The organism is Nakamurella flavida (genome assembly GCF_030811475.1).
GTDB classification, from domain to species: Bacteria; Actinomycetota; Actinomycetes; order Mycobacteriales; family Nakamurellaceae; genus Nakamurella; species Nakamurella flavida.
Genome location: NZ_JAUSQV010000001.1, coordinates 3,585,664 through 3,643,334, shown reverse-complemented (window position 1 = coordinate 3,643,334; position 57,671 = coordinate 3,585,664). Strand labels below are relative to the sequence as shown.

The 57,671-nt window shown below is 73.6% G+C and carries 47 protein-coding genes, 1 tRNA gene and 1 other RNA gene (1 of these 49 running past the window's edge); 34 read left to right on the top strand and 15 right to left on the bottom strand.

Annotated features, from left to right (window positions below; translation table 11 throughout):
- The first annotated feature begins 93 nt into the window (after positions 1–93).
- From J2S58_RS16140 to leuA, 5 genes are all read left to right on the top strand, one after another.
- Positions 94–1,038, top strand: a complete 945-nt coding sequence (locus J2S58_RS16140) for a sugar phosphate isomerase/epimerase family protein (RefSeq protein ID WP_205256374.1) — start codon at positions 94–96, stop codon at positions 1,036–1,038.
- Positions 1,038–2,249 (top strand): aromatic ring-hydroxylating oxygenase subunit alpha, encoded by a 1,212-nt coding sequence (locus tag J2S58_RS16135; RefSeq protein ID WP_205256375.1) that lies wholly within the window; start codon positions 1,038–1,040, stop codon positions 2,247–2,249. The genes J2S58_RS16140 and J2S58_RS16135 overlap by 1 nt, the downstream gene beginning before the upstream one ends.
- The gene (locus J2S58_RS16130; RefSeq protein WP_205256376.1) at positions 2,246–3,262 is read left to right on the top strand and encodes a PDR/VanB family oxidoreductase; all 1,017 of its coding nucleotides are present in this window, start codon (positions 2,246–2,248) and stop codon (positions 3,260–3,262) included. The genes J2S58_RS16135 and J2S58_RS16130 overlap by 4 nt, the downstream gene beginning before the upstream one ends.
- Positions 3,263–3,483: 221 nt before the next feature.
- Positions 3,484–3,648: a hypothetical protein gene (locus J2S58_RS16125; RefSeq protein ID WP_205256377.1), complete on the top strand. Its 165-nt coding sequence runs from the start codon at positions 3,484–3,486 to the stop codon at positions 3,646–3,648.
- 275 nt (positions 3,649–3,923) lie between these two features.
- Positions 3,924–5,735 carry a 2-isopropylmalate synthase gene (gene leuA / locus J2S58_RS16120; protein ID WP_205256378.1) on the top strand — a complete coding sequence of 604 codons (1,812 nt, stop codon included), beginning with the start codon at positions 3,924–3,926 and terminating at the stop codon, positions 5,733–5,735.
- A gap of 122 nt (positions 5,736–5,857) precedes the next feature.
- On the opposite strand, the gene J2S58_RS16115 is transcribed toward leuA, so the two are convergent.
- Positions 5,858–6,145 (bottom strand): hypothetical protein, encoded by a 288-nt coding sequence (locus J2S58_RS16115; protein ID WP_205256379.1) that lies wholly within the window; start codon positions 6,143–6,145, stop codon positions 5,858–5,860.
- A 104-nt stretch (positions 6,146–6,249) separates the two neighbouring features.
- On the opposite strand from J2S58_RS16115, the gene J2S58_RS16110 reads away from it, so the two are divergent.
- Positions 6,250–7,584 (top strand): aspartate aminotransferase family protein, encoded by a 1,335-nt coding sequence (locus J2S58_RS16110; protein ID WP_205256380.1) that lies wholly within the window; start codon positions 6,250–6,252, stop codon positions 7,582–7,584.
- A gap of 117 nt (positions 7,585–7,701) precedes the next feature.
- Positions 7,702–8,925: an MFS transporter gene (locus tag J2S58_RS16105; RefSeq protein ID WP_205256381.1), complete on the top strand. Its 1,224-nt coding sequence runs from the start codon at positions 7,702–7,704 to the stop codon at positions 8,923–8,925.
- Positions 8,926–8,971: 46 nt separating this feature from the next.
- On the opposite strand, the gene J2S58_RS16100 is transcribed toward J2S58_RS16105, so the two are convergent.
- From J2S58_RS16100 to J2S58_RS16080, 5 genes are all read right to left on the bottom strand, one after another.
- Positions 8,972–9,862: an oxygenase MpaB family protein gene (locus J2S58_RS16100; RefSeq protein ID WP_205256382.1), complete on the bottom strand. Its 891-nt coding sequence runs from the start codon at positions 9,860–9,862 to the stop codon at positions 8,972–8,974.
- Between the two features lie 139 nt (positions 9,863–10,001).
- Positions 10,002–11,255, bottom strand: a complete 1,254-nt coding sequence (locus J2S58_RS16095) for an MFS transporter (RefSeq protein WP_205256383.1) — start codon at positions 11,253–11,255, stop codon at positions 10,002–10,004.
- Between the two features lie 59 nt (positions 11,256–11,314).
- Entirely contained in the window at positions 11,315–11,941 is a 627-nt protein-coding gene (locus J2S58_RS16090; RefSeq protein WP_306828900.1) for a uridine kinase family protein, read from the bottom strand.
- Between the two features lie 73 nt (positions 11,942–12,014).
- Positions 12,015–12,617, bottom strand: coding sequence for a recombination mediator RecR (gene recR / locus J2S58_RS16085; protein ID WP_205256384.1), 603 nt, complete (start codon positions 12,615–12,617; stop codon positions 12,015–12,017).
- Positions 12,618–12,622: 5 nt separating this feature from the next.
- Positions 12,623–13,204: a YbaB/EbfC family nucleoid-associated protein gene (locus tag J2S58_RS16080; protein ID WP_240188688.1), complete on the bottom strand. Its 582-nt coding sequence runs from the start codon at positions 13,202–13,204 to the stop codon at positions 12,623–12,625.
- Between the two features lie 198 nt (positions 13,205–13,402).
- On the opposite strand from J2S58_RS16080, the gene J2S58_RS16075 reads away from it, so the two are divergent.
- From J2S58_RS16075 to J2S58_RS16000, 16 genes are all read left to right on the top strand, one after another.
- A complete protein-coding gene (locus J2S58_RS16075) occupies positions 13,403–14,470 on the top strand; it encodes an N-acetylmuramoyl-L-alanine amidase family protein (protein ID WP_205256386.1) in 1,068 nt (355 codons plus the stop codon).
- Positions 14,471–14,501: 31 nt separating this feature from the next.
- Entirely contained in the window at positions 14,502–16,937 is a 2,436-nt protein-coding gene (locus J2S58_RS16070; RefSeq protein ID WP_306828897.1) for a glycoside hydrolase family 31 protein, read from the top strand.
- 54 nt (positions 16,938–16,991) lie between these two features.
- Positions 16,992–18,167 (top strand): sensor histidine kinase, encoded by a 1,176-nt coding sequence (locus J2S58_RS16065; protein ID WP_205256387.1) that lies wholly within the window; start codon positions 16,992–16,994, stop codon positions 18,165–18,167.
- Between the two features lie 50 nt (positions 18,168–18,217).
- Entirely contained in the window at positions 18,218–18,892 is a 675-nt protein-coding gene (locus tag J2S58_RS16060) for a response regulator transcription factor (RefSeq protein ID WP_205256388.1), read from the top strand.
- 145 nt (positions 18,893–19,037) lie between these two features.
- A complete protein-coding gene (locus tag J2S58_RS16055) occupies positions 19,038–19,982 on the top strand; it encodes an ABC transporter ATP-binding protein (RefSeq protein WP_205256389.1) in 945 nt (314 codons plus the stop codon).
- Entirely contained in the window at positions 19,979–20,824 is an 846-nt protein-coding gene (locus J2S58_RS16050; protein WP_205256390.1) for an ABC transporter permease, read from the top strand. The genes J2S58_RS16055 and J2S58_RS16050 overlap by 4 nt, the downstream gene beginning before the upstream one ends.
- Positions 20,825–21,109: 285 nt before the next feature.
- Complete coding sequence (locus J2S58_RS16045; protein ID WP_205256391.1) at positions 21,110–21,313, top strand: hypothetical protein; 204 nt, start codon at positions 21,110–21,112, stop codon at positions 21,311–21,313.
- Positions 21,314–21,386: 73 nt separating this feature from the next.
- Positions 21,387–21,557 carry a hypothetical protein gene (locus tag J2S58_RS16040; RefSeq protein ID WP_205256392.1) on the top strand — a complete coding sequence of 57 codons (171 nt, stop codon included), beginning with the start codon at positions 21,387–21,389 and terminating at the stop codon, positions 21,555–21,557.
- A 73-nt stretch (positions 21,558–21,630) separates the two neighbouring features.
- Entirely contained in the window at positions 21,631–21,819 is a 189-nt protein-coding gene (locus J2S58_RS16035; protein ID WP_205256393.1) for a thiocillin family RiPP, read from the top strand.
- Positions 21,820–21,949: 130 nt separating this feature from the next.
- The gene (locus tag J2S58_RS16030; protein ID WP_205256394.1) at positions 21,950–23,257 is read left to right on the top strand and encodes a cytochrome P450; all 1,308 of its coding nucleotides are present in this window, start codon (positions 21,950–21,952) and stop codon (positions 23,255–23,257) included.
- 56 nt (positions 23,258–23,313) lie between these two features.
- Positions 23,314–25,500: an ATP-binding cassette domain-containing protein gene (locus J2S58_RS16025; RefSeq protein ID WP_205256395.1), complete on the top strand. Its 2,187-nt coding sequence runs from the start codon at positions 23,314–23,316 to the stop codon at positions 25,498–25,500.
- Positions 25,497–27,245 (top strand): ATP-binding cassette domain-containing protein, encoded by a 1,749-nt coding sequence (locus J2S58_RS16020; RefSeq protein WP_205256396.1) that lies wholly within the window; start codon positions 25,497–25,499, stop codon positions 27,243–27,245. Before J2S58_RS16025 ends, J2S58_RS16020 begins: the two co-directional genes overlap by 4 nt.
- Positions 27,246–27,367: 122 nt before the next feature.
- A complete protein-coding gene (locus J2S58_RS16015; RefSeq protein WP_205256397.1) occupies positions 27,368–29,701 on the top strand; it encodes a TOMM precursor leader peptide-binding protein in 2,334 nt (777 codons plus the stop codon).
- A gap of 70 nt (positions 29,702–29,771) precedes the next feature.
- Positions 29,772–31,391 carry a SagB/ThcOx family dehydrogenase gene (locus J2S58_RS16010; RefSeq protein ID WP_205256398.1) on the top strand — a complete coding sequence of 540 codons (1,620 nt, stop codon included), beginning with the start codon at positions 29,772–29,774 and terminating at the stop codon, positions 31,389–31,391.
- Positions 31,384–33,810 carry a hypothetical protein gene (locus tag J2S58_RS16005; protein ID WP_205256399.1) on the top strand — a complete coding sequence of 809 codons (2,427 nt, stop codon included), beginning with the start codon at positions 31,384–31,386 and terminating at the stop codon, positions 33,808–33,810. Before J2S58_RS16010 ends, J2S58_RS16005 begins: the two co-directional genes overlap by 8 nt.
- On the top strand, positions 33,803–34,732 hold the full coding sequence (locus J2S58_RS16000; RefSeq protein WP_205256400.1) for a thiopeptide-type bacteriocin biosynthesis protein: 930 nt from the start codon (positions 33,803–33,805) through the stop codon (positions 34,730–34,732). Before J2S58_RS16005 ends, J2S58_RS16000 begins: the two co-directional genes overlap by 8 nt.
- On the opposite strand, the gene J2S58_RS15995 is transcribed toward J2S58_RS16000, so the two are convergent.
- From J2S58_RS15995 to J2S58_RS15970, 6 genes are all read right to left on the bottom strand, one after another.
- Complete coding sequence (locus J2S58_RS15995) at positions 34,666–35,862, bottom strand: ABC transporter ATP-binding protein (RefSeq protein WP_205256401.1); 1,197 nt, start codon at positions 35,860–35,862, stop codon at positions 34,666–34,668. The genes J2S58_RS16000 and J2S58_RS15995 overlap by 67 nt on opposite strands.
- Entirely contained in the window at positions 35,859–36,932 is a 1,074-nt protein-coding gene (locus J2S58_RS15990) for an ABC transporter ATP-binding protein (protein WP_205256402.1), read from the bottom strand. The genes J2S58_RS15995 and J2S58_RS15990 overlap by 4 nt, the downstream gene beginning before the upstream one ends.
- A 5-nt stretch (positions 36,933–36,937) precedes the next feature.
- Complete coding sequence (locus J2S58_RS15985) at positions 36,938–37,870, bottom strand: ABC transporter permease (protein WP_205256403.1); 933 nt, start codon at positions 37,868–37,870, stop codon at positions 36,938–36,940.
- Positions 37,871–37,916: 46 nt separating this feature from the next.
- Complete coding sequence (locus J2S58_RS15980) at positions 37,917–38,927, bottom strand: ABC transporter permease (protein ID WP_205256404.1); 1,011 nt, start codon at positions 38,925–38,927, stop codon at positions 37,917–37,919.
- Between the two features lie 165 nt (positions 38,928–39,092).
- Positions 39,093–40,850, bottom strand: a complete 1,758-nt coding sequence (locus tag J2S58_RS15975; protein WP_306828887.1) for an ABC transporter substrate-binding protein — start codon at positions 40,848–40,850, stop codon at positions 39,093–39,095.
- 469 nt (positions 40,851–41,319) lie between these two features.
- Positions 41,320–41,814 (bottom strand): hypothetical protein, encoded by a 495-nt coding sequence (locus tag J2S58_RS15970; RefSeq protein WP_205256405.1) that lies wholly within the window; start codon positions 41,812–41,814, stop codon positions 41,320–41,322.
- Positions 41,815–42,223: 409 nt separating this feature from the next.
- Here J2S58_RS15970 and glyA point away from each other — a divergent pair, with 409 nt between their 5' ends.
- From glyA to J2S58_RS15955, 3 genes are all read left to right on the top strand, one after another.
- On the top strand, positions 42,224–43,621 hold the full coding sequence (glyA, locus tag J2S58_RS15965; RefSeq protein ID WP_205256406.1) for a serine hydroxymethyltransferase: 1,398 nt from the start codon (positions 42,224–42,226) through the stop codon (positions 43,619–43,621).
- A gap of 37 nt (positions 43,622–43,658) precedes the next feature.
- Positions 43,659–45,101, top strand: a complete 1,443-nt coding sequence (locus J2S58_RS15960; RefSeq protein WP_306828883.1) for an FAD-dependent oxidoreductase — start codon at positions 43,659–43,661, stop codon at positions 45,099–45,101.
- 231 nt (positions 45,102–45,332) lie between these two features.
- A complete protein-coding gene (locus J2S58_RS15955; protein ID WP_205256455.1) occupies positions 45,333–45,962 on the top strand; it encodes an MBL fold metallo-hydrolase in 630 nt (209 codons plus the stop codon).
- A 75-nt stretch (positions 45,963–46,037) separates the two neighbouring features.
- On the opposite strand, the gene J2S58_RS15950 is transcribed toward J2S58_RS15955, so the two are convergent.
- The 3 genes from J2S58_RS15950 to ffs form a co-directional block, all read right to left on the bottom strand.
- A complete protein-coding gene (locus J2S58_RS15950) occupies positions 46,038–46,799 on the bottom strand; it encodes an HpcH/HpaI aldolase family protein (protein WP_205256456.1) in 762 nt (253 codons plus the stop codon).
- Positions 46,800–46,831: 32 nt separating this feature from the next.
- Positions 46,832–49,246 carry a DNA polymerase III subunit gamma and tau gene (locus J2S58_RS15945; RefSeq protein WP_205256457.1) on the bottom strand — a complete coding sequence of 805 codons (2,415 nt, stop codon included), beginning with the start codon at positions 49,244–49,246 and terminating at the stop codon, positions 46,832–46,834.
- Between the two features lie 54 nt (positions 49,247–49,300).
- Positions 49,301–49,399, bottom strand: an RNA gene (gene ffs / locus J2S58_RS15940) — signal recognition particle sRNA small type.
- Between the two features lie 108 nt (positions 49,400–49,507).
- Between ffs and J2S58_RS15935 the strand changes: the two genes are divergently transcribed.
- The 8 genes from J2S58_RS15935 to atzF all read left to right on the top strand — a co-directional run.
- Positions 49,508–50,011: a DedA family protein gene (locus J2S58_RS15935; protein ID WP_370881839.1), complete on the top strand. Its 504-nt coding sequence runs from the start codon at positions 49,508–49,510 to the stop codon at positions 50,009–50,011.
- 81 nt (positions 50,012–50,092) lie between these two features.
- Positions 50,093–50,180: transfer RNA gene (locus J2S58_RS15930), tRNA-Ser, on the top strand.
- A gap of 183 nt (positions 50,181–50,363) precedes the next feature.
- Positions 50,364–50,897, top strand: coding sequence for a peptidase (locus J2S58_RS15925; RefSeq protein ID WP_205256459.1), 534 nt, complete (start codon positions 50,364–50,366; stop codon positions 50,895–50,897).
- Positions 50,898–51,197: 300 nt separating this feature from the next.
- Positions 51,198–52,736 (top strand): amino acid permease, encoded by a 1,539-nt coding sequence (locus J2S58_RS15920; protein ID WP_205256460.1) that lies wholly within the window; start codon positions 51,198–51,200, stop codon positions 52,734–52,736.
- Positions 52,737–52,787: 51 nt separating this feature from the next.
- Positions 52,788–53,519: a DUF1989 domain-containing protein gene (locus J2S58_RS15915; RefSeq protein WP_205256461.1), complete on the top strand. Its 732-nt coding sequence runs from the start codon at positions 52,788–52,790 to the stop codon at positions 53,517–53,519.
- A 50-nt stretch (positions 53,520–53,569) separates the two neighbouring features.
- A complete protein-coding gene (locus J2S58_RS15910) occupies positions 53,570–54,208 on the top strand; it encodes an urea amidolyase associated protein UAAP2 (RefSeq protein ID WP_370881876.1) in 639 nt (212 codons plus the stop codon).
- Complete coding sequence (locus J2S58_RS15905) at positions 54,205–56,229, top strand: 5-oxoprolinase/urea amidolyase family protein (RefSeq protein ID WP_205256463.1); 2,025 nt, start codon at positions 54,205–54,207, stop codon at positions 56,227–56,229. The genes J2S58_RS15910 and J2S58_RS15905 overlap by 4 nt, the downstream gene beginning before the upstream one ends.
- A 47-nt stretch (positions 56,230–56,276) precedes the next feature.
- A protein-coding gene (atzF, locus tag J2S58_RS15900) for an allophanate hydrolase (protein ID WP_240188799.1) crosses the window boundary here: on the top strand, positions 56,277–57,671 show its 5' portion. It continues 330 nt past the right edge of the window; 1,395 of the gene's 1,725 nt are visible here — the first part of the coding sequence; its start codon is at positions 56,277–56,279; its stop codon lies beyond the right edge, outside the window.

Below are 57,671 nucleotides of genomic sequence, written 5' to 3'. Positions count from 1 at the left end.
TCTCGCCATCGATTCCGCCGAACGGTGACCTAGTCTGTCACCAGATCAGCCGTTCCCCCGCCGCCGCGCCGCAATCCTGAAAGGTCTGGCTCCGTGCCGTCCGACGCCACCGCACCTGTCCTGCGCACCTACCAGTCGCTCTGGGCGATGGAGGGACTGCCGTACCGCAGCGACACCGGATGGAGCCTGGAGCAACGGGTCGAACTGATCGCCGCGGCCGGGTTCGACGGGCTGGCGGTCGATCTCGGGGCCAAGGAGGCGCCGACCGCCGCCGAGCTGGCTCCGCCGGCCGCCGCCGCGTCCCTGCGCACCGCCGTCTTCGCATTCGTCGACTCCGACCCCGCGCTGGACACCGCCCTGGAGTACGCCGCCTCCATCGGCGCCCCCGACATGGTGGTGTGCGGCCAGGTCTTCGATCCCGACCCGGTCCGACTGGCCGACGTCGTGCACGGCTGGCACACCCGGGCCGCGGCCGCCGGGGTGGACCTGCAGCTGGAGACCCACCGCAACACCATGACCAACGATCTGCGCGCCACCGTCCGACTGCTGGCCGAGCTCGATCCCACCGTCGACCTGGCCATCGACCTGTCCCACCACGTCTGCGGCTGCGAACTGCCCGACGAGCCCATCCCGGAGATCGAGGACCTCATCGCTGCTCTGCTGGCGCGCACAGGGTCCGTGCAGGGCCGGGTGGCCTCCCGGTGCCAGGTGCAGGTGCCGCTCGACTTCCCGGCCCACCAGCGGTGGGTGGAGCGGTTCCGCGGGTGGTGGCAGGACGGGTTCGCCGCAATCCTGCAGCGGCACGCCGACGGCAGCCGCCCCGCCACCGACGTGATGTTCTGCGCCGAGCTCGGCACCCGCCCGTACGCCATCGTCGGTGCCGACGGGCACGAGCTGTCCGACCGGTGGGCCGAGGCGCTCACCCTGCGCACCTGGGCCCAGGAGGCCTTCGCCGCAGCAGAATCGGCATCAGCAGCCACCACCACCGCGCCCGCCACACCGTCCACCGCCAGCACGTCCGAGCCGGAGACCACCTGATGAGCACCGACGTCGACGCCCCCACGACCGCCCGGCCCGGCACGGTCTCCGGATCCGGCAACGTGATCGTGTCCGGCCCGTTGGACGACCGGCCCAGCGGCCGGGCGATCCTGCCCGCCCGTTCGTACACCGGCCGCGCCGAGTTCGACCACGAGCAGCAGGCCATCTTCTCCAGCGGCTGGGTGTGGGCCGGGTTCACCCACTGGGTCGCCGCGCCCGGGGACGTGAAACCCCTGACCGTGGGCGGCAGACCGCTGCTCATGATGCGCGGTGACGACGAGGTCGTCCGGGTGTTCCACAACGCCTGCCGGCACCGCGGGATGGCCTTGACCGAGGAGCCGATCCAGGTCACCAAGCGCATCCAGTGCGCCTACCACTGCTGGTCGTACAACCTGGACGGCTCGCTGGCCGTCGCCCCGCACTACAAGCGGGAACGCCGCACCTCACCGGACACCGAGGTCAAGGACGCCCTGGGGCTGCTGCCGGTGGCCAGCGAGTCCTGGGCGGGCATGGTGTTCGTCAACCTGATGGGCGGCGATCTGGACGCGGTCGCTCCGCCGCTGGCCGATCTGCTCGCCCCCCTGCAGCAGCGGTGGGCGCACATCGACATGGACCGGCTGCACCTGACCCAGGAGCGTCCGTTCGACATCGACGCCAACTGGAAGCTGGTGGTGGAGAACTTCCTGGACTTCTACCACCTGCCGTTCATCCACCCGCAGGTCGGCAGTGTCGCGGCGTCGCTGGACGTCGACGACGTGGTGGTGGACAGCGAGATCCTCGGCGGCTGCTACCCGCGGGGGGCGGCGGGCAAGGCCGCCAAGACCGACCAGCCGCTGCCCTGGCTGGGCGACGTGCCCGCCGAGATGCTCGAGCGGCAGGACATCTTCTGCGTCTTCCCCAACGCCCTGCTGTTCCTGGAGGCGGACTGGTTCCAGGTGATCGGGTTCGAGCCGATCGCACCGGACCGTACCGTCGAGCACATGGCTGTCTTCGTCGATCGTGCCGCCGGGAACGAGGACTTCGCCCCGGCCCTCAAGCGGCTGTGCGAGGTCCTGTACGAGGTGAACGAGCAGGACCTGCCGATCCTGCACAAGCTGCAGGCCGGCCGGCACTCGCCGGGTTCTGACCGCACCAGCCTGGTGTCCTACTGGGACCAGATCACCGCCCACTTCCAGGCACTGGTGGCCCGCCGGGCCGGGTACAGCGGATGACGGCCGTCACCGGGACGGTCGGGACGGCCCGCACCGCGCCCACCACCTCCAGCCTGACCACCTCCCCGGTGACCACTGTGCGGGTCCGCCAGATCCGGTGGGAGGCCGAGGGAGTCGTCTCGATCACGCTGGGTCGGGACGACGCGTCCCCGCTGCCCGGCTGGGAGCCCGGCGAGCACCTCGACCTGCACCTGCGGGAGGGGCGCATCCGGCAGTACTCGCTCTGCGGGGACCCGCAGGACCGGACGACCTGGACCGTCGCGGTGCGCCTGGAGCCCGAGGGCAACGGCGGATCCCGCCACGTCCACGACGGGCTGCGGGTGGGTGAGCTGGTCGAGATCACCGGTCCTCGGCAACGTTTCGCCCTGCGGGACGCCCCGGGCTACCTCTTCGTGGCCGGCGGGATCGGTATCACCCCGCTGCTGCCGATGGTCGTGCGGGCAGCCCGGCTCGGCCTGCCGTGGCGGCTGCTGTACGCCGGCACCCGTCGCTCGACCCTGCCGTTCCTGGACGTGCTGGCCCGGTACGGCGACCAGGTCCAGGTCTTCGCGACCCGTGAGGGTGCGCCGCTGGACCTGGCCACCACCCTCCCGACCGCCCTGGCCGACCTGCCGGCGGGCTCCCCGGTCTACTGCTGCGGGCCGGACCGGATGCTGGACGCGGTCACGGGACTGGTGGGACCGGGATCGCTGGTCAGCGAACGCTTCCGACCCACCCTCATCGCCCCGCCGCCGGATGCGCTGGCCGGTGGGTTCGAGGTCGAGGTCGGTGCGGGTGGCCAGGTGCTGGTGGTCTCCCCCGACGACGCCATGATCGACGTGCTGCTCGACGCCGGGGTCGACATCGAGTACTCCTGCCGCGAGGGCATCTGCGGGACGTGCGAGACCGGCGTCCTGGCCGGGGTGCCGGACCACCGCGACAACGTGCTCACCGAGGCCGAACGGGCCGCCGGCACGCTCGTCTTCCCGTGCGTCTCGCGCTCGCTCACCGCGCGGCTCACCCTTGACCTCTGACCTGCGCCGATCCCCCGATGTCGGCCCTGTGGACGACTCGGGCCGGTGTCCGGGCTGCCCTCCCGTCCGCGTGACGGCCCCACCGGGTGGCCGGGAGGCAACCGGCGGTCCAGGAGGTGCACCACTGATCGCGGCCGCCATCACGGGCGAACGATCGGCGGCGCGGCTACCGTCGGCGCGGTGGGCAGGACGAGCCCGCCCACGTGACCCGAGGAGACGTCATGCCGGACCCGACCAGCGCAGTGGACCCCGAGCGTGACAGCACCGAGGTGATCGCCGACCGCGACCAGGACTTCCGGGACGCGCCGGAGCTGGGCACGGACGACGACGAGGGTGCCCGTCGACTCCCGACCCGCCGGGACGACACCGAGGACCTCGAGGACTGACCGACCGCCGACCCGGCCGGGGTGGGCCGGCCGCACCTCCCGGCCCATCCACCTCCCGACCCACGCACCCCTCGACCCACACCCCCTGGTGACCGGGTAGGGTCTGCCGCGTGGCGCGCACCCCGGCGTCCGACGGCCCGTTCGTGGCCGCCGGCCTGCTCCTTCCTCGCCGCGACGGAGTCTGATCGTCCGACTGGCTCCTCCGTCGCGGGAGTTCGTGCTGCCGGTCTCTTCCCTGCGGGCACCGGCCCGCGCACACCGTGAGGACTCCCCGCATGACCACCTCCCCCACCTCCCGCGTCCAGACCCCGGTCGGCGACATCCCCGCCGGGCAGGCGGACCACAACCGGCAGCGCGGATCGCAGATGCCGTTCGGCCGGTACACCCCGTTCACCCCCATCGACCTGCCCGACCGCACCTGGCCGGCGAAGACGATCACCCAGGCGCCGCTGTGGTGCGCGGTCGACCTGCGTGACGGCAACCAGGCGCTGATCGACCCGATGACCCCGGCGCGCAAGCGACGAATGTTCGACCTGCTGGTCGCCATGGGCTACAAGGAGATCGAGGTCGGCTTCCCGGCGGCCAGCCAGACCGACTTCGACTTCGTCCGCGAGATCATCGAGCAGGACGCGATCCCGGCCGACGTCCGGATCCAGGTGCTGACCCAGGCCCGACCCGAGCTCATCGCCCGCACCTTCGAGGCCGTGGAGGGTGCCCACTCGGCGATCGTCCACCTGTACAACTCCACCTCCACGCTGCAGCGGCGGGTCGTGTTCGGGCAGGACCGGGCCGGCATCGCCCGGATCGCCACCGACGGCGCCGAGGAGGTCGCCCGCTGGGCGGAGAAGTACCCGGACACCGACTGGCGCTTCGAGTACTCGCCGGAGTCCTACACCGGCACCGAGCTGGAGTACGCGGTCGACGTGGTCAACCAGGTGTCGGCCATCTGGCAGCCGACCCCCGAGCGGCCGATGATCGTCAACCTGCCGGCCACCGTCGAGATGGCCACGCCCAACGTGTACGCCGACTCCATCGAGTGGATGCACCGCAACCTGGAACGCCGCGACTCCATCGTGCTGTCGCTGCACCCGCACAACGACCGGGGCACCGCCGTCGCCGCCGCCGAGCTGGGCTATCTGGCCGGGGCCGACCGCATCGAGGGGTGCCTGTTCGGGAACGGCGAGCGCACCGGCAACGTGTGCCTGGTGACGTTGGGGCTCAACCTGTTCAGCCAGGGGGTCGATCCGCAGATCGACTTCTCCGACATCGACGAGATCCGCCGCACCGTCGAGTACTGCAACCAGCTGGCCGTCCCCGAGCGGCACCCCTACGGCGGCGACCTGGTCTACACCGCGTTCTCCGGCTCCCACCAGGACGCCATCAAGAAGGGGTTCGACCACCTGCAGCGGGATGCCGCCGCAGCCGGCGTGGCGGTCGACGACTTCACCTGGGCGGTGCCGTACCTGCCGATCGACCCGAAGGACGTCGGCCGTACCTACGAGGCGGTCATCCGGGTCAACTCGCAGTCCGGCAAGGGCGGCGTCGCCTACATCATGAAGACCGAGTACGGCCTGGATCTGCCGCGTCGGCTGCAGATCGAGTTCTCGCGCGTGGTCCAGGAGCACACCGACAGCGAGGGCGGCGAGGTCGCCCCCAAGGCGATGTGGTCGTTCTTCGCCGACGAGTACCTGCAGCGCACCGAGCCGCTGACGCTGATCCGGGCGCGCGTCGACAGCCCCGACGTGGCCGACACCCCCGGCACCCAGGACGACGGCAACCGCGACCAGGTCGCCGCACGGATCGTCAGCCGGGGTGAGGAACAGGTGATCCGGGGTTCGGGCAACGGCCCGCTCGCCGCATTCTGCGATGCCCTGGGCACCGCCGGGCACGACGTGCGGGTCCTGGACTACGTCGAGCACGCGCTGTCCGCCGGTGGTGATGCGCAGGCCGCGGCCTACGTGGAGTGCTCGCTGGACGGACGGGTGGTGTGGGGCGTGGGGATCGACCCCTCCATCACCAAGGCCTCGCTCAAGGCCGTGGTGTCGGCGATCAACCGTTCGGCGGCCACCGCACCCGCCCAGGACTGACCGCCCCGCCGTCTCGCGGCGCCCTGCGGGGGAGACCCATCGGGTCTCCCCCGCAGCGCCGTCCGTGGCGACGGAAGTGCTGTCCCTGACGCGGGCACGGCGTCGGTGGCGCCGGCACGGCACTATCCGGCCGACCCCGCCTCCCGGGCCTCCTGCTCGCGGGTGGCCATCCCGCCGTGCCCACCCTGTTCGGTCGGGCCCGGCTGCAGGTTGACCGCACCCTGGTCGTGCTGGGTCAGCCGTTCGTCCGCGGTATTGCCGTCGCCGTCCGGGACGATCGGCGGTTCGGTGGTGACCGGGTGGTCACCGTCGGCCGGGGCGTGGGCGGCACTGCGGGGGTCGTCACTGCGGGGGTCGTCACTGCGGGAGTCGTCACTGCGGGAGTCGTCACTGCGGGAGTCGCTGTCCATGGCCCCACTCTGCCTCCCCGGCCGCAGGGCGGTCCCGCCGAGCCCGCGGACGGCGTCGCCGCCCCGGCAGGAGCGGCGGCCCCACGACCCGGCACACTTCCCCCATGCCGCAGCCCACCCCGTCCCCGTCCGGCCCCGACCCGGGCTCCGCCGACTTCTGGGACCGGGCGGACCGGTACCTGGTCCGCTACGGGGCCGCCTTCGTCCCGCGCATCATCGCCCGGTCGGCGGGCAGCTACGTCTACGACGAGAACGACGCCGCGATCCTGGACTTCACCTCCGGGCAGATGAGCGCCATCCTCGGGCACGGCCACCCCGACGTGGTCGCGACGGTGACCGAGTCGGTCACGCACCTGGACCACCTGTTCTCCGGGATGCTCAGCCGGCCCGTGGTCGACCTGGCCACCGAACTGGCGGCGACCCTCCCGGAATCGCTGTCCCGCACCCTGTTGCTGACCACCGGCGCGGAGGCGAACGAGGCGGCCCTGCGGATGGCCAAGCTGGCCACCGGCCGGTACGAGATCGTCTCCTTCGACCGGTCGTGGCACGGGATGACGTCCGGCGCGGCCGCGGCGACCTACAGTGCCGGGCGGCGCGGCTACGGACCCGCCGTTCCGGGCAACCTGTCCCTGCCCACCCCCGATGCCTACCGCTCGCCCTTCCGGACACCGGACGGCACCCACGACTGGCGGACCGAACTCGACTGGGGGTTCGCCCGGATCGACGCCCAGTCCACCGGCAGCCTGGCCGCCTGCCTGGTCGAACCGATCCTGTCCTCCGGCGGCATCATCGAGCTGCCCGAGGGGTATCTGGCCGCACTGCAGGCGCACTGCGTCGCCCGCGGCATGCTGCTCATCCTCGACGAGGCCCAGACCGGTCTCGGGCGGACCGGCACCATGTACGCCTTCGAACGGGACGGGGTCGTGCCCGACCTGCTCACCCTGTCCAAGACACTCGGCGCGGGCCTGCCGGTCGCTGCGGTGCTGACCTCGCCGGAGATCGAGAGCCTGTGCCACGAACGGGGTTTCCTGTTCTACACCACGCACGTCTCCGACCCGCTGGCCGCCTCGGTGGCGCGCACCGTGCTACGGGTCATCGCCCGCGACGGCCTGGTGGCCCGGACGGCCGAGCTGGGTGGGCGCCTGCGAGAAGGGCTGCTGGACCTGCAGTCCCGCCACGAGTGCATCGGTGACGTGCGCGGCCGCGGTCTGCTGCAGGGCATCGAGCTGGTCACCGACCGGTCGACCCGCGCCCCGGCCGACGCCCTGGGCCGGGCGACCACCGCGGCCTGCCTGGATCTCGGTCTGCACATGAACGTCGTCCAGTTGCCCGGGATGGGCGGGGTGTTCCGCATCGCCCCGCCGTTGACCATCAGCGACGCGGAACTGGACGCCGGTCTGGACATCCTCGATCGGGCGCTGACCACCGCCGGCGGATGATGATGTCGCGGTGACGGATGCCGCCCGCCGCGCCGCCGGCCCTGCCCGACGCGCGGTATAGCGTCGAGCGGTCAGCGGCTCTCCGGCCGACCAGCACCCTGCGGAGGCGTCCGGCCCGTGACGGCACCGATCACCCTGCGCTCCCTGGCGCCCAGTGCGTTCCTCCCGCCGGGACTGTTCGCCCTGGGCCAGGGGGCCATCGCCCCCGTCGTCGTCATCACCGCCCGCCAGCTCGGCGCGTCCTCGGCGACGGCGGCCCTGGTGGTCGCCGCCGCCGGTCTCGGTCAGGTGCTGGCCGACGTCCCCGCCGGGGCCCTGGCCACCCGGTTCGGGGAGAAGCGGACCATGATCGGCGCGGCCGGGCTCACCGCGGTGGCCATGGCCGCCTGCATCTGGGCGCCGACGCTGGCCGTGTTCACCGGGGCGATCTTCCTGACCGGCGCGGCCACCGCCGTCTGGCTGCTGGCCCGCCAGGCGTACCTGACCGAGGTGGTGCCGTTCCACCTGCGCGCGCGGGCCATGTCGACCCTGGGTGGGGTGTTCCGGATCGGCCTGTTCGCCGGCCCGTTCATCGGGTCGCTGGTCATCTCGTGGGTCGGGACGGCCGGCGCCTACGCGGTGCAGATGGCCGCCGCCGCGGCCGCGGTGATCGTGCTGCTCTGCGTCCGGGACATCACCGGCCGGGGCGGGCATCCGCCGGGTCGGGCGGACCACCCGCCCGTCGGGACGGCGGCCGCGGCGGCTGCCCCGTCGGCGGTGTCCACCCGTCAGGTGCTCCGCGAGCACCGCGGCGTGTTCGCCACCATGGGCACGGCCGTGCTGCTCGTCGCGGCGGTGCGGGCCGCCCGGCAGGTGGTGATCCCGCTGTGGGGCGCGCATCTCGGGCTCGACCCGGTCACCATCTCGATCGTCTTCGGCATCTCCGGCGCCGTGGACATGCTGCTGTTCTACCCCGCCGGCAAGGTGATGGACCGGTTCGGTCGCATCTGGGCCGCGGGGCCGTCCATGCTCGTGCTCGGTATCGGTCTGGTGGTGCTGCCGCTGACCTCGTCGGTGGAGATGCTCACCGTGGTCGGCGTGGTCATGGGCATCGGCAACGGAATCGGGGCCGGCCTCGTCATGACCCTGGCCGCCGACGCCTCCCCGCCGCAGGGGCGGGCGGTGTTCCTCGGGCTGTTCCGGGTCTTCGCGGACAGCGGCAACGGCGTAGGTCCGTTCGTCATCGCCGGGATCACCGCGGTGTCCACCCTGGGCACCGGCATCGTGGCGATGGGGGTGGTCGGTCTGCTGTCCGCGGGGCTGCTCACCCGCTGGCTCCCCCGTGCGACCGTCGGTCGCTGACGCGCCCTGCCCCGCGACACACGCCCGCGGCACCCGTGGGGTTGGCTCAGCTCGCGCGGGCCCGCTCCGCGGAGTCCATCAGCGCCCGCGCCTGGGTGACGGCGGGCGGCTCGCGCCACTTGTCGGGCAGCGTGGTCAGGCCGGCCCGGACCGCTCGCAGCGCGCCCGTCGCGGCGAGATCGGTGGTGGGCAGGGCCGGGAACGAGTACATCCGCCGCGCCCAGCCGGGCAGGGTGGTGAACGCCAGGCTCGCCAGTCCCGCCCAGGCCGGCCGGGCCGGGGTGAGGAACGAGACCCAGCTGGGCATGGGCGGCGCGACCAGGGCACGGGCACCGCGGCGTGCCTCGGAGGTGGTCCGCAGCCGCGGGCGGATGTCGGTGAAGTAGTCGGCCATGGCCACCCGGTCGGCGGGCACCGTGGCCGGGTCGATCCCGATCAACGCGGCCGCGGTGACCTGCTCGGCCAGGTACCGGTCGGCATCGGCCGGGCTGAGCGGGACCCCGGCCCGCTGGGCCACCGTCAGGAACGACTCGACCTCGCAGCAGTGCACCCACAGCAGCAGCTCGGGCTCGTCGACGCGGAAGGTCTCGCCGGTGAACAGGTCGGTGGCGCTCAGCCGGCGGTGCACCCCGCGCACCCGGGCGGCCATCCGCTCGGCCCGAGTGCGATCGGCGTAGGTCAGGGTGGCGACGTACTCGCTGGTGCGCCCGAGACGGCCCCAGTAGTCGGCCTCGAAGCCGCCGTGCTGGGCGACCGCGGCCATGGCCCGCGGGTGCAGCGCCTGCAACAGCAGCGCGCGCATGCCGCCGAGCGGGAACACCGGGTCGGCGTGCACGCGCCAGGTGATGCTGTCCGGCCCGAACAGCCCGCCGTCGACGGACAGCTCCACCGGGGCCGGCGGGCGTCCGCGGGTGTCCGACGCCGTGGTGGCACTCATGCCGGGATCCTCATGGTTCCGACGGTACCCATCGGAGTGACCGGCATCGGGAATCCATCGGCCGCCGGACCGGGTGCGCAGGTGGGCGGGCCGGCCGAGGTCGGCGGCCGGACGGACCGGGCGGACGGGGAGACCCGGGTCAGCCGGCGGACCGGTCCGCGGCGGGTCCGCCGGACGTAGCGAGGACCACCTCGTCACCGCCCCGGACGGCGCGGGTGAGGGTGCGGTGCAGGGCGAGCGCGGTCAGCGCGGCGGCGACCGCACACCCGGCCGTGACGACGTAGCCGATGCCGGCGCTGCCGTCCGCGTCGACCAGCACACCGGCCAGCGGGCTGGACAGGGCGATCCCCACGGCCAAGCCGGACCCGGTCCACGAGATGGCCTCGGTGAGCCGCTCCGGGGGCACGATCCGGTCGACCAGGCTCATCCCCAGGATCAGCGCGGGTGAGCAGGCACTGCCGGCCAGGAAGAGCCCGGCCCCGACGAGCACCACGGACGGCAGGAAAGGCATCGGCGCGGTCACCACCGCCAGCAGGATCGTCCACAGCAGGAACTGCCGGGCGATCGGCATGGCGATCCGGGCCGCACCGAAGATCAGGCCGGTGATCAACGATCCCACCGCGTACAGCGCGAGAGCGAGGCCGGCGGCGCCGGGCTGCCCGGCCTCGGCGGTGAACGCGACCGTCACCACCTCCATGGACCCGAAGATGCCGCCCAGGAAGACGAAGACCAGCGCGAGTCCGCCCACCCCGGGCAGCAGCAGGGCCGAGCGCCCCCGCAGGCCGCCGGTCCGACCCGACGGGACCGGCTCGGTGGACCGCTGGGAGAGCAGCCACCACGTGCCGATCACCGTGGCCACCGATGCCGTCACCAGGGCGGCGCTCGGGAACAGCGAGAGGGCGAGAACGGTGGCCAGCGGCGGTCCGACGATGAAGATGGCCTCGTCGACGAGCGACTCCCAGGCGAAGGCCGTGCGCAGCTCGTCGGTGCCCCGCAGCTTGGTGGACCAGCGTGCCCGCACCAGCGATCCGATGATGGGCTGGGTGGCCCCGGCGACCACCGCGAGGGGGAAGGCGGGCCAGGTCAGCGTGCTCAGCTGGATGACCAGGATCAGCCCGACCACCGCCGGCACGTTCACCGCGAGCTGCAGGCGGACGATGCGCCGCTGGCCCCGGGCGTCGATGAGGCGGGAGATCTGCGGTCCGACCGCGGCGTTGGACAGGGCGTACAGCGCGGCGATGCCGCCGGCCAGGGCGTAGGAGTCCCGGGTCAGCGAGACCAGGACGACGAGCCCGATGCCGTTCATGGCGATCTGCAGGCGGGCGAGCATGCCCGCGGCGGAGAAGCGGAACGCCCCCGGCAGCCGCAGGACCTTGCCGTAGGTGGCGAACACCGCCCACCCCCTGCCCGATCCGTCCGTGCGCCGCCGCTGTACCGACCGGCCGGTACAGATTACGGGCCGATGACGGGCCGGTCGAGCCGGGCGGGAACGTGCAGGTCGGCCGCGGCCCGGGTGCCCTCGGCCGCGAAGTGGACGTCCTCCGCGTCCTGCCAGGCCCGGAACGACGACCGGGTGTGCTCCCCGTCCCGCCCGACGGCCCGCTCCAGACGCAGGGCCCGGTCGGGCAGCTCGACCCAGACCAGCAGTCCGGCCCGGTCGCGGACGGCGCGACGCCCGGCGGACACACCCTCCAGGATCAGCAGGTCCGGGACAGGGACCCGCCGCCACCCGCCCGGGCGCGGCTCCGGCCCCGTCCAGTCCACGACCTGCAGTCGGCCCTGCTCACCCCGGGCCAGCGGACCGAGCACCTGCTCCTCGAGCTGCGACCAGAACGAGAACGGCTCGCGCCAGGTGGCGAGCAGATCGGTGGACAGCGTCGACACCTTCTCACCGCCCGCACGCAGGGCTGCGGCCAGCGCCGCGGCCAATCGGGTCTTGCCCGAGCCCGAGGGTCCGTCGACGACCATCAGCCGGACGTCACCCAACCGGGCCGGGGCGCCCCGGGCCGACCGGACGAGGGCTGCGAGACCGGCGGACCCGGGCGGTGCGGCCGGGTCGGCCGCCGGGCTCGCACGCACCGGCTGCAACCTCGATGGCGTGGCCGGCCCACTCGTCGCGGCTGGGTCGCTCGCGCCGTTCGGGTGGGTCGGGTCAGGCATCGACCGCCCGGCGGCCGGAGAACGCGCGGCCCAGGGTGACCTCGTCGGCGTACTCCAGATCGCCGCCGACCGGGAGCCCGCTGGCCAGCCGGGTGACGGCCAGCCCCGGGAAGTCCTTCATCAGGCGGGTCAGGTAGGTCGCCGTCGCCTCGCCCTCCAGGTTCGGGTCGGTGGCCAGGATGACCTCGCGCACCCCCGGCTCGGCGACCCGCTTGAGCAACGGCCCGATGCGCAGCTGGTCGGGCCCGATGCCGTCGATCGGCGAGATCGCCCCGCCCAGCACGTGGTAGAGCCCGCGGAACTCCCGGGTGCGTTCCACCGAGGAGATGTCCTTGGGTTCCTCCACGACGCAGATCACCGTGTCGTCCCGCCGGGGGTCCAGGCAGATCCGGCAGCGCGTCTGCTCGGAGACGTTGCCGCACACCTCGCAGAACTTCACGTCGTTCTTGACCCGGTGCAGCGCCGATTGCAGCACGGTGATGTCGGCCGGGTCGGCGGTGAGCAGGTGGAAGGCGATGCGCTGCGCGGACTTCGGGCCGATGCCCGGCAGGCGGCCGAGGGCGTCGATGAGGTCCTGGACGGGGCCTTCGTACACGGGGGTCAGGACCGTCCGGGTGCGGCGCGGTCGGCCGGACCGTCGTCGGGCTGGCCGGCTTCGATGAGCGCAGCCTCGTCGATCGAGACCCGCCCGCCCGGGGACACCTGTGCGCCCTCCTCGTACAGGGCCACGGCCTCCTGCTCGACCTCATCGTCCTCGGAGTCGCCCGACTCGTCCCCGTCGTCGGAGTCGTCCTCGTCCGACCCGTCGTCCTCGGAGTCGTCCAGCTCGGCCGCGGTGCCGGGTGCGCCGAAACCGCCCAGGCCGAAGCTGGACAGGTCGAAGGACTCGGTCAGGCCGCCGGTCACCGCGCCCATCTGTTCGCTGCTCAACTCCTGCGCCCGCCGGTTCGCGTCCCGGACCGCCGCGATGACCAGGTCGGCCAGGGTCTCGGTGTCCTGCGGGTCGACGACCTCCGGGGCCAGGGTCAGCCCGGTCAGTTCGCCGGAGCCGGTGACCGTGGCGGTGACCAGGCCACCGCCGGCCGAACCGGTCACCACGGACTCGGCGAGCGAGGCCTGCGCCCGCTCCATGTCGGCCTGCATCTGCTGGGCCCGGAGCACGATCTGGGTCAGATCGGGCATGCCGCCTGGGAACATGGTGGGCCTCTCAGCGCTCGTCGACCATCGTGACCGGCACGCATCGGCCCATCGCGATTCCCCCGGTCGGGGTGTCCGGACGATCCTACGACCCGGCTCGGACAGCCCCCGGGCGTGCGCCGCGGCCCGATCGGGGACGTGTTGCCGCCACGCCGGGCGGGCCCGCGATGAGAGTCTGGGCCCATGCCTGCACATCCCGGGTCGTTCCGCACCGCGATCCGTACCGCGCTGCTCGGCACCGCCGCCCTGCTGATCACCTCCTGCGGCACCCCGGGCGTCACCGCAGCCCCGGTCACGACGAGCGCGACCACCTCCTCGTCCGCCCCCGCGGCCCCGGCGACCTCGGGTCCGCCGGTCACCGTGCCCGGGTTGGACTCGACCGTCCCGTCGTCGACCACCCCGTCCTCGGCCACCCCGTCGGCCGAACCCGCGCCGCCGACCACGGCCGCCCCGGCACCCACCGTCGAGTCCACGACCGCACCCGAACCCGTGGCGTCGTCGGAGCCGAGCACGCCGGCCCCGGAGCCGGTCACCCCGCCGACCACGGCCGCCCCCGCGCCCACCACGGCGCCCGCCCCCGCCCCCCCGCGGGCCGACGGGGCGGTGGTGGTCGTGGACGCCGGGCACAACGGGGCCAACGGGGCCAATCCGTCGATCATCAACGCGCTCGTCGACGCCGGCTTCGGGCAGACCAAGCCGTGCAACACCACCGGGACCTCGACGAACGACGGGTACAGCGAGGCGCGGTTCAACTTCGGCGTCGCGCAGTACCTGGTGCCGATGCTCGAGGCCGAGGGCATCACCGTGGTGACCACCCGGGACAGCAACGACGGCGTCGGGCCCTGCGTGGACCGGCGGGCGGCCATCGGCAACGACGCGCAGGCCGACGCTGTCGTCTCCATCCACGGCGACGGCGACGACGCCTCCGCCGAGGGCTTCTACGTGATGACCGCCCAGCAGGACCCGGCCGGCGCCGGGGTGGCCGCCGAATCCGCCCAGCTCGCGGTGGCGGTGCGGGACGGCCTGGCGGGGACCGGGCTCTCCCCCAGCAACCACCTCGGGTCGGACGGGCTCTGGCAGCGCGGCGACCTGGCCGGGCTCAACCTGTCGGTGCGACCCACGGTGATGATCGAGGCGGGCAACATGCGCAACGCCACCGACGCCGCACTGATGTCGTCGGCCGAGGGCCAACGGCAGGTCGCCCGCGGCCTGGCCGACGGCGTGCTCGCCTACCTGGCCGCCGCGGGCTGAGAAGATCCGGGCCGTCCGGGAGGATGGTGCGGTGCCCCGACCTCCCGCCGTCTCCACGCTGCCCGTCCTGCCCACCCGCCCGGTCGTCGACCCGGCGGCCGTCGTGCGTGGGGAGACCTGGCGCATCAGCGTCCTCACCGACGGGCTGCTGCGCCTGGAGTACGCCGCCGACGGGGTCTTCGAGGACCGCGCGTCCACGTTCGCGTTGAACCGCGACCTCCCGGTCCCGGAGTTCACCGTGGTGGACGGGCCCACCCACCTGGAGATCCGCACCGCCCGCGCCCACCTCACCTACGACCGCGGGCCGTTCAGCACCAGCGGCCTGAGCGTGCAGGTGCGGGGCAACGTCAGCAACTACCACAGCGTGTGGCGCTTCGGCGAGATCGCCCACGACGACGCAAATCTCGGGGGGACCGCCCGTACCCTGGACAACGTGGACGGGGCCGTGGCCCTGGAGCCGGGGGTGCTCAGCCGCAACGGGTACGCCGTGCTCGACGACTCCCGCAGCCTGCTGCTCACCGACGACGGCTGGGTCACCCCGCGGGACGGCAGTCGTACCGACCTCTACGTCTTCACCCACGGCCGGGATTTCGACGAGGCCCTGCGGGACTTCCACGCCGTCTCCGGGCCCACCCCGGTGCTGCCCCGGTTCGCGCTGGGCAACTGGTGGAGCCGCTACCACCGCTACACCGCCGACTCCTACCGCGCGCTCATCGAGCGGTTCGCCGCCGAGGGGGTCCCGTTCTCCGTCTCGGTCATCGACATGGACTGGCACCTGGTCGATGTCGAGGAGAAGTACGGCAGCGGCTGGACCGGCTACACCTGGAACCGGGACCTGTTCCCCGACCCCGATGCGTTCCTGACCTGGCTGCACGAGCACGGCCTGCGGGTCACCCTGAACGTGCACCCGGCCGACGGGGTGCGGGCCTACGAGGAGCTGTACCCGGAGATGGCGCGGGCGCTGGGTCGGGACCCGGAGAGCGGTGACCCGCTGGCCTTCGACGTCACCGACCGCGAGTTCCTGGCCGCCTACTTCGACGTGCTGCACGCCGAACTCGAGCGCGGCGGCGTCGATTTCTGGTGGCTGGACTGGCAGTCCGGCCCGCATTCCCGGGTGGCCGGCATCGACCCGCTGTGGATGCTCAACCACTTCCACTTCCTGGACAACGCGACGACCCCCGACGGGAAGCCACGCCGCCCGCTCACCTTCTCCCGGTACGCCGGGCCGGGCAGCCACCGCTACCCGGTCGGCTTCTCCGGCGACAGCATCGTCACCTGGGCCTCGCTGGAGTTCCAGCCGGAGTTCACCGCGACCGCGGCGAACATCGGCTACGGCTGGTGGAGCCACGACATCGGCGGCCACATGATGGGCGTCAAGGACGACGAGCTGGCCACCCGCTGGGTGCAGCTCGGCACCTTCTCGCCGATCCTGCGGCTGCACTCCGCGTCGAACCCGTTCGCCACCAAGGAGCCGTGGTCGTTCGGGACCGCGGCCGCCGCGGTGATGACCGACTTCCTGCGGCTACGGCACCGGCTGGTGCCCTACCTGCACACGATGAACCACCGGGCCGCCCGGGAGTCCCTGGCCCTGGTCCGGCCCATGTACCACTCCCATCCCGAAGCCCCGGAGGCGTACCGGGTGCCGACCCAGTTCACCTTCGGCTCCGAACTGGTCGTCGCCCCGATCACCGCACCCATCGAGCGCGAACTGCAGCTCGGATCGGTCCGCGCCTGGCTGCCCGCCGGTGAGTGGGTCGACGTGCTCACCGGCCTGCGCTACACCGGCGGCCGGGAGATCGTGCTGCACCGCGACCTGACCAGCATCCCGGCGCTCGCCCCGGCCGGCGCGATCCTCCCCCTGGACGGGCGGGACATCCCCGGCAACGGCACGGAGCACCCCGGACATCTCGAACTGCTCGTCGTTCCCGGGGCGGACGGCGCGTTCACCCTGATCGAGGACGACGGGGCCGGCGACGGGCTGGACCCGGCCGGCATCGCCCGCACCGCCATCACCTGGAACCAGCAGACGGGGGTGCTGGAGATCGCCGCACTGGTCGGTGATGCGGCGATCGTGCCGGCCGCCCGGACCTGGTCGGTGGCGCTGCTCGGTCTGGCTCCCGACGCGGTCAGCCGAGTGCTGGTCGACGGCGAGCCGGTGGACGCGGCGGTCGGCCCGGCCACGCCGGGCACCGCGGCCCGCCTCGCGGTGACCGTCGCCGACGTGCCCGCCACGTCCGTCGTCCGGGTGGAGACGTCCGCCGACCCGCGACCGGTCCCGGCCGACGTGCCGACCCTGCTGTTCGCCCTCCTGGACCGGGCCCACGTCGGGTACGACCTCAAGCGCGAGCTGTACGGCATCCTCACCGCCGACGAGCCGTTGACGGTCCGGCTGTCGCACCTGCAGGCCCGTCAGGTGCCGCGCGGGCTGGAGACGGCGCTGTCGGAGATCCTGCTCGCCCAGGTCTGAGCGGCCCGCGCGCGGGCCAGGGCGACCGCGACGGGCGGCGGTACGGTACCGGGCATGAGCCTGCGCCGGCGGTGGACGGTGGCCCGTGAGGCACGGCGCGGACCGCAGTACCGCGCGGCGCTCTTCGTCATCGTGGTCGGGGTCGCCCTGCAGCTGGTCCCGCTGCTGGAGGTGCTGTTCTCCGCCCCGGGTCGGGAGATGGTGGCGTTCAGCATCCTGGCCACCGTGTTGTTCGCGTACACGTTCTGCAGCATCACCTGGCCGATGGTGTTCGGCGGTCTCGGGCAGCGCCGGCTCATCCTGCGCACCCTGGTCTACGCGTTCGCCGTGGCCCTGTGGTCGCTGACCATGGGGCCGCAGTGGCTCGACATCGGCTTCCTGGCCGTGGGTCTGCTCGCCTCGGTGCTCCCCCGACGCTGGGCGGTGGTGGCCGTGGCGGTCCTGCTGTCGGCGCTCACCGTCGGGGCCGTGCGGGCCCATGTGGGCGCCGCGGCACTGGTCGACCTGCTGGTCACCACGGTCGCCTTCGGGGCGGTGGTGTTCGCCCTGTTCACCGTGTCCTCGATGCTGCACGAGACGGTGGCCGGCCGGGAGGCGCAGGCCCAGGTGGCCGTGCTGCAGGAGCGGTTGCGTCTCGGCCGCGACCTGCACGACCTGGTCATCCACTCCCTGGCCGCGATCGGGCTCAAGGCCGAGCTCGCCGAGCGGCTCTTCGACCGCAAGCCCGAGGCGGCCCGGGCCGAGCTCGGTGCCATCTCCGACCTGACGCAGACCAGCATCGGCCAGGTGCGCCAGCTCGTGCACGGCTACCGCCACGAATCGCTCTGCGAGATGCTCGACGACGTGCGGCTGGTGCTGCGCTCGGCCGGGGTGTCGGCCACCATCGACGCGGGCGAGGTCCCGATGACCGACGACGTCGAGCAGGCCTTCTGCTGGGTGGCCCGGGAATCGGTCACCAACGCCCTCCGCCACGCCAGCCCCACCTTCGTCCGCATCGCCCTGTCGGTGGGACCGGACGGCACCGCCCGGCTGGACGTGGTGAACGACGGGGTGCTGCCGGTGCCGTCCCGCGACGGGCGGCGGACCTCGTCGGGCAACGGACTGCCGGGCCTGGGTGAACGTCTGGCCACGATGGGTGGCTCGGTGAGCACGCTCCGCGGCACGGACGGTACTTTCGTCCTGCAGGCCCGGGTCCCCGGCACGAACCCGGGGACGAGCTCGACGGTCTGACGCCGGCCCGCGCCGGGACGAGCGGGCGGATTCACGGACGGGGGTCGACGGTGGCCGACAGCACCGATCCCCGCCCCGGCACCGGTCTCGACGCCACCGGCGACGCGGCCCCGGTCGGGAGGATCCGGGTGGCCGTCGCCGAGGACGAGAGCCTCATCCGCGACGCCCTGGCCGCCCTGCTCGACCTCGAGGACGACCTCGCCGTGGTGGGGACGTTCAGCACCGGCACCGCGGCCCTGGAATGGCTGACGGCCCACCCGGCCGACGTCGCCGTGCTGGACAACGAGATGCCCGGCATGACGGGTCTGTGCGTGGCCGAGGAGCTGGCCCGCCGATCGCCGGTGCCCCGCATCATCATCATGTCCGGCAAGGCCGGGCCCAACGAGCTGCGCCGGGGCCTGCGCATCCCGGTGCTCGGCTTCTGCACCAAGGGGATCCACGGCCGACAGTTGGCCGAGGTCATCCGCACGGTCCACCGTGGTGAGCGGTGGATCGATCCGGACCTGGCCGCGGCGGCCATCGCCGGTGAGGCGAACCCGTTGCGCGAACGGGAGATCGACATCCTGCTGCTGGTCGCCCGCGGGCTGTCCAGCGCCGAGATCGGCAGCCAGCTGTTCCTGTCCACCGGCACCGTCCGCAACTACATCTCGGCGGTCTGCACCAAGCTCCAGGTGACGAACAAGGTGGCTGCGGTGCGTCGGGCCGTCGACGCCGGGTGGCTCTGAGCCGTCCCACCGACCGGGCCGTGCGCCCGGTCCGGTGCCGGGTGTCCCGTTCGTGACAGGTGTCATCGCCGCACCCCGGAAATGTCAGGTGCGGCGGTGACACCGGGCACTGCCCCGCCCGGCCACGCGTCCCTAGATTTTCCCCATGAGCAATCCGGAAGCCGTGATCGAGGTGCAGGACCTGCGGGTGCGGTACGACCGCACGGACGCGGTCGACGGGGTCTCCTTCCAGGTGCGCCGCGGCGAGGTCTTCGCCCTCCTGGGGACGAACGGCGCCGGCAAGACGACGGTGCTGGACGTGCTGGAGGGCTTCCGCTCGCCGACCGCCGGCCGCGTCACCGTCCTGGGGGTCGACCCGATGGCCCAGCACGACATCCTGGCCCCGCGGGTCGGCATCGTCATCCAGGAGGCCGGCTTCTTCGACACCCTGACGGTGGGTCAGTGCCTGCGGGCCTGGTCGCGCTTCCACCGCACCCCGCGGTCCACCGACGACCTGCTCGCCGCCGTCGGTCTGGACCACCGGCGTTCGGTGCGCTGCGGCAAGCTGTCCGGCGGTGAGCGCCGGCGGCTGGATCTCGCCCTGGCCCTGCTCGGCCAGCCCGAGCTGGTCTTCCTGGACGAGCCGACCACCGGGATGGACCCGGAGGGGCGCCGCGAGACCTGGCGTCTGATCGGTGATCTCGTCGACCACGGCACCACGGTGCTGCTCACCACGCACTACCTGGCCGAGGCCCAGGAGATGGCCGACCGGGTCGCGATCATGCACCGCGGTCGGATCCGGGTCCAGGGCAGCCTCACCGACATCCTGCACACCGCCGACACCAGCACCGTCGCCTTCACCGTCGACTCCGCCCAGGTCGACGCGCTGCCCCTCATCCCGCAGACCAGGATCGACCGGCGCTCGGGGCGGTGCCGGGTCACCATCACCACCCAGGACCCGCCCGCCGTGCTGGCCACCGTCACCGCCTGGGCGCAGGACCACCGCGTCCTGCTCGGCGACCTGGACCTGAGCCGCCCCACCCTGGAGGACGTCTTCCTCGAGCTCGTCCACCCCGGGGCGTCCACCCCCGACGAACGGAGCGCAGCATGACCGCCCCCGCCGTGGCCCGGACCCGGGTGCAGCCCCTGGGCTGGTGGCGGATGACCCTCTCGCAGGTGCTGCTCTCCCAGCGGGTGTTCTGGCAGGACATCGCCTTCGCCGTGGTCGGGGCGCTCATGCCGATCGCCATGGCCCTCGCACCGATCCTGGCCTACCGCCACGAGACCACCGCCGACGGCAGTCGATCGATCGCGGCCTACCTGCTGCCCGGCGGGATGGTCGCGGCCACCATCTGGATCATGTACACGACGGTGAACTCCGCCTGCCGCCGGCGCGACCTGCGCATCTACAAACGCCTGCGGGCCACCCCGCTGCCCGGGTCGGCCATCCTGGCCGGGGAGGCGATCAGCGCCGCGCTGCCGGCCATCGCCCAGGCCGTCATCGTGCTGGTGGTCGGGATGCGGCTGACCTCGGCGCCGTTCCCCCGGGACCTGCCCCTGCTGCTGGTCGGGATGCTGCTCGCCGCCGCGACCTTCGCGATGCTCTCCCTCGGCCTGTCCGGCCTGCTGCCCAGCGGTGAGGTGTCCACCTGGCTGATCACCCCCGTGGTGTTCCTCCTCTGGTACTGCTCCGGCGCCATCACCCCGCTGTCCGGCCTGCCCCGCTGGCTCGCCGACATCAGCGTCTACCTGCCGTCCACCGCAGCCGTCCAACTCGCCCGGACCGCCTGGTTCGGCCAGGACTTCGTCTTCGCGGACGGCTCCGGCGACCTGTCCGCCCTGCACACCCTCGCCCTGTGCTGGCGACCGGTGCTCGTCCTCCTGGCCTGGACCGCCGTCGGGATCGTGGTCTGGCGCCGCTTCTTCCGCTGGGATCCCCGCCACTCGTCCTGATACCCCCGGCCGGTGATCCCGCCGGCCCCCTGAGCCCCACCCCACCCACCCCCACTCCTGGGTACCCCCTACCCGGAATCGAGGCAGTCATGTTCGCGAACGCTGGTTCCTCCGTCGGCTCCGACGGACCCGGTCTCACCGAGAAGTACTACCTCCCCTTCCTGCGGCTCCTGCGACGCCTGGTCACCCGGCGCTCCTGAGCCCGCCCGGCCCGCTCGTCGGGCCCCCCGAACCCCGTGGTGAGCACCACGGCCCCACGAGCATCCCCAGAGGAGGTGAACAACGATGAACCCCACGTCCCCCGAGTCCCTCGACCCCCAGGCCGCGACGGCCGCCGACCCGATCGGCACCCCGCTCTCCCTGGTCGGCATCGAGGAACTGAACGAGATCGACGGCATGGGCTCGGCCGGTGGCACGCACAACTGCGGCGGAACCTTCGGCACCCTGTCCTGCCCGGCGTCGGTCGGTACGGCCTTCAGCTTCACCTGATCGGTGCGACCGGCACCGCTCGGGCAACACACCGGGGAACACCCCGACGCCCATGCAGAGGAGGTGAGAACACATGCAGGACATCACACCTGCGGTCGGCCCGGAGCCGGCCGTCGATCTCGAGCTGCTCACCACGGAGGAGCTGAACGAGGCCGGCGCCGCCGACGGAGCCGGCTGGTGCCTGGGCACCGCCGGGACCTTCGGCTGTCCCAGCAGCGCCAGCAGCTACGGCTGCCTGACCTGACCCGCTCAGGACCCGCACGACCACACCGCCGCCCCCGCACCTCCCTCCGCCCGGTCCACGAAGAAGGTGATCCATGACCACCCACCACGACGCCCCCACCCCCCTCTCCGGCGACATCACCGCTCACGCGGCCGATCTGGAGATGCTGTCCATCGAGGACCTCACCGGTACCGCCGATCTCGACGCCGCCGGGAACTGCTTCGGCACCCTCGGCAGCTTCGGTTGTCCCGCGTGCTTCGGCACGCTCGGCAGCTTCACCTGATCCGCCGCCGGCCCCTCCCGTCCGCGGGAGGGGCCGGGCCGGCCAGGTTGCGACGACCCCCGTCCCGGGCCCGTCAGCCACACCTCCCCCGCAGCCCGTCGCTCCCGCCCGTCCGGCCCCAGGAGTCAGCATGACCGCCAGCACCGCAGCCGCCCCGAGCCGGGCGCCCCGTCCGCCGGCCGCGGATCGGTCCGCCCACCCGACGCCCCGTCCCGGGCACGGCGCATCGCTCGCCGGCCTGGCCGGTGATCTGTGGCGGTACTTCGTCGACGCGGACTTCCGACGCACCGACGCCGAGACCCTGTTCACCGCCCTGCCGGTGCGGGCGCCCGTCCTGGGCCTGCCGAACTTCTGGGTCGTCTCCGGGTACGACGCGGTGCGCCGCCTGTCGACCCGACCCGAACTGGTCATGCCCCCGGCCCGCTTCCCCGCCGAGGTGGCCGACCGGCTCCCGGGGTTCGTGGACTTCTTCACCCGCTCGCTGTCGTTCCTGCCCGGCCCGGACCACCAGCGGCTGCGCGGTGTCCTGGGCCCGCACCTGTCCCCGGCCGCGGTCGACGGGCTGCTGCCCCTGGTCACCGACCTGGTGACCGATCTGCTGGGTCCGGCCGACGGTCGGCCGGTCGACCTCGTGTCGACCGTGGCCGAACCGCTGCCCGTCCTGGTCACCGCCCACCTGCTCGGCGTCGACGCGGTCGACCACCGCTGGCTGACCACCCGGGTCGCCGGACTGCTCGCCGTGCTGCAGACCAGCTTCCCCGGCGCCGGCGACCGCCCCGCCCACCCGATGGACGCCGCGGAGTTCGCCGAGCTCGCCGAGCTCGCCGAGCACCTGGTGGACTCCCCGGCAGCGTCCGGACGTCTGTTGGCCGGGATCCAGACCTCCTGCCGGGCCGGTGATCTCACCCGCGACGAGGCCACCCGCCTGGTCCTGCTGCTGTTCATGACCGGGGTGGACACCGTCACCACCGGGTTGACCAACACCGTCCACGTCCTGCTGGACCACCCCGGCGAGTGGGACCGGCTGCGCGCCGGCACGGTGTCCGCGCCCGCCCTGTCCGCCGAGGCCCTCCGGGTGCTCACCCCGTCCTCCTTCGCTTCCCGGACGGTCACCACCGACCTGCGCATCGGCGGGTCCACCCTGCGGGCGGGGGACGCCGTGCTGCTCTGCCTGGCCGCGGCCAACCGTGACCCCGCCCGGTATCCCGACCCCGGCGCCTTCCGCCCGGAGCGCACCCCCGCCGGATCCGCCGCCTTCGGGTTCGGTCTGCACCACTGCCTGGGCGCCGCCCTGGCCGGTGTGCAGACCACCGCCACCCTGCAGGTGCTGGCCGACCGGGATGTGCGCCGCGCCGACGACCGGCCGCTGCCCTGGCGGACCGATCTCACCTTCCGCAGCCCGGCGGCCCTGCCGGTCGTCCTCGGCGGCGCACGGTGAGCGGGCCCACGACGCAGGATCACCGCTCGCGCCGGCGATCGTCCCGGCGCACCCCCGTGGTCCCGCAGGCCGGCGACACCGACTGCGGTCCGGCCGCGCTCACCTCCCTGCTGTGGTGGACCGGACGCCCGGTCGCCATGGCCGAGGTCACCACCCGCTGCGGGACCGGTCGTGACGGCAGCCATCTCGCCGACCTGGTGCGCGTCGCGTCCGGGTACGGCGTACGGGCGCAGGGCGTCCGGGCGTCCTTCACCGGGACGCCCGGCGACGCCGATGTGCTGCACGCCCTCCCCGGGCCCGCCGTGGTCGTGCTCACCGGGCACCACGTGGTCGTCCTCGAGGAGGTCCGGCGGACCCGGCGGGGTGGGTACCGGGTGCACCTCAACGACCCGGCGACCGGCCGACGCCGGATGCCGCTGGGGCAGTTCGTCGGGGCCTGCGGTCCGGTCATGGTGGTCGTCCCCGACACCGAGCGGGCCGCCGGGCGCATCCGTCGCCTGCCCGACCCGACCCCGCTCCGGCAGTGGTGGCGCGACGAGCCCCGGTCCAGTTCCGCACTGGTGGCCGTCGCCGTACTGCTCGGCGCCGTCGCCGTGCTGACCTCCCTGCTGGTCACGGCGATCGTCCGCGGCGCGGCCGATCCGACCGGGCCGGCCGGACACGGGCCCGCGCTGGCCGCGTTGGCCGCGGTGGCGCTGGCCGCGCACTGGGGTCAACGTCGGGCCCGATCGGCTCTGCTGCATCGCAGCTCCTCGCGCCGCGGGGAGGAGTTCGTCTCCGCCCTGCTCACCCTGCCGGCGGACTGGTTCCGGAACCGCTTCACCGGTGAGGTGGCCACCCGCAGCCAGCGCATCGACGGCGCCGCCCTCCAGGTCGCGACCATGCTCGTCAGCGGCGGGACCCAGATCATCACGGCCGTGGCCGCGCTCGTCGCCCTGACCCTGCTCGCCCCGGCCGCCGCCCCCCTGGTGCTGGCCGGCCTGGCCGTCGACCTGCTGCTGCACCTGGCCGGGCGGGCGGCGGAACAGGCTTCGGCCGATCGGGCCACGGCCGCCCGCAGCGCCTGCGACGGCGAGATCATCAGCGCCCTGGTCGGGATCGAGACGGTGAAGGCCGAGGCGGGCGGCGGGCTGCTGCACGCACGGTGGACGGCCGCCCGCCACCGCAGCGTCCTCGAGGAGGACCGGAGCGCGACGCGCAGCCGGCTGCTGCGCCGGGCCGGCACCGCCGTCGACCAGACCGTCGTCCTGCTGCTGCTGGTGCTCATCGGTACCGGCACCGTGACGGTCGGACCCGGTGGACTGCTGGCCGTGGTCGTACTGGCCGCGATGGCCCAGACCGCCGGCGGCGGGCTGCTGCGCCAGGGCCTATTCGACGTGGCCGCCCTGCGGGCCTGTCTGCGGGGGGTCCGGGAGGTCCACGACGCCCGGACCGCGCTGCCCGCCGACCGGCCGGCCGACGGCGAACCGGACCCGGCCGCGATGACCCCGAGCTCGGCGCCTCCCGCCGAGGTCTGGACGAGTGCCGTGACCCTGACCGGTGTCGCCGTCGGATACCACCCGTTCCGGCCGCCGGTCCTCGCCGACGTGGACCTGCTCGTCCCGGCCGGCCGGATCACCTTCCTCACCGGCCGGACCGGATCCGGCAAGTCCAGTCTGGCCAAGGCGGTCGCCGGCACCCTGACGGTGCAACGCGGATCCATCGTCGTCAGCGGGTCCGGGTCCGGGTCGGGGACCGCCTACGTGCCCCAGCGGCCCGTCCTGCTGGAGGGCACCCTGGCCGAGAACGTGCTGTTCGGCGGGCCGGTCGAGTTGACCGGCCGGCTGGCCGACGCGCTGGCTGCGGCCGGTCTGACCGACGTGGTGGCCCGCCGGGGCGGTCCGGGGTGTCCGGTGGCCCAGGACGGCGCGAACTTCAGCGGCGGCGAGCGTCAGCGGATCGCCCTGGCCCGGGCGCTGGTCCGGCGGCCCGCTCTGCTGGTGCTGGACGAGGCGACGAGCGCCATGGAGGAACCGCTGGAGGAGGCCCTGTTCGCCGGCCTGCGGGACCGGGGGCTCACCGTGCTGGCCGTGGCGCACCGGCTACCCACCCTGCACCCGCAGGACCAGGTCGCCCATCTCGCCGCCGGGACCCTGCGCGTGCTGCGGCCCGCCGCCGCGCCGGAGTCCGGTGCCGGCGCCCTGTCCCCGTCCTTGTCCGCACCCCGGGTCGTGCCCCTGCCCCTCGCCGAGGTCGTCCGATGACCACCGTCGACACCCTCCCGTCAGCCCCCACGGCGACGACCCTCACCCGGTTCGCGCTGCGGGGCAGCGCCGGCGCGGCCACCGGATCGCTGCTGGCGGGCCTGGTCTCGACGGCCGCCGGACTGGCCGTCCCGCTGCTCGGCCTGGCCGCGGCGACCGACGCAGGCGGCCACCGGACCCGCTGGGTGGTGCTGGCCGTGCTCGCCGTCGTGCTGTCCGCCGCGGCCGGCCTCGCCGCCGACGCGATGTCCTGGCGGATGCAGAACCGCGCCTACCGCCGCGTGGAGTCGGCGGTGTGGCGGGCGCTGCTGGCCCTGCCCGCCTCGTTCTTCGCCCGCCATCCGCTCCGCGTCGTCGTCGGGCACGCCTCCTCGGTGTCAATGGTGCGGACCCTGCTGGGCGCCGCGGGCATCGACACCGCGCTCGCCGCGATCAGCGCCACCGCCTGCAGTGCCGTGCTGTTCCTGCTGGACTGGCGCATCGCCCTGGCCGGCCTCGGCGCGGCGCTGGCCGTCCTCGCGGTGGTGACCGAGCTGTCCCGCCGTCAGCAGCGCCACGACCGGACCGTCTTCGAGAGTGTCGACGACGTGCAGGCCGTGCTGTACCCGGCCCTGGTCGGTATCGACGAGGTGCAGGCGTACGGCGCGCAGGAGCTGATCCACCGGCGCTTCTCGGCGGCCTTCGCCCGGCAGCGCACCGCGGACGACGCCGGGCTGCGCCATGCCGAAGCGGCCGAGGCCCTGCTGGCCGCGACCCCGGGCATCCTGTTCGCGGTCCTGCTGCCCACGGCCGCGGCGGTCTCCCCCGACGTGGTCACCCTGGCCCTGATCACCGTGGTCACCGTGCAGTTCGCCGGGGCGCTGGCCCGGCTGGCCGGTGCGGTTCCCGCGCTGTTCGGGATCGCCCTGGCCCGGCACCGCCTGGAGCCCGTGCTCTCGGCCGAGCCCGAGGTCCCGGCCCACGCCGCGTCGGTGCCCGGACTCTCCGGCGGGTGGGAGTTCCGTGACGCCGACTTCGGCTATCCGGACGCGGCCGCGCCGGTGCTCCGCGGGTTGACCCTGCGGGTGCGACCCGGGGAGTTCCTGGCCGTGGTCGGTGCGTCCGGCTCGGGCAAGTCCACCCTGCTGCGCGCGGTGCTCGGCCTCGTCCCGGCCACCGCCGGCACCGTGCTGGTCGACGGTGCGGACCTGCGTGGCCTGGACATCGACGACATCCGCCGCCGGATCGGCTACGTGCCCCAGGACGCCCGACTGCCGCGCGGCACCGTCCGGTCGGCGATCCTGCAGGCCGATCCGGCCGGTGACGATCTGCTCGACGGACCGGGGCCGGACCCGCAGGCAGACGCCCGGGCCCTGGCCGCGGTCGAGAAGGCCGGTCTGGCCGAGGATCTGGCCGCCCTCCCGATGGGCCTGGACACCCGTGTCTCCGACGGGGACAACGGTCTGTCCGGCGGGCAGAACCAGCGTCTGCTGCTGGCCCGGGCGCTGGCCCGGGACCCCGCCGTGCTCCTGCTCGACGAGGCGACCAGTGCCCTGGACGACGCGACCCAGGACCAGGTCGCCCGGGCGGTCACCGGCCTGGGTCTGACCAGGATCGTGGTCGCCCATCGCCTCTCGACCATCCGCGGGGCCGACCGGGTCGTCGTGCTGGCCGGCGGCCGGATCGTCCAGGTGGGTCGACCGGGCGACCTGCTGGACGCACCGGGCGAGTTCGCCCGGCTGTTCGGTGCCGGGTCCCCACCCTGAGCCCCGGCGCCCCGCCACAGCCCACCACCACCGGCTCCCACCCGCACCGCCGGCATCGATCCGGCGCCCGCCCGCCCCCGTCAGCAGCCCCGGCCCCGCCGCGGCGACCGGAAGGACCCCCGATGACCACCACCCTGCAGTTCGCCCGCGCCGCGGCCGTCACCACCGTGCCGGGCGACGGGATCTACCTGACATCCGAACGCGGGGGCCGGACCCGTCTGCACGGACGCGGGATCGCCCTGCTGGCACCGCTCCTCGACGGGTCCCGGACCCGGACGGCCCTGCACCGCGAACTCGCCGGCGGCGCGCTGACCGCAGCCCAGCTCGACCAGGTGCTCGACGCCCTGCTCGCCGCCGGGCACGTGGTCGACGCCGACCCCGAGGTCGACGGCCGGCAGGCCGGCTTCTGGGAACTGGCCGGACTGGACGGTGACCACGCGGTGCACAGCGCACGCACCGCCGACCTGGCCTACCTGACCCTGGGCGGGGTCGATCCGACCGACCTGCTGACCCAGGCCGCCGCCACCGGGCGCACCCTGCACCGGCTGGCCGACCCCGAGCGGATCGGCGAGCACCGGCTGACCCTGGTGCTGACCGACGACTACCGCCGGCCCGAGGTGGGCCGGCTCAACGAGCTGGCCCTGGCCCGGTCGGCCACCTGGATGCTGGCCAAGCCCATCGGCTCGGTGGTGTGGGTGGGCCCGCTGATGGTGCCCGGCACGACCGCCTGCGCCCAGTGCCTGGCCACCCGCCTGCAGGCCAAGAGCCTCACCGAGTCCTACCTGCGTCAGCGCGGGGCGGTGGCCGGCAGCTTCACCCCGCCGCCGGCCGACCTCCCCGTCACCCGGGCCCTGGCCGCCTCGCTGCTGCTACTGCACGCCGAGCGGTGGCTGAGCGGGACCACCGCCCGGCACCACCGACCGGACCCGACCGGGGCCGGCGCGGGGGCAGGAGCACCGACGCCGGACCCGGAGCGCATCGGCGACGTCTGGTCGGTGGACATGATGACCTCGGCGGTGGACCGGCACGCCCTGGTCCGCCGACCGCAGTGCCCGGCGTGCGGGGATCCCGAGCTGCAGGCCCGGTTGCAGCGCCGTCCGGTGGTCCCGGTGTCCCGCCCCAAGGCCCGGACCTCCGACGGCGGCCACCGGGCCACCTCCCCGGAGGACTTCGTCGAGCGGTTCGCGCATTTCGTCAGCCCGGTCACCGGACCGGTCAACCACCTGGTGAAGATCCCGATGGACCTGCCCGGCATCCACACGTACAGCGCGGGACAGAACTTCGCGATGCCCATGCGGACGGTGGCCGACCTGCGGGCCGGTCTGCGCAGCACCAGCTGCGGCAAGGGGATCAGCGACATCCAGGCCAAGGCCAGCGCGCTGGGCGAGGCGATCGAGCGGTACTCCTGCGTCTTCCACGGCGACGAGGCCCGCCAGGTGGCGGCCCTGGCCGATCTCGACCCCGCCGACGTCGTGCACCCCAACGAGCTCCACCAGTACAGCGAGCGCCAGTTCGCCGAGCGGGACGCGTGGAACAGCCGGCCCTCGCACTTCCACTGGGTCGGTGACGCCCTCGACCCGACCGCACCGGTCGAGTGGACCCCGGTCTGGTCGCTGACGCAGCAGCGCCCGAAGCTGATCCCCACCGCCACCCTCTTCTTCGGCTACGGCAACACCGAGTTCCCGTTCCACGCGGGGGCCAACTCCAACGGCTGCGCGGCCGGCAGCAGCCTGGAGGACGCCGTCCTGCAGGGCTTCTTCGAGCTGGTGGAACGGGACGCGGTCGCGCTCTGGTGGTACAACCGCACCCGCCACCCGGCGATCGACCTGGCCTCCTTCGCCGACCCGTACTTCGAGCACTGGCAGCGCACCTATGCGGGCCTGGGCCGGCGGACGTGGGTCCTGGACATCACCACCGATCTCGACGTGCCCACCGTCGTCGCGGTGTCCTACCGGCCCGACAAGCCCGCCCAGGACATCCTCTTCGCCCTGGGCAGCCACCTGGACGTGCGCATCGCCATCGGCCGCGCCCTGTCGGAGATGAACCAGTTCCTGCCGGCCGTGCTGAACGTGGAGACCACCGGCCGGTACGCGTTCGACGACCCCACGCAGATCGACTGGTGGACCACGGCGCGGATGGCCGAGCACCCCTACCTCGCCCCGTCCGACGCGCCGGCCCGGGTCGCCGCCGACTACACCGACGCGTCCACCACCGATCTGGCCCGGGACATCGAGGTCGTCCGCGAGCGGGTGGAACGCGCCGGCCTGGAGATGCTCGTGCTGGACCACACCCGGCCGGACATCGGCCTGCCCGTGGCCCGGGTGATCGTGCCGGGCCTGCGGCACTTCTGGCCCCGCTTCGCCCCCGGCCGGCTCTACGACGTGCCCGTGGCCCTGGGGCTGCTCGACCACCCGACCGCCGAGGCCGACCTGAACCCCGTCGCGATGTTCCTCTGAGCGCACCAGCGCCCGCCCCGCCCCGTCCAGACCCCAGCCTCCCCACCCACCCCCGCACCGGAGGTCCGCCATGACCAGCACCCTGTCCCGTCCCGCCGCCCCCGGGGCCGTCGACGTCCCGCACGCGCGCACCGTCTTCCGGACGGGTGTCGACCTGGTCGAGGAGGGCGGCGGGGCCGTGCGCCTGGACTTCCTGGGCCGGGAGGTGCTGCGGTTCCGCGGGGTGACCGACAGCTCGCAGGACCGGTTGCGGCACATGACGATCGGCGGGACGCCGGTCACCACACCGACCCCGGGCGAACGGCCCGGGAGTGATCCGCAGCTGGCCGCCATCCTGACCCGGTGCCGCATCTTCCTGGCCCAGGCCGTCGTGTCGGGCGGGCAGCGACTGCTGGAGATCGAGCGGGTGGGCAGCGACGAGCCGGTCCAGCCCACCGCGCTGCGCGACGAGGACGAGGTGCAGCTGTCCCGCCTGGCCCTGGCGCACCGGTTCCGGGACGAGATCGCCTGGCAGGCACCGGCCACGGGCGCCCGGGCCGTCATCGGGCACCCGGCCGTCTCCGCCCTGCTCGACCGGTTGGCCCGCCGCCGACGGGTGGACGACGCACTGGACCGAGGGCCGGCCGGGAGCCCGGGCGGCCCGGCGGTGCCGGAGCCGACACCGGCCGCACTCCGGGCCGTGCTGGAACTGCTGACCGGCGCCGGCATCGTGGAACGGGCCACGACGCGACCTGCGGGATCCGCCGGGCCCGGCGGTCCGGCGCTGCTCCCGTCGGAGTCCGACCCGGTCCTGCGGCAGTGGGAGCTCGCGGACCTGTTGTTCCACACCCGGTCCCGGCTGGGTCGGACCGACGCCCCGTTCGGCGGGCGCTTCCCGTTCGTCGACGTCCTGGATCCGCAGCCGACCGTCAAGGCCCTGCCCCCGGGGCGGCGCCTCGATCTGACCGTCCCGGACTTCACCGAGATCGCCGACCGCGACGGCAGCGTCCTGGAGGTGATGGAGGCCCGTCGATCGGTCCGCGGATACGGCTCGGCGCCGATGAGCCTGGACGCTCTCGGCGAGTTCCTCTACCGGGTGGCCCGGGTGCGCGGGTCCTACGGGCCGCGACCCACCGCCGGGATGCCGTACGCGGCGACGTCCCGGCCCTATCCGTGCGGCGGCGGGGCCTACGAGCTGGAGTTCTACCTGACCGTCCGCCGGTGCGACGGTCTGGAGACCGGTTGCTACTACTACGATCCCGCCGGCCACGCCCTGATCGCCCTGGACACCCCGCCGGCCGCGCAGACCGCCCTGCTGGACACCGCGTCGACGTCGGCCGGTGGCACCGTCGTCCCGGACGTGCTGATCACCCTGACCTCCCGCTTCGCCCGGGTCAGCTGGAAGTACCAGGCCATCGCCTACGCGGTGACCCTCAAGCACGTCGGGGTGCTGTACCAGAGCATGTACCTGGTGGCCACCGCGATGGGCCTGGCCCCGTGCGGGTTGGGCAGCGGGGACAGCCAGATGGCCGCCGACGCCTTCGGTCTGGACTACCTCCAGGAGTCCTCCGTGGGGGACTTCCTCCTCGGCTCGCTCCCCGACGCCGCCCCCGCCCCGAGCGGGGTGGCGCCGACCGACTGGCGCCCGGGGCTGTCCCCGGACTGGCCGCTGGCCGCCGCCCGGCGCCTGGAGCGCCGGCGCGATGCGTGACCTGCTCGTCGGTCGGCAGGGTGGCGTACCGGTCGCCGCTCTGGACGTGCTCGCCGCGCCCGCCCTCGTCGCCGCGGTCGGCGACGTCCTCGACCGGACGGACCGCGCCGCGCTCCTGGGCGCCCGGGTCGCGGACGATCTGCACGATCTGGTCCCCGGGCTGTCCCCGCCACTCCGGCGCACCGCGCTGACGATCCGCCGGTCCGTGCACGCGGGGTGCTGTCCGCCGGCGGTGGCGGCCGCAGCCCGGGCACTGGCCCCCGCCCTCCCGGCTCCCTCCGCGCTCCGGCTGCTCGGCTGGGTGCGGCTGCACGACCGGCTGACCGATGCCCTGGCCACCGCCGGTGACGCACTCGCCGGATTGGACCGGGGCGCTCGCGCCGCCATCACGGTGCTCAGCGAACCGGACCTGCTGCGCGGGCTGGCCTTCGCCAGCCCGGCCTTCGCCACCACCCTGATCGACGGGCGCGTCGATCCCCGGGCCGGGTCCCGGTCGACCCGGACGGCGGTGCAGTACCTCACCCGGGCAGCCCTGAAGCCGAGCCCCTTCTCGAGCCTGGGCACCCTCGGGCTGACCGGTTGGTCGACCGGTCAGGAAGTGCCGATCGGTCCCGACAGGCATGCCGGCGGCGAAGCGCCCGTGGCCGGGCGCAGCAGCTTCCGGCCGCTGGCCATGGCCCTGCACCGGGCGTGCTGGGGTGATCCGGCCGCCTGGCTCGGGTCCACGCCGCCCTCGCTCCTGCTGCCCGAGGTGCACCGCGTGGATCAGGTTCTCGTCAGCCTCCTGCCCACGTACCAGCGCGCCCAGGGGGTCTGGTTCCGCCAGGACGAGCCCGGCGCCGTGGGCGTGGTCCCCGACGACCCGTCGACCGCGTCCACCCCGACCCGCTCAGCCCCTACCCGCTCAGCCCCCACCAGCACCGCCCCCGCCGGCACCGCCCCGACCAGCACCGCCCGGCTGGCCGCCACCGATCCGGCCCGGGCGGTGCGCACCGGCGCGGCCGCGGTGTCCACGCCCTGGTCGCTGCCGGATCCGCTGCACCTGGCCGGCCTGCCCGACTCGCTCGCCGGCACGGCACTGCCGCAGGGGGTGCTCAAGCAGGTGCGGGCAGCGGCCGATGCCGAGGCGGACCTGGCCACGGCCACCGACGCCCGCCAGGTCGTCCGGGCCACCGACCGGCTGCGGGCCGCCGCCCGCGAGGTCTTCGCCGAGCTGGGCGCACCCGCCCCCGACTGGCTGGAGCAGGCGCCGCTGGCCCACGAGACGGTGGTCCGCCGGCCCGCCCCGCCCACCGGTGGCCGCACCGCGGTGCAGCGCGTCGAGCGCGACCTCGCCCGGTCCGTGCAGGTGGCGCCGGCCTACCGGGCCCTGGTGCGGTCGTTCGTCCGCCGGCACGGCTCGGGCGGCCGGACCTCGCTGCTCGACTTCTGCGTCCGCACCCTCGTCGAGGTCGAGGCCCGATCGGTGCCCCCGGACCTGCGGCCGCAGCCGGTCGGCGATCTGCCGCGCGGCCACGGAAGCCTGGCCCGGCCGGCCAGTGCCGTGTTCTTCCAGACCCTCCCCGACGACCGGGTGGTGCTGAACGCGGTGGCCCCGGCCATGCTCGGCAGCTGGGCCCGCTGGTGCGGTGAACCCGCCCTGGCCACTCCGCTGGGACTCCAGGTGCGGGCCCTGTCCGCGGCGCGGCACCCGGCGGTCGAGGTGTTCCAATTCGGGGCCGCCGCCGACTGGACCACCGTGCAGCGCCCGGTGTGCGCCGACCTGCCGATGGTGGTCTGGGGTACCGAACGGGCGGCTGCCCTCTCGACCGGCACGCCGGCCCCCGTCGAGCTGAGCGCGTTCACGCTGCGCCACGACCCGGCCACCGACACCCTGCAGATCGACGGAGTCGGCGGCCCCGCCGCCCTGGTCTACACCGGCGCCGTTCCGCCCTACCTGCTCGGCGGGGTACCCGCCCTGCTGGCCATGATCGCCGATCCGTGGACCGTGCGGCTGGACACCGGGGATCCCCACGGCACCCCGACCGCGGCCGGTGTCCGCGCGGTCCCCCGGGTCGAACGCGCCGGGGCCGTGCTGCGGCGGGCCGCCTGGCACCTCGCCGCGTCCCACTGGCCGACCCGGACCGCGCGGCGGGGTGTTCCGGGCCTGCTGGAGGTGGAGCGGTTCTTCCGGCGCCACGACCTCCCCCGGGAGTGCTTCGTACGCCGGGGCGGGCGGGACAAGCCGCGCTGGGTCAGCCTGGACCACCCGCTGACCGTGCTCACCCAGTTCGCCGAGCCGACACCGCCCGGCCCGTGGACGATCACCGAGGCGCTACCCGGACGGGCGGAGTCGGCCGGGGCGACGACCGGGGCAGGAACCGGGGCGAGGCCCGCCGCGCACGTCACCGAGTACCTGGCGGTGCTCGACCATGGCTGAGGTCGTCGGTCGCCGTCCGGCACCGGGTGCGTCCCCTCCCCCTCCGGACGCGGTCGCCACGGCCACGGACTGGCTGTACCTGCGGATCGGGCTCACCGCACTCGCCGAGACCGAGACCGTGCTCCGCGACCGGGTCGGCCCGTGGGTCGACCGGCACCGGCCGGCGGGGTGGTTCTTCCTGCGGTACCTGGACGCCGGCGGTCCGCACCTGCGGCTGCGCGTGCACGGGGCCGCGGGTACCGCCGCCGGGACGGAGCTCATCGACCGGCTCCGGGACGCCGAACCGGGCGCACCGCCCCGGGAAGTGGTCGAACGGCTGCACACCCCGGAGTACGGCAAGTTCGGCGGTCCGGCGGGAGTGGCGCTGGCCGAGCGGTTGTCGGTCCTGGGCACGCGCACCGCGATGGATCTGCTGGCCCACCGGGCGGACGTCCCCACCCGCACCCTCGGCGCCCTGCACCTGCGGGCGGTCACCGCCGGGCTGCCGGCCGGGCAGCGCCAGGGGTTCCTGTACTCCTACGCGTGGTACTGGTCCGGGCGGGGCCGTCTCGGACCGGGCGGCCCGCCCGGCGCCGCGTTCGCGACCGCCGCCCCCCGGGGCTCGCTGACCGCGGAGCTGGACGCCGCAGCTGCCCGCCCGGGGATCGGCCCGATCATCCGGGCGCACGCGGCGGCGTTCTGGGCCGAGATCGACCGCGCCGACCCCGCGCGGTGGGGACACTCCCGGTGGCTGACCCTGCACCACCACCTGCATCTGCAGGACAACCGGCTCGGCCTGCTGCCCTCGCAGGAGGCCGCGGTCGCCCGCAGCCTCTGGCGGGAAGGTGCGCCGGGGGCCGACCGTCCCGGCGCCGATCAGCCGAAGACCGTGGCGCTCCGGTCGACGGGAGTGATGGCACCGGAGGCGATCTCGGTGGCGTAGTGGCAGGCGACCCGATGGCCGGGCTGGAGTTCGAGCAGCGCCGGCCGCTCGGTGTCGCACCGGGTGGGTTGCCGCCACGGGCAGCGGGTGTGGAACCGGCACCCACTGGGCGGGTTGGCCGGCGACGGCAGATCACCGGTGAGCAGGATCCGTTCCCGGGTGTCCTCGACGACCGGATCGGGCACCGGGACGGCGGACAGCAGGGCCCGGCTGTACGGGTGCAGCGGGTCGGCGTACAGGTCGGTGCTGGTCGCCTCCTCCACGAGCGAGCCCAGATACATGACGCCCACCCGGTCGGCGATGTGCCGGACCACGGCCAGGTCGTGGGCGATGACCAGGTAGGTCAGACCCAGCTCGGCCTGCAGGTCCTCGAGCAGGTTGATCACCTGCGCCTGCACCGAGACGTCCAGCGCCGACACGGGTTCGTCGGCCACGATCAGGTCGGGGTTGACCGTCAGCGCCCGGGCGATGCCGATGCGCTGCCGCTGCCCGCCGGAGAACTCGTGCGGGAACTTGCGCAGGGCGCTGGTGGGCAGACCGACCGCGGAGAGCAGCTCGCGCAGCCGGGTCTGGGTGGCGGAGGTGGAGTCGGCCAGCCCGTGGGCCTTCATCCCCTCGACGAGGATCGACTGGACCGACTGTCGCGGGTCCAGCGAGGACAGCGGGTCCTGGAACACCATCTGCATGCGGCGGCGGGCCCGGCGCAGCGGCTCGGCCTTCAGCTCGGCGATGTTCTCCCCGTCGAACAGCACGGACCCGGCGGTCGGTTCGACCAGACGCAGGATGCCGCGGCCCAGCGTGGTCTTGCCGCAGCCGGACTCGCCGACCAGTCCGTAGGTCTCGCCCCGCCGCACGGCCAGGCTGACCCCGTCCACCGCGTACACGTAGCCGACGGTCCTCTCGACGAACACCCCCCGGCGGATCGGGAAGTGCACCGCCAGGTCGTTCACCTCCAGCAGGATGTCCGCGCCCGCCGTGGCGGCACTGAGCTCGGCCGCGGGGGCACCCGCCGTGCCCTCGGCCAGCTCCTGCTCGTGCAGGGCGCCGCCGTCCACCGCCCCGGCGTACTGCTGTTCCAGCGGCGTGAGCCCGGACGTCTGCAGCGGGTCGACCCCGCCGGCCTGGCTCATCGCGCCGGTCCCTTCGTCAGTAGCGCGCCCGGCTCACCGACGGGGACCGGGTGGTGGCAGCGCAGCAGGTGGCCGCCGGGGTCGACCGGGGCCGGCACGAGCTCGGGCCGCACCTGTCGGCAGGTGTCGATCTCGCGGAAGCAGCGCGGCGCGAACGCGCAGCCGCCCGACCACGGGATGTTGTCCGACACCGACCCGTGGATGGGTACCAGCCGATCCCCGGAGGTGTCGTCCAGCCGCGGGATGGAGGCGAGCAGCCCGTGCGTGTACGGGTGCTGCGGGGCGGCGAACAGGTCGTGCCGTTCGGCCCGTTCCACCACCCGGCCCGCGTAGAGCACGTTGACCTCGTCGCACAGCCCGGCGACCACCCCCAGATCGTGGGTGATCATGATCAGTGCGGTGCCGTGCTCGACGACCAGCGACTTCAGCAGGGCCAGGATCTGCGCCTGGATGGTGACGTCCAGCGCGGTGGTCGGCTCGTCGGCGATGAGCAGCCGCGGTCGGCAGGCCAGGGCCATCGCGATCAGCGCGCGCTGGCGCATGCCCCCGGAGAGCTGGTGCGGGTACTCCTTCAGGCGGCGGGTCGGGTCGGGGATGCCGACCTGGTCGAGGAGGTCCTTGGCCTCGCGCATGGCCACGGACCGCTTCATCCCGCGGTGCCGCTCCAGCACCTCGGTGACCTGGATGCCGATGGGCACCACCGGGTTCAGACTCGACATCGGGTCCTGGAAGATCATCGCCAGGTCGCGTCCGCGGCGATCCCGCATCTGTCCGGCGGACAGCGTCAGCAGGTCGGTGCCCTCGAATCCCACGCGGCCGGAGATGCGGGTGCTGCGCCCGGCCAGCAGCCGCATGATGGCCAGCGAGGTCACCGACTTCCCACAGCCGGATTCCCCCACCAGGCCGACGGTCTGGCCGGGGGCGACGGCGAAGCTCACCCCGTCGACGGCGACGAACGGATCGAGCCCGCGGCGACGGAACTCCACCCGGAGGTCGTCCACCTCCAGCAGCGCCCCGGAACCCGAGGCCGACGGAGAGGGTGACTGGGGGGACGACAAGGGGGACGACATCGCGGTCACCGCCGGTTCTTCGGGTCGAGGGCGTCCCGCAGGGACTCGCCGAGCAGGGTGAACCCCAGGGCGATGACGATGATCGCCCCGGCCGGCCAGAAGGCCAGCCCGGGATGGGAGTCGATGCGATCCTGGGCCTCGCCGAGCATCTGGCCCCATTCGGGTGTGGACGCGTCCTGCGACCCCAGGCCCAGGAAGGACAGCGCGGCGGCGTCCAGGATGGAGATGGCCACCACCAGGGTGGACTGCACGATCACCGGGGAGATCGAGTTCGGCAGCATGTGCCGGAAGACGATCGGCGCACGTTTGACGCCCAGCGCGCGGGCGGCCAGCACGTGGTCGGAGTCCCGCTGGGCGAGCATCTGCCCGCGCAGCAGCCGGGCGAACACCGGGATCTGCACCACGGACACGGCGATGATCACGCTCGTCAGGTTCGGGCTGGTGAACAGCACGGCGATCGAGATGGACAGCAGCAGGCTGGGGATGGACAGCAGCACGTCGACGATCCGCATGACCACGGTGTCCACCCAGCCGCCGAACGCGCCGGCCAGGATGCCCAGCGCCAACCCACCGATCAGGCCGATGGCGGTGGCCAGCACACCGACGAGCAGGGTCTGCCGACTGCCGATCACCAGGCGGGAGAACAGGTCCCGGCCCAAGGTGTCCCCGCCGAGCAGATAGCCCGGCTGGGGCGGGGCGATCTGGTTGCGGGCCCGGGACGTCTGTCCGATGAGCAGCTGGGCGGCCGGGTCGTGCGGGGCGATGAACGGGGCCACGATCGCGAGCAGCACGAACAGGGTGATGATCACCGCGCCGACCCAGAACAGCGGTGAGACCTTGAGCCGCCGCCAGGCGTCCCGGAGCACCGAGACGCCGGCGTCGTCGGCCTGCACCAGGGTGTCGATCCGCTCCTTGCGGGCGGTGCCGTAGACGGCCATCAGAGTTCCGTCTCCTCGGGTCGGCGCGCGGTGGACGGGGCCGGTGTCATCGGACCCGGATCCGCGGGTCGACCACGGCGTACAGCAGGTCGACGATCGTGTTGACGATGACGAAGGCCGCCGCCGCGGCCAGGATGACCACCTGCAGCACCGGGAAGTCCTTCTTGGTGAAGGAGATCGACAACGCCTCGCCGATCCCCGGGTAGGCGAAGACCTTCTCGGTGAGCACTGCGCCGGCGAGCAGCGCACCGGTCTGCAGACCCGTCACGGTGATCACCGGGAGCATCGCGTTCCGCAGGATGTGCCGATCGCGGATGGTGGCGTTGGTCAGCCCCTTGGCCTGGGCGGTGCGGACGAAGTCCTCCGTCTGCACCTCCATCACCGAGGAGCGGGTGATCCGGAAGATCACCGCGAACGGGATGGTGCCCAGCGCGATCGACGGCAGGATCAGGTGTTTCAGCGCGTCCCAGGACGCGTCCCACTCACGGGTCAGCAGCCCGTCCAGGACGAAGAACCCGGTGACCCGGGTGGCGTCGATCCCGGGGGTCTGCCGACCGGACGGCGGCAGCCAGCCGAGCTTGACGGCGAAGACGAACTTCAGCAGGAAGGCCAGGAAGAACACCGGCACGGCGATGCCGATGAGGGAGACGATGACCCCGCCGGTGTCCAGCGGGCCGCCGCGGCGACGGGCGGCCAGGTACCCCAGCGGCACACCGAGGATCAGGGCGAAGAGCATGGCCCCGATGGCGAGCTCGATGGTGGCCGCGAACCGCGCCGTGAACACGTCGACCGCCGAGGTGCCCGGGGCGACCCCGGTGGACGTGCCGAAGTTGCCCTGCACGACCCGGCCGACGAACTTGAAGTACTGGACGAACACCGGCTGGTCCAGGCCGAGGACGGCCTCCAGCTCGCGGCGCTTGTCGGCGGTGGCCCGGTCACCCAGGATCGCGGAGACCGGGCCGCCGGGCAGGCTGCGCAGCCAGACGAACAGCAGCAACGAGAGCACGACGAGCACCAGGATCAGCTGGCCCACCCGCCGGACGGTGTACCTCAGCACGGGCGCAGCCCTCGTCCGACCGGCCTGCGCCGGGTCCTTCCTGCAACCACGTCCTGTCCCATCCCTGATCCGCCGGCCGGAGCCGGGTCGACCTGTCGTCCGCTCCCGCAGAACACCGGACGGGGCCGGCGCCGGGACACTCCCGACACCGGCCCCGTCCTGCGCTCAGCTCTTGGAGACCCCGACGAACTTCTCGTCGGTCAGCGGGCTGGGCACCAGGCCCTGCACGTTGCCGGCGACCACGATGGCCGGCGGGGAATGCGAGATCGGGACGGCGGGCAGATACTCGCCCATCAGCTGCTTGTTCAGGTTCTCGTAGGCGGTGGTGCGCTCGGCCTCGTCCGGGATGGTGTCGGCCGCGCCCAGGGCGTCGGACAACGTGGTTCCCCAGCTGGCGTACTCGGTGCCGAAGCGCGACGTCGGATCGGAGAAGAACGTCCCGATGAAGTTGTCCGGGGTGTTGTAGTCACCGGTCCAGCCGAGCAGGAACAGGTCGGCCTGCTGGGCGTCGACGCCGTCGAGGTAGCCACCGTTCCAGGGCTGCGAGGTCTCGTTCACGGTGATGCCCACGGCCTCGAGGTCGGCCTTGAACGCGGTGAAGACGTCCCGCGGGTTGGGCATGTACGGCCGGGAGACCTCGGTGGGCCACCAGAAGTTGACCGTCAGGTCGCTCTTGCCCGCCTCGGCCAGCAGCGCCTTGGCCTTCTCCGGGTCGTAGCCGTACTGGGTGACCTGGTCGGTCCATCCGTCGACGGTGTTCGGGTAGAACTCCTGGGCCACCTCGGCCCCGGTGGGCAGCTGCGAGTCGACGAACTGCTGACGGTTCATCGCGTAGGCGATGGCCTGGCGCACCTTGAGGTCCTGCAGGTCCGGGTTCTTCTGGTTGATCCCGACGTACAGGACGTTGAAGGCGGGACGCACCGCGACGTTGAAGCCCTCGGCGGTCAGGCCGTCCCAGTCCGCGGGGTTGGGCAGGTCGTAGCCGTCGATGGTGCCGGCCTGCAGCTCCTGCTTGCGCGCGGTCTCCTCCGGGATGATCTTGAAGATCAGCGTGCCGACCTTGGCCTTCTCGCCCCAGTAGTTGTCGTTGCGCAGCAGGGTGACGGTGTTGTTGGCCTGGTCGTAGCCGCCGAAGGTGAACGGGCCGGTGCCGGTCGGGTGCTCCAGTGCGTAGGCCGGGTAGACGAACGAGTCTCCCTCGGCCACCACGTTGTTGCCGTCGTACTGCTCGATCGCCGTCGGCGACTGGATCGAGAAGGACGGCAACCCGAGGATGGCCGGGAACTTCGAGGTGTACCGGGTCAGCGTGATCACCGCGGTGTCCGCGTCCGGGGCGGCGCAGGAGGCGTAGACGCTGGGCGTCCCGGAGTCCTTGAACCCGCCCATGGTGTCCGACCAGTACTGGGCCTGGGTGGCCCCGGCCCCGGTCTGGGAGTACATGCGGTCCAGGTTGAAGCAGACGGCCGCACCGTCCAGCGGGGTGCCGTCGTGGAAGGTGACCCCGTCCTGCAGGTCGAACGTCCAGGTCAGGCCGTCCTCGGAGGACTCCCAGGAGGAGGCCAGCGACGGGGCGACGTCGGCGGTGCCGGGGGTGAAGGTGACCAGGCCCTCGTTCAGCTGCCGGGCGACCCGGAAGGTCTCGCCATCGGTCGCGTACAGCGGGTCGAACATGCTGGGCGCACCGGCGGCCCCGAAGATCAGCTGGTCGTCCGACCCGCCCGTCGCCCCACCGGACTCGCTCCCGGTCGCGCCGGAGGAGGAGGACGGGGCCGAGGACGCCTCGGAGGCGGCGCCGCCGGACGAGGTGGTGGCGGCGGTGTCCCGGTCGGAGCTGGCGCACGAGGCGAGGCTGACGGCCAGCAGGGCGGCCAGGCCGGCCCCGGCCAGCGGCCGGATCGGGTGATGACGGGTCAGACGCCTCACGGAGGTCCTCCAGGGTGGGTCGGCGGCACAGGCGGGCGGAACCGGTGGGCGGTTCCGCAGCACAACACCCCCGCCGGGTCCGGCGCGGGTTCTGCAGACCGTAAGGGGCGCGTGAGGTGACGGCCCGCCGGTTCATCGCATCGTTACCTGGATGAAGCACGGGCCGGCCGCTCACTCGGAGAGAATCTGCCGTCCAGGGGCCCGTTCGGCGCAAACTCTGCGCAGGTCCGGGGCTCAGCCGAGGATCGTGTGGCGGGGCCAGCGTGGCGGGGGCCGGCCGGGAGGACGAAACACGGACGACCGGGGCGGGGTGGGAGCAGGCGGGCGGGACGCCGGTCGGTCGGCCCGGCCGACAGCCGGCCCGGAGATCATCCGGACCGGCTGCCAGGTCGAGGCCCTCCCGAGACGCACGAGGGCGTGGGACACCCGTCGCCGGGTGTCCGCCCACCGGCCGACACCCGAGCGGACGTCAGCCGACCTGCTTGAAGTAGATGGCGTTCTGCAGGCCGGTTCCGGTACCCGTCCTGCTCACGGTCCGCACACACGTGCTGGGGTCGACGCTGTACTGCTCCCACGAGAAGGCCGTGGACTGGAACCCGAGCTGATAGATGGCACGCGAGTCCGTGGCGGTGGCGGTGATGGCCGTCTGGAGCGTTCTGCTGATGCTGGCCGAAAGCGAGATGCCGACGGTCGCCGAAGCGGAGGCGAAGATGGCACCGGCCTCGGCCGTGGCCGACGCGGAGATCGTCCCCGTGGCGCTCACCGTGGTCCCGACGGTGACGGTGGTGCTCTGACCCGGGTCGAGGACGACGGCCGCGCTCCCGTCCGGTGTGAATGTCTCGGTCGCATTGGAGACCGCGTACTGGTTGTTCACCGCGTCGCAGTTGACCGGCACCGCCATCGCCTGTCCGGCCAGCGGACCACCGACGGTCAGCGCCACCGCCAGCGCTCCGGCCGACACCATTCGCGTGACGCTCCTGCTGACATCCGACCTGACACCCATTGTCTCCACCCGTCTCTCGGTCACGCGCATGTGCTCGGTGCGCCGGGACGCCATTCCGCCCGCGGACGGACCGGCATTTACTGGCGCTTTCACAATTCTTTTCCGCTTATCTCGAAACGGTAACACCGGGCGGTGATCGCGCAACCAGGTCGACACCGGAAAGGCGCCCGTCGGCGATCTTCGCCCACTTGGCGGAACGCGGAGCGACCAGGATCACCCGACCGGGCCGTCGACCGGCACGCACACGGGTTCGACTGGTCCATCCCCGGTCACTACCGTGGTCAGGGGCCGCGCGGCCGCAGGTGGGTCGACATCCGGCCACCGGCGTACGCCGTCCCGGGCAAGTCGTCGTCCTCGAGGGAGCAACAGCATGAGCACTCCGACCGTTCAGGCCACCCCGGCACCGGCCGCCCCGGATGCGGCCGCGGCCACCACGCCCGCGTGGCCCGGTCTGGATGCGCCGCTGGCCGTCGCCGACCCGGAGGTCGCCGAGTACATCGGCCGTGAACTGCGCCGTCAGCAGGACACCCTGGAGATGATCGCCAGCGAGAACTTCGCGGCGGTCGCGGCCATGCAGGCCCAGGGCAGCGTGCTCACCAACAAGTACGCCGAGGGCTACCCGGGTCGCCGCTACTACGGCGGCTGCGAGAACGTCGACGTCATCGAATCGCTGGCCATCAGCCGCATCAAGGACCTCTTCGGCGCGAAGTTCGCCAACGTCCAGCCGCACTCGGGCGCGCAGGCCAACGCCGCGGCCATGCAGGCACTGATCAAGCCGGGCGACACCATCCTCGGGCTGTCCCTGGCCCACGGCGGGCACCTCACCCACGGCATGCGCATCAACTTCTCCGGGCTGCTCTACGAGGTGGCCGCGTACGAGGTCTCCAAGGAGGACCACCGCATCGACATGGCGGAGGTCGCGCGCCTGGCCCGGGAGCACCGGCCCAAGCTGATCATCGCCGGCTGGTCGGCCTACCCCCGGCACCTGGATTTCGCCCGGTTCCGGGAGATCGCCGACGAGGTCGGTGCCTACCTCATGGTGGACATGGCGCACTTCGCCGGCCTGGTCGCCGCCGGCCTGCACCCCTCGCCGGTGCCGCACGCCCACGTCGTCACCACCACCACGCACAAGACCCTGGGCGGCCCGCGCGGCGGCGTCATCCTGAGCAACGACCCGGACCTGGCCAAGAAGATCAACTCGGCGGTGTTCCCCGGCCAGCAGGGCGGCCCGCTCGAGCACGTCATCGCGGCCAAGGCCGTCGCGTTCCGGATGGCCGCCGACCCGTCGTTCACCGACCGGCAGCAGCGCACCCTGCGGGGCGCGGCCCTACTCGCCCAACGCCTGGTGCAGCCCGACGTCGCCGACGCCGGCATCACCGTGCTGACCGGGGGTACCGAGGTCCACCTGGTGCTCGTCGACCTGCGCGACTCCGACCTGGACGGCCGGGCCGCCGAGGACCGGCTGCACTCCGTGGGTATCACCGTCAACCGCAACGCCGTCCCGTTCGACCCGCGCCCGCCGATGGTGACGTCGGGTCTGCGGATCGGCACCCCGGCGCTGGCCACCCGCGGCTTCACCGACACCGACTTCACGGAGGTCGCCGACATCATCGCGACCGCCCTGATCGCGCCGGTCGGCGAGCTCGCCGACGACCTGGCCGACGGCCTGCGCGCCCGGGTCGCCGCCCTCGCCGCCCGTCACCCGCTCTACGTGGGCACCGATCCTGTCGGATCGGCCACGCCCGCCGAACTGTCCCCGCGGGCCTGATCCCGGCGGGCGGGCGCACACCATGGTGGGTCGGCGGATGGCCTCCGGCGGGCGGATCGACCGCAGCCGCCCGCACCTGGGCCCGGACGGCTCGGGCGAGCAGACCTTCCCCGGGGACAGCCCCACCGCTGTCTTCGTGGCCTCCGGCGCCATGGTCGCCCGCACCTCGGCCGCGGGACGGCCGCGCGGGGTGATCCGTGACGGAGAGGTGCCCGGATCGATCCTCGGCTTCACCGGGCCCGCCGGCGACCCGGCACCCGCCTGTGACGTGCTGGTCGTCGGGGCCGGGCCCGCCGGCCTGTCCGCCGCGCTGACCGCCGCCCGGACCGGCCTGCGGGTGACCGTCGCCGACCGCGCGTCCGGACCCGGCGGAGCGATGCTCACCGACGCCGAGGTGCGCTGGGCGCAGGAGACCGTCGAGGAACTGGCCGGCCTCGGAGCCGAGCTGCTCTTCGGGACCGAGGTCGAACAGCTCTCCCCCGGCCCGGAGCCCGGCACCCCCGCCGACGGCGACCCGCGCGGCGCCGGCAGCGACGACGATCCCGGCGCCGGGGCGGATCCTGGCGGCGGGGTGGAGGTCTTCGTCCGACACGGAGCCGGGCGCCGGAACCGCATCGCGGCCGGCCGCGTGGTGCTGGCCACCGGCGCGGTGGAACGACCGGCCCTGTTCCCTGGCAACGGCACCCCCGGGGTCATGCCTGCCGGGGCGGTCCGGGCCTTTCTGCTGCGCTACGGCGTGCTCGCCGGTGAACAGGTCGTCCTGCTGGCCGGCGACGACGACGCCTACCGGGTGGCCGGGGACCTGCTGGCCGTGGGCGCGGCCGTGGCCCTCGTCGACCCACGCCCGGATCCCGACGGCGCCCCCGCGGCCACCTATCCCGGCAAGTCGTACGACCCCGTTCCGACCGGCTCGGTCCTGAACGAGTCGTCGGTGACCGGGGTGGTCACCGACGACGCCGGCTGCCTGGTCGGGGTGCGGTTGCGCGCCGCGGACGGTACCGGTCGCGCCGTGCCCGCCGACCTGCTCGCGGTGGCCGGGGGGTGGAGCCCGGAGCTCCGCCTGTTCACCTCCTGCGGCGGGCAGGTCGCCTTCGACGCCGACCGCGGCGCCTACCTGCCGGTGTCCGACCTCGACCACCTGCATGTCGTGGGGGCCGCCCGAGGACTGCGAACGAACGCGGAATGCGTGGCCGACGGCGCCGGAGCCGGCGCACTCAAGGGCCTCAGTGGCGAGATGGTCGTCCTCCCCCCGCCGGTCGACCTGGAGCCGACCCGCACTCCCCCGGTGCTGCTCCCCCCCGTGCTGGACCATGACCCGGCGGCAGGTGAGCGGGCGGAGATCCTCCTCGACCCGGCGACCGACCGCACGGTCGACAGCCTGACGAACGGGCCAGGGACCCGCGGTCCCGACGGAGCCGGGCCGGGGCCGGAGTGGGCCCGCCTGCTGGCCGCACCCGCTGCCGGCCTACCCGTCGACTGAACCCACCCGGGAGCCGCCCAGGACGCCGCCATCGCCCCCCGCAACCGGGAGACGTTGCAGCGCCTGGCCCTGCTGGCCCAACGGGGAGACCGGTAGATCTCCGGGCGCCGCCGTGGGTGGGCGGGGATTCGACAACCGCGCGACGGCTCGGGCAGGCTGGCCCCGACCACCGGGTGTCGGTGGGACCGCCCGGGAGATCGATCCGGGGCGGGCGACGGGCAGGGGATTAGCATGGCGGCGCGCATCGACAAGATCGTCACCTCAGGCGCTTTCGAGCTCGACGGGGGCTCCTGGGACGTCGAGAACAACGTCTGGCTGGTCGGTGACGACGCCGAGGTGCTCGTCATCGACGCCGCCCACGACGCCCGGGAGATCCTCACCGCGGTGGGCGACCGCCGGGTGGTCGGCATCTTCTGCACCCACGCCCACAACGACCACGTGAACGCGGCACCGGCGCTGGCCGACGCCACCCGGGCGCCGATCATGCTGCACCCGGCCGGAGCGCCCCTCTGGGGCATGGCGCACACCGACCGGCGGTGGGACTGGGACCTCGCGGACGGCCAGGAGATCGAGGTCGCGGGGGTGCGCGGCACCGTCCTGCTCACTCCCGGCCACGCGCCGGGGGCGGTCTGCCTCTCGTTCCCCGACCTCGGGGTGGTCTTCACCGGCGACACCCTCTTCCAGGGCGGACCGGGGGCGACAGGCCGGTCGTTCTCGGACTTCCCGACCATCATCGACTCGATCTCGACCCGCCTGCTGACCCTGCCGCCGCAGACCGTCGTGCACACCGGACACGGCGGGGACACCACCATCGGCGACGAGGCCCCCCAGCTCGACGAATGGGTCGTGCGCGGCCACTGACCGATCGACCCCATCGGGTCGAGCGCGACTCCGGCGATCCGGCCGCGTCACCGCCGCCGGGGTCGTCCCCCGGTGTCAGACCCGTCGCAGCACCGCCACCGCCCGCTCGGTGGCGGCCCGCAGCATCATCATGTCGGTACCCGGCGCGATCAGGCGGTAACCCCACTCGGCGAACTGCCGGCCCTGGTCCGGGGTGAGGGAGAAGATGCCCGCCGGGACGGAGGCCGCCCGCGCCCGGTCCACGATGTGCCGGAGCAGGTCGGCCAGCTCGTCGGCGACCGTCGCCGAGGTGGGCGGCAGCCCGGCGTCCCACGACAGGTCGGTGGGGCCCACGAAGACGGCGTCGACACCGTCGACGGCCAGGATGGCGTCGAGGTTCTCCACCGCCCGCACCGACTCGATCATCGGGATGACGAGCACGGTGTCGTCGGCGTGCTGCGGATAGTCCGCACCGCCGTACAGGACCCCCCGTGACGGACCCAGGCTGCGACGTCCGGTCGGGGGATACCGGCACGCCCGGACGAGCGCCTGGGCCTGCTCATCGGTGTCGACGTTCGGGCAGATGATCCCGTACGCCCCGGCGTCCAGCAGGTGACCGATGTCCGCCGCGTCGTGCGACCGGCACCGCACCAGCGGGACCGCACTGGTCGTCGAGACGGCCTGCAGGCAGGCGATCGCCTGCGGGACGTCAAACATGCCGTGCTGCAGGTCGAGGGTGACCGCGTCGACCCCGGAGTGGGCGACGACCTCGGCGGCATAGGAGCTGCCGGTCGTCACCCAGCCGGTGACGACCTGCTCGTCCTGCGCCAGCAGGTCCCGGACCCTGTTGCGCCGCATACGTTCTCTCCGCTCGTGTCGGGACGGACCGCTCAGACCGGCGGCGGTTCCAGCCGCCGCGCGCCCAGTTGGGTGGTCAGCAGCTCGATCGCCGCCGCCACGGGCTCGCGGACCGGGATCGAGGCCGCGGCGTCGTGCGGCTGGTCGTAGTCGTCGGGGATGTCCTCGGCGTCGTCGACCGGGGCGTCGGCGTCGCTCGGCGGCGGCACGTCGCCGTCGGGCGACTGCGGCCCGCGCCGGGGGTCCGACCCGCGCGGACCCCCACCGCCGGGGGACGCGCCTCCGCCGTCCCCGCCGGCATCGCAGTTGACCGTCCAGTCGACCCCGGCCACCTCGACCAGCGCCTCCCGCAGGATCGTCACGTTCGCCGTCTCCAGCACCCGCCGGGCCATCCCGGGGCTGGGCATGGTCAGCATCAGCACGCCGCGGTCGACCGAGCGGACGGTCGCCGAGTCCAACAGGATCTGCGTGGTCCGCCGACGCTTCTTGACCGCGGCGAGGATCTCCGGCCACATCTTGCGGATGTCGGCGGCGTCGATGGCGCCCGGGCCGGATCCGCCCGCGCCCTGGGCCGGCGCAGCGCTCGCCGTGGACGCCTCGGTCCGACCCGCCCCGCGATCGGCCGGCGGCCGACCGTTGTCGGGCCGCTCACCGGGGTCGGGGTTCGGTGAGCGGTCGGCGCGTGCGCCGTTCGCCGACTGACCGGCCTGACCGGCCGAGCCCGTCCCCCGGGGGCCCGCGGCCCGGTCGACCCGCTCGGGCCCACCGGTGGGGTCCCGGTCGGTGGCCGGAGCCGGCCGCGCCGTCGCGTCCTGTCGGGACGACGCCTGGTCGGTGTCCGACCGGGTCGGCCGGCGGGAGGACAGCACCGGCGGTACGGGGAGGCCGAGGCTGGGCACCACACCCGGGCCGTCCGGCACCCGGGTCGGCGAGGCCGGTGCGGACCGGGTGGGTTCGGGACGGGTGGGCTGGGTCGGGGTGGACCGGCCGGTGGATCCGGGGTCGGCCCGCGGTCGGTCCGTCGCGGTCGCCGGAGCCTGCTCCCCCGCGGCGGACGCCGGCGGGGTGTCCCGGTCGGCCCCGGCGCGATCCGGGGCGGTGTCGCCACCGTCGGCGGGATGCGAGGCATCGGCACCGGCGGTACGCAGGGCCGGCGGAGCGGGCAGGGGCGGGGCGGACGGCATCCGGGCCGGGCCGTCCGCGGGCGCGGCGGCACGGGGCCCGGACGGCAGCTCGGTGCCCCGCCCGGACGGGGCCGACCCGTTGCCGGGCTCCACCGAGTCCGCGATGGCCATCCGGCGTTCCATCCGTTCCAACCGGTGCAGCATCGCACCGTCGGCCGCTGACGTGTCGGGCAGTAGCATCCGGGCGCACAACAGTTCCAGCACCAGCCGGGGCGCCGTGGTGCCCCGCATGTCGACCAGACCGGTGTGCAGGATGTCCGCGATCCGGGCGAGCGTCCCGGCGCCCAACCGCTCCGCCTGACCGGCCATGGCCGCCAACTCGTCCTCGGGACAGTCGATCAGCCCCTTCGCCCCGGCGTCGGGGACGGCGTGCAGCACGAGCAGGTCCCGCAGGCGCTGCAGGAGATCGGCGGCGAATCGGCGGGGGTCGTGCCCGGCCTCGACCACCCGGTCCACGGCGCCGAACACCGACGCCCCGTCCGCGGCGGCCAGGGCGTCGACCATCTCGTCCAGCAGGGCGGTGTCGGTGACCCCGAGCAGGGCGACGGCGCTGCGGTAGGTGACGCCCTCGGGTCCGGCGCCGGCCAGCAATTGGTCGAGCACGGACAGCGAGTCCCGGGCGGAGCCGCCGCCGGCCTGGATGACCAGGGGGAAGACCGCCGGCTCGACGACCACACCCTCCTCCGCGCAGAGCCGCTCCAGCAGGGCGCGCAGCACGGCGGGCGGGATCAACCGGAAGGGGTAGTGATGGGTCCGCGAGCGGATGGTGGTGAGCACCTTGTCCGGCTCGGTGGTGGCGAAGATGAAGACGAGGTGCTCCGGCGGCTCCTCGACGATCTTCAGCAGGGCGTTGAAGCCCTGCGGGGTGACCATGTGGGCCTCGTCGATGATGAAGACGCGGTAGCGGGACTCCGCCGGCATGTAGAAGGCGCGGTCACGCAGCTCACGGGTGTCGTCCACACCACCGTGACTGGCCGCGTCGAGCTCGACCACGTCGAGCGACCCGGGGCCCTCGGGGGCCAGCGCGACGCAGGACCCGCACACCCCGCACGGGTCCGGCGTCGGGCCCTGAACACAGTTCAACGACCGGGCCAGGATGCGCGCGCTGGAGGTCTTGCCGCATCCGCGCGGACCGGAGAACAGATAGGCGTGGTTGATCCGGCCGGCGGCCAGCGCCGTGCGCAGGGGATCGGTCACGTGCTCCTGGCCGACCACCTCGGCGAAGGACGCCGGACGGTACTTGCGATACAGGGCCAGAGACACGAGCCGAGGTTACGTGCTCGGTCCGACACCGGCGTACCGGCCCGGACGGCCCATGAACGCAAGGGGACCCCCGCACCCGTCAGAGCTCACGGACCCTTGCTGCCTTCCGGCCCTGGGGGGGTTGATGAGATGGACGCCGCGGGGGTCCGAGATCATCGTAGCGGCTCCTCCCGGCCCTGCACGCCCGCCCGCGGCCGGTACCGTCCGGGCCGACGGATGCCGCGGCCGGCCGCGGTACGGATCGTCCTCGGGGGGGGTGCCGTGCCCAGCTGGCTGGATGGCCGCCCGCTGCCCCTGGTCTTCGCCGTGCTGCTGGCCATCGTGCTGGCCCGGGCCCAGCTGACCTACTGGCTGGGACGCGGCGCCCTGGTCGGGCTCTCCCGGCGGTTCCCCACCCTGCTGACCGGCCCCCGCACCACCCGGGCCACCGCGCTGATCCGGCGTTTCGGGGCCCCGGTGGTGACCGTGTCCTTCCTGACCATCGGGTTCCAGACCGTGGCCAACGCGGCCGCCGGCCTGGTACGCATGCCGTTCGGCCGGTACTGCCTGGCCATGGTGCCCGGGTGCATCGCCTGGGCGGCGCTGTACGCGACGGTCGGTCTGGCCGTGGTCCAGACGGCGGTGGCGCTGGCCGCCACCTCCCCGTGGGCCGTGGCCGGTGTCGCCGTCGCCGTCCTCGCGGTGCTGGGCGTCCTCGGACTGCGTCGAACCCGGCGACGGCGCTCCGGGCACGAGCCCGGCGCCGCTCGGACGACGGGGGCCTGAGCCTGCGCCGGAAGTCACCCGATCGGCCCGGACGGGGCGGGGTGGTCACCGGGCCTCCCGACTGCCGGTAGAGTCGTCGGCGGAGGATTCGCCTAGAGGCCTATGGCGCACGCTTGGAAAGCGTGTTGGGTTAACGCCCTCACGGGTTCAAATCCCGTATCCTCCGCCACCCGACCAGGGGTCCCACCCGGACCCCTGGTCGTTCTCTTTGCCAGGACGATTCTCCCCCGGCTCCCCCGCCCGGCACGGCCGTGTCTGGTCGGCGTTCGGCTGGCACTCGACCCGCCTTGTGTGCCAGCGCCGACCGGCCCGATCATGACCCTTCGCACCCGTTGTCCGGGGAAGGTCCGTCATGAACGAATCCGATGCGCTGTCCGTCGAGGTCTCCGCCTTCCAGTCCGCCGGCACGCTGCGCGGGTTCGTGGTGTCGGGTCGGTGGCCCGAGACCACGGTGGAGTGGACCACTTTCCTGACCCTCGCGGTGCGGGTGGCCAGTATGCCCGGCCTGCTGCCGACCACCACCGTGTTCCGGGTGCGCGAGGAACTCCCCGACGACCCGACCCCCGGCACCATCGGTCTGGTCATGAGCGAGGGCACCGTCTTCGGCGAGAACGCCCTGCGGCCGGGCTCTTTCGCCGAGCACCAGCCGCCCGGGCTGCTCGTGCTGCACCCGCCGTCGGAGACCCGCCCCTCGTTGCCGGAGTGCGAGGGGGTGGCCTCGGGGTGCGTGCTGCTGCCGGGCCTGCCCCACCTGGGGATGGATCACCGGGCCGCCTGGGTGGAGGCCCATCACCGGGGCACCGTCACCTCGTTGATCAGCCGGGCCGGCATCGACCCGCAGGACGATCCCGACACCGCGGTGCTGGCGATGCTTCTCGCCGCCTGAGACCGCCGGCCTTCGGGTTTCCATTGTGTTTCGTGATCCGGCGCCGCGGACATCTGCTCGTTACCGGGCGAACGGTCCGCGGTAACAGCGGCACGGTGTGCTCTGTCCTGACTCGCCCGATGGCGAGGCGCCCCTAGGGTTCCGCCGCTCGGCCTCCGGCCGGACGGGCTGGTCCGAGAGGGGAGGCGGACGGATCGGCCCTGGCCGGCACGTGCGTTCCACGGCGGGATAAAAGCCCGGGAGGCCGATCAGGCCCCCGACGGCGTCGCCGGTGGCCCAGTGTTCGACTGGGAGATCCGCATGGCGACCATCGAGACCCGGACCGGCACTCCGGACGCCGACCTGGAACAGCAGTTCGGCTACCAGCAGCAGCTGCACCGATCCATCGGCGGGTACGCGTCCTTCGCGGCCGGCTTCTCGTTCGTCTCCATCCTGACGACGGTGTTCCAGCTCTTCGGGTTCGGCTTCTCGTTCGCCGGGCCGGTCTTCTTCTGGACGTGGCCGGCAGTCTTCCTCGGACAGCTCATGGTGGCGCTGTGCTTCGCCGAACTCGCCGCCCGCTACCCGATCTCGGGCGCCATCTACCAGTGGGCGCGGCGCCTGGGCGGACACGTCGTCGGCTGGTTCGCGGGCTGGACGATGATCATCGCGCAGATCGTCACGGTGGCCGCGGCGGCGATCGCCATGCAGGCGGTGCTGCCGGCGATCTGGTCGGGGTTCCAGCTTGTCGGCGGTGACCCGGCCATCTCCACGGTGACCGGGGCGACCAACGCCATCGTGCTCGGGCTGATCGTGCTCACCGTCACCACGCTGATCAACTCCCTGGCCGTGCGGGTGATGGCCGTGGTCAACGCACTCGGCGTGACCTGCGAGATCGTCGCCGTGGTCCTGCTCATCGTGGCGCTGTTCTCCCGGGCCGAGCGCGGCCCGGGCATCGTGCTCAACACCGAGGGCATCCCCAACGGCGGCCTGCTCGCCGCGCTGCTGGTCTCCTCCCTGATGGCGGCCTACGTGATGGTCGGCTTCGACAGCGCCGGCGAGCTCTCCGAGGAGACGCACAACCCGCGCCGCACCGCCCCGCGCACCATCCTGCGGGCCCTGGTCGTCTCCGGGGTGTTCGGCGGCCTGATGATCCTGGCCGCGCTGATGGCCGCCCCCAGCATCGACGACGGCTCCGTGGCCACCGGCGGCCTGGCCGGGATCGTCACCGGGCGCCTGGGTGACGTGCTGGGCCGGGTGTTCCTGGCCGCGGTCGTCCTCGCCGCGTTCGTCTGCACCCTGGCCATCCAGACCGCGACCACCCGGATGATCTTCTCGATGTCGCGGGACGAGGTGCTGCCGTTCTCCCGTGTGCTGTCCCGGGTGTCCCCCCGCACCGGCGCGCTGGCCGGCCCGGCGATCGTCGTCGGCGTCTGCGCGGCCGCCCTGCTCGCCCTCAACCTCGGGCACGCCGGCGTCTTCACCGCACTGACCAGCGTCTGCATCGTCATGCTGTACCTGGCCTACCTGATGGTCACCGGCCCGCTGCTGATCCAGCGGCTGCGCGGGTGGCCGGGCCGCAACGCCGAGGTCGCCTCCGTCCAGCAGGACGAGACCGGTCGGCCGCTGTTCTCCCTGGGCCGCTGGGGCGTCCCGGTCAACGTGCTGGCCGTGGTCTACGGCATCGCCATGATGATCAACCTGATCTGGCCGCGCCCGGAGATCTACGACCCGGCCGGGGAGAGCCCGCTGCTGCAGTGGTTCGGCGTGCTGTTCGTCTCCGCCGCCCTGCTCGTGGGTGTCGTGGTGTTCCTGGTCAAGCGCCGGGCCTACCGGGCGGCCATCGGCCTCGGCGCCTGACCCCGACCGGCACACCCCCCCACACCGACACCACCAGCCAGGAGCAGCGCGATGACCGCACCCCGGACGGCGACCGCCGTCCTGCCGTACGAGCACGAGATCCCCGGCGGCGCCGCCTGGTCGGTGCCGCTGCGGGCCGGCCGCACCCTCACCCTCACCGCCGGTGGACCCCGGGCGTGCGTGAGCACGCTGGTGTTCGCCGCCGACCGGCTCGATCGGATGAACCTGCCGGACACCCTCAAGGCCCAGATGAGCGCCCGCATCACCGCGCCGATGGTGCTGATGAGCGATCGCGGCGCCGCCCTGGCCAGCGTGGTCGACTCCACGGTGCCCTGGCACGACGCCCTGGGCGGGCTGAGCCGGGACACCGACCTGGTCCGCTTCGGGCCGTCGGACTACCAGCAGGACCGCAACGACTGGCGACGCGGAGCCCGCGAGATGCTGCTGCTGGAACTGGCCAAGCACGGTCTGGGCGAGGCCGACCTGCACGGTCCGGTCAACTTCTTCGCCAAGGCCGCCCCGACCGACGACCGGCTGTGCTCGGTGGGCTTCGTGGCCGACAACGCCGCCGCCGGCGACACCGTCACCCTGCGCGCCGAGCAGGACCTGCTGATCGTGCTGGCCACCGCCGCCCACCCGCTCGACGATGCCGGGACGTACGCACCCGCCCCGATCTCGGCCCGTGTGGCCCTGGCGCCGGAGTGGGGCGAGGACGACCCGTCGTACCGCTTCCGCCCGGAGAGCGCCCGCGCCCTGGACACCACCCGGAAGGCCTGCGCATGAACCCCCAGAGCATGACCGGCACGACGAGCACGACCACCCCGACCGGCACGGTGCCGTTGACCGAGTCCGACCGGACCGCGGACACCGCCGTGCTCGACGTGACCGTCGGCTCCGGAGACGGCTTCCTGCACCGCATCCCGGCCGGCGGACGCTTCCGCATCGTCGACCTCGAGGGCAACCAGGCCGCCGACACCCTGTTCTACGACGCCGACGACATCGCGAACCGGTACAGCGCCTTCGACACCATCCGCGCGCAGCAGGCCGTCTACCTGACCACCGGGTCGCCGCTGGTCTCCGGACGCGGGGACCTGTTGGCCACCATCGTCGCCGACACCTGCGGCCGGCACGACACCGTGGGCGGCGCCTGCGCCCAGGAGTCCAACGTGGTCCGCTACGGCGAGCACACCCGACACCAGCACGCCTGCCGCCAGACCTTCCTGAAGTACGGCGCGGCGGCCGGGATCGGCCAGCGGGAGCTGGGCCACAACATCAACTTCTTCATGAACGTGCCCATCACCCCGGACGGCGGGCTGACCTTCGCCGACGGACTGTCCGCCCCGGGGAAGTACGTGGAGATCGAGGCGGCGCGCGACCTGTGGGTGCTCATCTCCAACTGCCCCCAGCTGAACAACCCGTGCAACGGGTGGAACCCCACCCCCGTCCGCCTGCTGGGCTGGTGGTCGGTGTGAGCACCGCGCTCGAGACTCCCGTGTCCGCTGTGGATCCGGCGGGGGCGGCGGGCATCACCGTGCTCCGCCCCGGCGTGCAGACCACCGTGCAGGACGCTGTGGGACGCACCGGGTACTGGGACGTCGGGGTGCCCCCGTCCGGGGCGTTCGACCGACTCTCGTTCGCGCTCGCCGCCCGCGCCGTCGGGAACGCCGACGACGCCGCCGGTCTGGAGTGCGTGGTGTCCGGGCCCACGCTGCAGTTCGGCAGCTCCGCGGTGATCTGTCTGGCCGGTGCGGCGACCGCGGCCACCCTGGACGGCGAACCCGTCCCGGTGGGGGTGCCCACCCCGGTTCCCGCGGGTGGGGTGCTGACCGTCGGCAAGATCGCCGGTCCGGGCCTGCGCGGCTACGTCGCGATCGCCGGCGGCATCGACGTGCCGACCGTGCTGGGTAGCCGGTCCACCTTCGTCCTCGGCAAGTTCGGCGGCCCGGCCGGCCGGGCCCTGGCCAAGGGTGACGAGCTGCCCCTCGGGGTGGGAACCGGGTCGTCGCTGGACGTCTCGTCCGCCCTGCCCACCCTGACCACCGAGTGGGAACTGCGCGTCGTCCCCGGTCCGCACGGCGCCCCCGTGCACCTGGACCCCGCCGGCCCGGCCGCCCTGTTCGCGGCCACCTGGACGGTGGACCACCGCAGTGACCGCACCGGCGTCCGCCTCACCGGACCGACCCCCCGCTGGGCCCGGACCGACGGCGGCGAGGCCGGCCTGCACCCGTCCAACGTGCACGACTCCGCCTATCCCGTCGGCGGCATCATGCTGTCCGGCGACACCCCCGTCATCGTCGGGCCGGACGGGCCGAGCCTGGGCGGGTTCGTGGTGCCGTGCGCGGTGATCGCGGCCGACCTGTGGAAGGTCGGCCAGTTCCGGGCCGGCGACCGGGTGCGCCTCGTCCCGGTCGACCTGGACACCGCCGCCGAGCTGGGCGCCGCCCGCGCGGCCCTCCTCGCCGACCCCGGCTCACCCGTCGCCGAACCGACCGTCCCGACCGGATCGCCGGACCTGGCCACCCCGCTCGGCGAGCGCCCGGCCACCGGCCACCACCCGGCGATCACCGTCCGCGCCGCCGGCGACCGGCACGTGCTCGTGGAGGCCGGCGCGCTGGAGTTCGACCTGACCGTGCGCATGTGGATCCACCTGCTGGCCCGCGGCCTGCACGCCGACCGACCCGCCGGCGTCACCGAGATCGTCGAGGGGGTGCGGTCGCTGCTCGTCGGCGCACGCGACCACCTGGGCCTGCCCGAGCTGGCCGATCACCTGATGGCCCTGGCGGCCGGGGTGGCCGACCCGGCAGCGGTCACGCTGGACGTCCGGGAGGTGACCCTGCCCATCGCGTTCGACCACCCCGGTGCCCACGAGGCCATGGCCCGCTACCAGGCGAGCGTCAACCCGACCGCCCCGTGGTGCCCGGACAACGTCGAGTTCATCCGCCGCATCAACGATCTCGGTGAGCGCGACGAGGTGTTCGACGTGATGATCGCGGCCACGTACCTGGTCGTCGGCCTGGGCGATGTCTACCTGGGTGCGCCGGTGGCGGTGCCGCTGGATCCCCGCCACCGGTTGGTCACCACGAAGTACAACCCGGCCCGCACCTGGACCCCGCAGAACGCGGTGGGTATCGGCGGGATCTATCTCTGCGTCTACGGGATGGAGGGGCCGGGTGGGTATCAGCTGGTCGGCCGCACCGTGCCGGTGTGGCGATTGGCCGAGGAGACCGACACTGCCGCCGGAACCGAGGCACGACCGTGGCTGCTGCGGCCGTTCGACCGGCTGCGCTTCGTCCCGGTCACCACCGACGAGCTCGAGGCCACCCGCGCCGACATCCTGGCCGGGCGGGCCGATCTCCGGACCCGGCCGGCCACCTTCTCGCTGGCCGAGGTGGCCGCGCTCCAGGACGAGCACGCTGCCGAGATCACCGCCCTGCGCGCCCACCGCCGACGCGCCTTCGACGACGAACGAGCCCGCTGGGAGTCCGCATCGTGACCGCCGCCACCCGACCCACCACCGTCCCCCCCACGGGGGGATTCGTCCTGCCCGCACCGATCCCGCGCGACCTCCCCGCGGTCGACCGGGTGGCCGAGGCGTTCAGGCGGATCGCCGCGGCCGACCGTCCGGAGGTGTGGATCACCCTGCGCGGCGAGATCGACGTGCGCGCCGACGCCGCCGCGGTCGACGCCCGGGTCGCGGGCGGGGAGTCCCTGCCGCTGGCCGGGTTGCTCGTCGCGGTCAAGGACAACATCGACGTGGCCGGGCTGCCCACCACCGCGGGGTGCCCGGAGTTCGCCCACACGCCGGGGGTCACCGCCACGTCCGTGCGGCGCCTGCAGGACGCGGGTGCCGTCGTGATGGGCAAGACCAACCTCGACCAGTTCGCCACCGGTCTCGTGGGCACCCGGTCCCCGTACGGCGCCGTCCGCTGCGCGTGGGATCCGGAGCTGGTCTCCGGCGGATCCAGCGCCGGCTCGGGGGCCGCCGTCGGGCTCGGTCTGGTCGACCTCGCCCTGGGCACCGACACCGCCGGGTCCGGCCGGGTGCCCGCCGCCTTCCACGGGATCGTGGGCCTCAAGGCCAGTCTCGGGCTGGTGTCCACGGCCGGGGTGCTGCCCGCCTGCGCCGACTACGACGCGGTCACCGTGTTCGCCGCCGACCTGCCGACCGCCCGCGCCGCGCTCGGCGTGATGATCGGCCCCGACCCGGCCGATCCGCGCAGCCGCACCTGGCCGGCCGACGTCGTGCTGGGCGTGCCACCCGTCCCGGTGCTGGCCGTCCCGCGCACGGAGGACCTGGCCGCGCTCACCGACGACTACCGCGACGCGTTCGACCGCACGGTGGCCCGGGTGCGCGAGACCGGGTGCACGGTGGTCGAGCTCGACGTCTCGACCATGCTGGACGCGGCCCGCCTGCTGTACGACGGGGCCATCGTGGCCGAGCGGTACAGCGCGGTCGGCGCGTTCCTGGACGGTGCGCCGGCGGGGGCCGACCCGGTGGTCGCCGGCATCATCGGCCGGTCGCGGGACGTCTCCGGCCCGGCGTTCGCCGACGACCTGGACACCCTGGCCGTGGCCCGGGCCGCCGCGCACACCGTGCTCGCCGGGGTCGACGGATTGCTGCTGCCGACCACGACCGAGCACCCGAGCATCGCTGCGGTGCAGGCGGACCCGCTGGCCATCAACCGACGGATGGGCACGTACACGAACTTCGCCAACCTGCTGGACATGGCGGCCATGGCCGTCCCCGGTGCGCCCACCCGGACCGGGGCGCCCTTCGGCGTGATGGTCGTCGTCCCCGCGTTCGCCGACCAGGTCGCCCTCGACCTCGCCGCCCTCGTCACCGGGGACGACCCCGGACCGGCCGTCCCCACCGGGGGGCTGGAACTGGCCGTCTTCGGTGCCCACCTGCCGGGCCAACCGCTGAACGACTCGCTG

Bases quoted from the DNA above. Each gene is read 5' to 3' on its own strand.
- J2S58_RS16135 (WP_205256375.1), top strand. From the start codon at position 1,038: ATGAGCACCGACGTCGACGCCCCCACGACCGCCCGGCCCGGCACGGTC.
- J2S58_RS16130 (WP_205256376.1), top strand. From the start codon at position 2,246: ATGACGGCCGTCACCGGGACGGTCGGGACGGCCCGCACCGCGCCCACC.
- J2S58_RS16125 (WP_205256377.1), top strand. From the start codon at position 3,484: ATGCCGGACCCGACCAGCGCAGTGGACCCCGAGCGTGACAGCACCGAG.
- leuA (WP_205256378.1), top strand. From the start codon at position 3,924: ATGACCACCTCCCCCACCTCCCGCGTCCAGACCCCGGTCGGCGACATC.
- J2S58_RS16115 (WP_205256379.1), bottom strand. From the start codon at position 6,145: ATGGACAGCGACTCCCGCAGTGACGACTCCCGCAGTGACGACTCCCGC.
- J2S58_RS16110 (WP_205256380.1), top strand. From the start codon at position 6,250: ATGCCGCAGCCCACCCCGTCCCCGTCCGGCCCCGACCCGGGCTCCGCC.
- J2S58_RS16100 (WP_205256382.1), bottom strand. From the start codon at position 9,862: ATGAGTGCCACCACGGCGTCGGACACCCGCGGACGCCCGCCGGCCCCG.
- J2S58_RS16080 (WP_240188688.1), bottom strand. From the start codon at position 13,204: ATGCCCGATCTGACCCAGATCGTGCTCCGGGCCCAGCAGATGCAGGCC.
- J2S58_RS16075 (WP_205256386.1), top strand. From the start codon at position 13,403: ATGCCTGCACATCCCGGGTCGTTCCGCACCGCGATCCGTACCGCGCTG.
- J2S58_RS16065 (WP_205256387.1), top strand. From the start codon at position 16,992: ATGAGCCTGCGCCGGCGGTGGACGGTGGCCCGTGAGGCACGGCGCGGA.
- J2S58_RS16055 (WP_205256389.1), top strand. From the start codon at position 19,038: ATGAGCAATCCGGAAGCCGTGATCGAGGTGCAGGACCTGCGGGTGCGG.
- J2S58_RS16050 (WP_205256390.1), top strand. From the start codon at position 19,979: ATGACCGCCCCCGCCGTGGCCCGGACCCGGGTGCAGCCCCTGGGCTGG.
- J2S58_RS16045 (WP_205256391.1), top strand. From the start codon at position 21,110: ATGAACCCCACGTCCCCCGAGTCCCTCGACCCCCAGGCCGCGACGGCC.
- J2S58_RS16040 (WP_205256392.1), top strand. From the start codon at position 21,387: ATGCAGGACATCACACCTGCGGTCGGCCCGGAGCCGGCCGTCGATCTC.
- J2S58_RS16035 (WP_205256393.1), top strand. From the start codon at position 21,631: ATGACCACCCACCACGACGCCCCCACCCCCCTCTCCGGCGACATCACC.
- J2S58_RS16030 (WP_205256394.1), top strand. From the start codon at position 21,950: ATGACCGCCAGCACCGCAGCCGCCCCGAGCCGGGCGCCCCGTCCGCCG.
- J2S58_RS16020 (WP_205256396.1), top strand. From the start codon at position 25,497: ATGACCACCGTCGACACCCTCCCGTCAGCCCCCACGGCGACGACCCTC.
- J2S58_RS16015 (WP_205256397.1), top strand. From the start codon at position 27,368: ATGACCACCACCCTGCAGTTCGCCCGCGCCGCGGCCGTCACCACCGTG.
- J2S58_RS16010 (WP_205256398.1), top strand. From the start codon at position 29,772: ATGACCAGCACCCTGTCCCGTCCCGCCGCCCCCGGGGCCGTCGACGTC.
- J2S58_RS16005 (WP_205256399.1), top strand. From the start codon at position 31,384: ATGCGTGACCTGCTCGTCGGTCGGCAGGGTGGCGTACCGGTCGCCGCT.
- J2S58_RS16000 (WP_205256400.1), top strand. From the start codon at position 33,803: ATGGCTGAGGTCGTCGGTCGCCGTCCGGCACCGGGTGCGTCCCCTCCC.
- J2S58_RS15995 (WP_205256401.1), bottom strand. From the start codon at position 35,862: ATGAGCCAGGCCGGCGGGGTCGACCCGCTGCAGACGTCCGGGCTCACG.
- J2S58_RS15990 (WP_205256402.1), bottom strand. From the start codon at position 36,932: ATGTCGTCCCCCTTGTCGTCCCCCCAGTCACCCTCTCCGTCGGCCTCG.
- J2S58_RS15985 (WP_205256403.1), bottom strand. From the start codon at position 37,870: ATGGCCGTCTACGGCACCGCCCGCAAGGAGCGGATCGACACCCTGGTG.
- J2S58_RS15970 (WP_205256405.1), bottom strand. From the start codon at position 41,814: ATGGTGTCGGCCGGAGCGCTGGCGGTGGCGCTGACCGTCGGTGGTCCG.
- glyA (WP_205256406.1), top strand. From the start codon at position 42,224: ATGAGCACTCCGACCGTTCAGGCCACCCCGGCACCGGCCGCCCCGGAT.
- J2S58_RS15960 (WP_306828883.1), top strand. From the start codon at position 43,659: ATGGCCTCCGGCGGGCGGATCGACCGCAGCCGCCCGCACCTGGGCCCG.
- J2S58_RS15955 (WP_205256455.1), top strand. From the start codon at position 45,333: ATGGCGGCGCGCATCGACAAGATCGTCACCTCAGGCGCTTTCGAGCTC.
- J2S58_RS15950 (WP_205256456.1), bottom strand. From the start codon at position 46,799: ATGCGGCGCAACAGGGTCCGGGACCTGCTGGCGCAGGACGAGCAGGTC.
- J2S58_RS15925 (WP_205256459.1), top strand. From the start codon at position 50,364: ATGAACGAATCCGATGCGCTGTCCGTCGAGGTCTCCGCCTTCCAGTCC.
- J2S58_RS15920 (WP_205256460.1), top strand. From the start codon at position 51,198: ATGGCGACCATCGAGACCCGGACCGGCACTCCGGACGCCGACCTGGAA.
- J2S58_RS15915 (WP_205256461.1), top strand. From the start codon at position 52,788: ATGACCGCACCCCGGACGGCGACCGCCGTCCTGCCGTACGAGCACGAG.